This window comes from Micromonospora sp. L32, assembly GCF_052068055.1.
GTDB classification, from domain to species: domain Bacteria; phylum Actinomycetota; class Actinomycetes; order Mycobacteriales; family Micromonosporaceae; genus Micromonospora; species Micromonospora purpureochromogenes.
Map to the genome: position 1 here is coordinate 342,544 of NZ_JBQHDD010000006.1, position 55,991 is coordinate 398,534.

Below are 55,991 nucleotides of genomic sequence, written 5' to 3' on the forward strand. Positions count from 1 at the left end.
GGACTTCGCGCTGTTCCGCACCTCGCTGCGGATCGGGCTGGTCACCGCCGCGGTCGCGGTGACCCTGGTGCAGGGCTTCGGCTTCGCCCAGTTCGGCCCGGTCGCGCAGGTGCAGCCCACCAAGTTCGGTGGCGGACCGGAGGCCGACGCCCTGGTCGCCGAGTGGACCGCCCGGTTCGGCCCCGGCGACTACAGCCCGCCGGTGCTCTCCAACGTGGGGCTCGGCTTCATGATCCTGATCGGCTTCACGATCGGCTGCGTCTGGTTGCTGCTGCCGCTGCTCTGGCGGGACTGGGTCATCCGGCTGCGCTTCCCGCTCTGGCTGATCCTGTTCGCCCTGCCGCTGCCCTTCGTCGCGGTGATCCTGGGCTGGATCGCCCGCGAGGTCGGCCGCCAGCCCTGGGTGGCGTACGGGCTGCTCCCCACCGGGCAGGCCGTCTCCGGGGTGGACGCCGGGATGATGCTCGCCTCCCTGGTCGGCTTCAGCCTGTTGCTCGGCGCCCTCGCCGTCACCAACTGGACGCTGCTCGCCCGGCACGCCGCCCGGGGCGCCGCCGACCCCGCGCTCGGCCGCCCGCCCGGCGGCCGGGACGACGACGCCCGCCCCGAACCCGCCTTCGCTTGAGGAGACGACCGTGGAACTCGCCTGGTACGCCCTGCTCGGGCTCTTCTTCGCCACGTACCTGGTCCTCGGCGGCTACGACTACGGCGTCGGGCTGCTGCTGGCCCGGGGCACCGACCCGGCCCGCCGGCGCGCGGCACTCACCGCGCTCGGCCCGTTCTTCCTCGGCAACGAGGTGTGGCTGGTCGCCGCCGTCGGCATCCTCTTCGGCGCCTTCCCCACGCTGGAGGGCGAGCTGCTCTCCGGCTTCTACCCGGCCGTGGTCGGGGCGCTGGTCGGGGTGATCCTGGTGACCGCAGGGGTGCAGCTGCGCAGCCGACCCACGGCCGAGGCGACCCGCGCCCGCTGGGACCGGGTGGTGGTCGCCGGGAGCGCGCTCGCCGCGCTGGGCTGGGGCGCGCTGCTCGGCGGCCTGCTCCAGGGCGTACCCCGGCACGCCGACGGTCACGTCGCCGGGGTGACCCACCTGGCCACCCCGTTCGCCGCCGCTGCCGCGCTCGCGATGCTCGCCCTGGTCGCCGTGCACGGTGCGAGCTTCCTCACCCTCCGGCTGCCGGCCGCCGACGCCGCGGCGGTCGGCCGGCTGGCCCGCCGGCTGATCCCGGTGGCGCTCGCCGCGGTCGCCACGGCCACCGTCCTGGGCCTGCTCTCCGACCGGGTACGCGCCGCCGCGGCGCGCCCGCTGTTCGCCGTACTCCTGCCGTTGTCGCTGGTCGCGGCGATGCTGGTGGCGCGGGCGGCACTGGGCCGGGGGCGGCCCGGCGTGGCCTTCGCTGCCACCGGCGTGGCGCTGGCGCTGCCGGTGGCGCTGGTCGGGGCGACCCTGTGGCCCTCGGTGCTGGTCTCCACCGTCGACCCGGCCGCCTCGCTCGGCGTCGCCGACGCGGCGGCCAGCGGCCCGACGTTGCGGCTGCTGGGCTGGCTGACGCTGCCGCTCCTGCCGGCCCTACTAGGCTTTCAGGCGATGTGCTGGTGGGTTTTCCGGGGACGGACCGACGGCAGGGCACCGGTGTACTGGTGAACCGCCGTCCCTTCGACCCGCGTCTGCTGCGTCGGGTCCCCGCGGCCCGGCGCGACCTCGCCGTGCTCGCGGTTCTCGGCGGGCTGACGGCGCTGCTGGTCGTGGCCCAGGCCACCGCGCTCGCCGCGTTGCTGGCCACCGCGATCGACGGCCGGCTCGACACGGTGGCGCTGGCCGGTTTCGTCGCCGCCGTCGGCGCACGCGCGCTGGTCGCCTGGGGGCAGGGCACCGTCGCGGCGCGGGCGGCGGCCACCGTGAAGGCGACGCTCCGCGCCGACCTGCTCGCCGCCGTCGGCCGGCACGGGCCGGGCTGGGTCGCCGGGCAGCGCGCCGGTCAGCTCGCCACTCTCACCGGCCGGGGCCTGGACGCGCTGGACGCCTACTTCACCGGCTACCTTCCGCAGCTCGTGCTCAGCGTGACCGTGCCGCTGGCCGTGCTGGCCCGGCTGGTCTTCGCCGACTGGGGGTCGGCGCTGATCATCGCGCTGACCATCCCGCTGATCCCGGTCTTCGGCGCGCTGCTCGGCTGGCAGGCGCAGGCCGCCACCGAACGCCAGTGGCGACGGCTGTCGCTGCTCGGCGGGCACTTCCTCGACATGGTCGCCGGGCTCCCCACGCTGCGCGCCTTCGGCCGGGCCCGGGCCCAGACCGACGTGGTGCGCCGGATGGCCGACGGGCATCGGGTCGCCACCATGAAGACCCTGCGAATCGCCTTCCTCTCCGCGCTGGTGCTGGAGCTGGTCGCCACCCTGTCGGTGGCGCTGGTCGCGGTGCCGGTCGGTATCCGGCTGCTCAGCGGCGGGATCACCCTCTCCACCGCGCTGCTGGTGCTGCTGCTCACCCCGGAGGCGTACCTGCCGCTGCGGGCCGCCGGCAGCAAGTTCCACGCCAGCATGGAGGGGCTCACCGCGCTGGACGAGGCGCTGACCGTCTCCGCCGCCCCGGCCGCCGCCGCACCGGCCGGCGAGCCGGCCCCGGCGCCGGACGGCCACGGCGAGATCCGCTTCACCGACGTGACCGTGGCGTACGAGCGGACCACCGCGCTGCGCGAGGTCAACCTGACCATCCGGCCCGGCGAGCGGATCGCGGTCATCGGGCCGAGCGGCGCCGGCAAGAGCACCCTGCTCGGCCTGCTGCTCGGCTTCGTCACCCCCACCTCCGGCCGGGTCACCGTCGACGGCGTCGACCTGGCCGAGGTGGACCGGGACGCCTGGCGCCGGCAGGTCGCCTGGGTGCCGCAGCGGGCGCACCTCTTCGCCGCCTCGCTCGCCGACAACATCCGCCTCGGGGCCCCCGACACCCCGGACGCGGCGCTCGCCACGGCGGTCGCCGACGCCGCGCTCCAGGACGTGGTCGCGGACCTGCCCGACGGGCTCTCCACCACGCTGGGCGAGCGCGGGCACGGCCTGTCCAGCGGGCAACGGCAGCGCGTCGCGCTGGCCCGGGCCTTCCTCCGGGACGCCCCGCTGGTGCTCCTCGACGAGCCGACCGCCCGGCTCGACAGCGCCAGCGAGGCGGTGGTGCTGGCCGCCACCCGGCGACTCGTCGCGGGGCGTACCGCGCTGTTGGTCGCGCACCGGCCCGCGCTGCTGGCGGACGCCGACCGGATCCTCCGGATCGAGGACGGCCGGGTCACCGAGCTGACCCCGATCCCCGCCGGGGAGGCGACCCGATGAGCACCGGAGGAGTCCACCCGGAGGGCCGCGACACCGGCGGCCCGACCCCGGCGGAGGTGCCGCCACCACCGGCCGGCGCCGGCACCGTCCGTACCGGCGCGGAGCGGACCGTGCTGCGGCTGGCCCGGCCGTACCTCGGCCGGCTGGTCGGCGCGGGGCTGCTCGCCGCGGCGACGGAGTTCGCCGGACTGGCGCTGATGGCCACCGCCACCTGGCTGCTGATGAGCGCCGCCGGCCGACCGCCGCTGGACCGGCTCACCGTCGCCATCGTCGCCGTCCGGGCGCTCGCCATCGGCCGGGGCGTGTTCCGCTACACCGAACGACTCGCCGGCCACGACGCCGTGCTGCGCATGATCACCGACGTGCGGGCCCGGGTCTTCGCCACCCTCGCTGCCCGTCGGGGGCCCGCCGAACAACGGTCCGGGGACGCGCTGAGCCGGCTCGTCTCCGACGTCGAGGCCGTCCAGGACCTGCTGCTGCGGGTGCTCGTCCCCGGGGCCGCCGCCGCGCTGGTGAGCCTGCTGGCCGTCGGCGGGGCCGCGCTGGTCTCGCCACCCTCGGCCGGGGTGCTCGCGGTGGGCCTGCTGGTCGCCGGGGTCGCGCTGCCCGTACTGGCCACCGCGCTGACCCGGCGGGCCGCCGACGAGGTCGCGCCGCTGCGCGGGGCGCTCGCCACCGACGCCGTCGACCTCACCCACGGCGCAGCCGACCTGGCCGCCTTCGGCGCCACCGGGTACGCGCTGCGGGCCGCAACCGACCGCGCCGACCGGCTGGCCCGGCTGGAACGCCGGCTCGCCCGGACCGGGTTCGCCGTCGACGCGGCCGGGGTGCTGGTCGCCGGGCTGACCGCCGCCGGCGTGGTGCTCACCGCGCTGCGCGCCGGAGTCGACGGGGTGCTGGTCGGCGTGCTGGCCGTCGGCACCCTGGCCGCGGTGGAGATCGCGCTGGCCCTGGTCGGCGCGGCCCGGCAGCGCACCCAGCTGCGCGCCGGCCTCGACCGGGTCGCCACGCTGCTCGACACCGCGCCGGCCCCGACCGCTCCCGACGGCGGGGCGACGGTGGCCTCCCGGGCCGGGCACGACGTGCGGTTCGACGGGGTGACCGTGCGGTACCGGGAGGGTGCCGCCCCGGCCCTGGACGGCGTCGATCTGGATCTTCCGGCCGGCCGCCGGGTCGCCGTGGTCGGGCCGAGCGGCGCCGGCAAGAGCACCCTGGCCGCCGTGCTCACCGGCGCGGTGCACCCCGACGCCGGCCGGGTCACCCTGGACGGGGTGGACCTGTCGGCGTACCCGGCCGAGGAACTGCCCCGCGCCATCGGCGGGCTGCTCGCCGAGGCGTACGTGTTCCACGCCTCCGTCCGGGACAACCTGCTGCTCGGCCGGCCCGCCGCCGACGAGGAGGAACTGGCCGCCGCCACCCGGGCCGCCGGCCTGCTCGACTGGGTACGCGAGCAACCGGACGGCTGGGACACGGTGGTCGGCGAGGAGGGCGGCCAGCTCTCCGGCGGGCAGCGGCAGCGGCTCGCCCTGGCCCGGGCGCTGCTCGCCGCCCCGGGCGTGCTGGTGCTGGACGAGCCCACCGAAGGGCTCGACCCGGCCGCCGCCGACGCGGTGCTCGCCTCCGCGCTGGCCGCCACCCCGGCCGGGCACACGGTGCTGCTGATCAGCCACCGGCTCAGCGGCCTCGACGGGCTGGACGAGATCGTGGTGCTCGACGCCGGGCGGGTGGTCCAGCGCGGCCGGCACGCCGAGCTGATGGCCACCCCCGGCTGGTACCGCGACCAGTGGCTGCTCCAGGCGGCGGCCGAGCGGGGGTACCTCGCCCTGGCCCCCTGAGCCCGGTTCCGGGTATCTCCCCGACGCGGCCGCCCCGTCGACGTGACAGGGTGGCCACATGCGGGGCTGCGAAGACGTACGGGTGGCGGACCGGCTGCGCGAGCTGGACGACCGGCTGCGCGGGCCGGCCCGGCTCAAGGCGGAGCTGATGGTCGAGCTGCGGGACGCGCTGGACGACGCCGCCGAGGCGTACCGGGAGGGTGGGCTGTCGGCGGCGGAGGCGGAGCGACGGGCGGTGGCCGAGTTCGGCGCACCGGCCCAGCTGGCGCCGGCCTACCAGGCGGAACTGGCGGCGGCAGCGCTGCGGGGGCTGTCGGTACGGGCGTTCGCGGTGGCCCTGGTCCTGCTGGTCGCCGGTGACCTCACCTGGCGGGGTTCCAGCTGGAGCGGCGGCCCGCCACCGCCCGCCGGCTACCAGCTGCTCTCCGCCTCGGTGAACTGGGTGTGGCTCGGCGTGGCCGGCTTCGCCCTGGCCGCGCTGGTGCTCGGGGCGGGCGCGGCACGGCGCGGTCGGGCCGATGTGCCGGTGGCCGGCCGGCTGGTGGGGCTGGGCCTGACCGGCGCGCTGGCGCTCGGCGCGGTCGTCGGGGTCGCCCTGTTCGCCTGGTCGGTGCAGCTCTGGGACGCCGCCCTGAGCTGGCCCCCGATGATCATCGGCGCGGTGCTGGTCGGCGCCGGCTACTTCTCCCTCGCCCGGGCCGCCCGCGGCTGGCTGCGCGCCGCCCACTGACCCGCCGCCTCGACGCCCGCCCGGCCCAGCCTGGCGCGACGCTGCGGCCGCCTGGCCCGGCACGGCACCGAACCGGCACGGCGTGAGCCGGTCCATGATCGTCTGCAGTTTTCCGACGGGCCAGCCGGCGTGTCGAGCCGGAGAAGTGCAGACGATCATGACGGACGAAGGCTGCGGGAGCGGCGCCGGTGGGCGGCGGGTCGGCGAGCCGGGGCGGTGCGGTCAGGCGGGGGCGGTGGGGGGCGTGTCGGGGCCGAGGAAGCGGCCGACCGTCGCGCTGAACTCGCGCCAGCCGGCCCGCTCGCCGGCCAGCGCCCGGCGGCCGGAGTCGGTCAGCTCGTACGTGCGCCGCTCCCGGCCGCTGACGGTGCTCCACGAGCTGGCCACGTGCCCGGCCCGCTCCAGCCGGCGCAGGGCCGGGTAGATGGTGCCGGTGGGCAGATCGAGGTTGCCGTCGCTGCGGGCCCGCAGCGCCTCGATGATGGCGTAGCCGTGCAGTGCGCCCTGCTCCAGCACCGCGAGCAGCAGCGCGTCGAGGTGTCCGTGCAGCGCCTGAGCCCTCATACGTAGTAACGCTACTTGTCCGCCGTGCGGATCGCCAGCGGGGTGCGGGGTCCGGTCCCGCCGGGCTGACCACTAGGGTATGTGCCCAGAGTCACTAGCCGACCGGAAGTGTCGGCGAGTGGGCAACCCGACGCACCCGGAGGTCAGTGTGGCCCGCCAGTCGCCCCAACGGCCCGACGCCGACGAGCCCGAGCTCGACGCCACCGACGGGCCGGTCGAGCCCGAGGTGGAGCGCGGCTCGGCCGACCGTTCCCTCTGGGACGAGCTGCGGATCGACCCGGTGGAGATCGCTCTCCCCGCCGGCACCGGTTTCACGCTGCGCGCGTACCGGCCGGCCCGGGAGCTGACCCCGACCGACGTCGCCGAGCGCGACGAGGACGACCCGTTCCTCGCCCGCCGCCAGGTCGTGGAGGCCGAGGACGCCGAGGACGAGGAGGTGGTGATCCTCGACGAGGAGTTCGCCGCGCTCTCCGCCGAGGAGGACGAGGAGGCCGGCCGGCCCGCGGGTCGCAAGCGCAAGGCCGACGCCGAGGACGAGGAGTCCGAGGCGGAGGAGGAGGAGGAGCAGGACGCGGCGGCCGACGAGGAGGTGCCGGTCTTCCTCACCCACAAGGGGCGGCTGCTGCTCTTCAAGACCCCCGAGGCGCTGGTCAGTTTCATCCGTTCCGGCGCGCCCAACGACATGTCCCAACTGGACAGCTGGAATGAACTGTCCGAACGGGTGGAACCGGCCGACATCGCGCCGCTCGACGAGGACATGTACGAGCTGGACCTGGTAGTGGAGAACCTGCGCGGCGGGCACGACACGTGGGACCCGACGCTGCTGATCGAGGCCGGTGAGGTGGCCCGTGACCTGTCGTACGCGCTGCGGCTACCCGCAGTGCTCGACATGCTCTCCGCCGGCTCCAGCCTGGACGACCTGGACGAGGCGCTGAGGGCATCTGTCAACGGCGGAATCGGTGGTTTCCTCGGCCGGCGGCGGCTCAAGAAAATCGGGGCACAAACCGCAAGCTTGGGTTGGCGCACCATTGTCGGCAAGATCTCTGCTGTCGTGGACTGGCGCGACTGACCCCGAGCGGGGAGCATCAGTCTCTGGCAGAGAAAAGACCTGTGTCCCGGGAGGAGGACGACGCCGTGGCGCTCGTGCGCGTGTACTGCGGTCTGGCCTCGGCGGATCCGGCCGACCGACCGGCATCGGCCGGATCGTCGCTGACGTCCGCTGTGGTCGACGACGCAGGCCGGCTGCTGCATGTCTGCGAGATCGGTGACGACCCGACGGGCTACGCCCAGCTGGTCGCGCTGCTCGTGGAGCGGTCGGGCGGACCGAGTGGCGCGGCGATCGCGGCCGACAGCGACGACCACACCGTCACCTCGCTGCTGAGCGCCGCCGGGCGTCCACTCGCGATCGCCGACGACGACTCGGTCGACGACTTCGCCGAGCGCTTCGCCGACGACGACTCGCTGGAGGAGATGCAGTCGCCGCCGGCCGAGCGGCGGGCGGTGGGCCTGGCCCGCGCCCTGCAGGCCGGGGCGCTCTCCGCGGTCACCCTGCCGGCACCCCGGGACCTGGCCGGCTTCAAGCAGGTCCTGGCGGCGCACGCCGCCCTGTCCACCGGTCGCCACTCGGCCGCCGTGGCGCTGCGCGAGGTGCTGCGCGAGCTCTACCCGGCCGCCCTCCGGGCGTACCCGGACCCGGCCGAGCCGGTGTCGCTCGCGGTGCTCGACGCCCTCCCCGAGCCCGGCATGCTCGGCGGCACGACCGCCCAGGGGCGCGACATCTCGGTCGCCGCCGAGGCGGTGGCCGCGCACCTGGCCGCCGACGGCGTGGCCGATCCCGACGAGATCGATGCCGCCGTCACCGCCCTGCGGGTGGCCATCTCCGAGACCCCCCGCCGGGCCACCGTCAACCGGGCGCTCACCTCCGCCGTCGCGGAGACCGTCCGTCAGGCGGTCGCCGCGGTACGGGCCTGCGACGCCGGTTGCGAGGCCCTGGTGGGCGCGCTCAGCGCCCGGGTCACCACGCCTGTTCCGGCACCCGGCCGGCGGGCCGCCGCCCGACGCGGCGAGCCGGTCGGCGAGCTGTCCGCCCTCGGTGGCGGCACGACGGGGCTGCGTACCGTCCGGCCGGCCGAGCCCGAACGCCCCACCCCCACCGGCCGGCGCAGCCGGCCCGAGCCGGTCTCCGGCGGGTCACTGCCGTCCATCCCCCGGCCGCTCGGTCCGCCGCCGGTCGCACCGGCCCCGGTCGCGCCGCCACCGGTCGCGCCCGCGCCGGTCACTCCCGCCGCCGCGGCCAGCCCGACCTCGGCGCCGCCGTCGCGTACCGACCCGGGCATGCCCGCCGTGCGCCGCGGCACCGACCCGGGCATGCCGCTGGTCCGCCGGGGCACCGACCCGGCCATGCCCGCCGCGCGCCGCGGCACCGACCCGGGCATGCCGCTGGTCCGCCGGGGCACCGACCCGGCCATGCCCGCCGTGCGCCGGGGCACCGATCCCGCCATGCCGGTGGTGCGCCGGGACCCCCCGACCAACCGTCCGGTCTCCGCACCGCCCCCGCCGCCGCCCGGCATCACGCCGATCGCCCCGGCGCAGCGCGGCAACGTGCCCCCCGCCGAGGCGGGCGAGCCGTTCCGGCCGACCCTGACCACGGCGGCGATCAACAGCGCCCGCGCCGAGCGGCAGCGCACGGTCATCCCGCCCCGCCCGAAGACCAACGGCGCGTTGTCGGCGCCCACCGGCGGCTTCAGCGCCACCGACCTGAGCATCCCGGTGCCGACCCCGCGCCCCGAGGCGGAGTCCGCTCCGCCCGGTTCCCGGGCGAACTGGCCGCTGGTCAACAACCCGGAGGACCCGGCCGACAGCTCCGCCAACAACCCGGTCGTGCCGTCGTACGGCGAGCGCGCGGGCCGGCAGGTGGACGCGCCGACCGACCCCGGCTCGAAGCGTCGGGTCACCCCACCGTGGCTCGCCGACGACCTGCCGCCGGAGCCGCCGATGCTGCGGCTGGTCGAGCCCCCGCCGCTGGCGGACCGGGCCCTGCGCGACGGTCCGGCCCCGGGCGGCGACCCGCGCCTGGAGACGCCCCCGCTGCGGCTGGTCGACCGCGAGGAGGCGAGCCGTTCCGGGCGTGCCTCCCGGGCGGACCGCCCGGCCCCGGAGCGCCGGCCCGAGCCGGCGGAGCGCCGCCCCGCGCCGATGGAGCACCGGCCCCCGCCGATCTCCGACGAGGGCGACGGCGACCTGCTGATCTTCGCGCAGGCCAGGTCCGCCTGGTTCGTCGGCCACAGCGAGGAGGAGTCCGAGCTGGACTGGTCGACCACCGCCGACACCGGTTGGCAGGCCGCCGAGCAGGCGGCTCGCCCGGCGGTCGGCGCGGAGACCTCCGCCGGCCTGCCCAAGCGGGTCCCGCAGGCCAACCTGGTGCCCGGTTCGCCGCTGCGCGAGGAGCGTCCGCTGCGGATCGTCCGCGACGCGGCGAGCCTCGCCGAGAACACCACCGGCTACTTCCGCGGCTGGCGTCGCGGCCAGGAGATCGGCGGGTTCGCGGTCGGCGGGCGACCGGGTCGCGAGTCAGCCGGCGGCTGGGACTTCAGCCGCGACCCGGCCGAGCGCGACGACGACCGCGAGTACGAGTTCCGGTCGGCCGGCTACCGTTCCTGAACCCGGGTAAAGCGCCTTCCACCTGCTGGCCGGGTGGTACGCCTTCGCGCCGATCCGCACGGCGGGATGGAGCGCGACTCGCTGGCGTCTACCAGCTCACCCAGGGCAGCTGGGCCCGGGTCTCCTGACCCTCGGCCAAGCCCTCTCCCGACCCTCTTCCCACCCGCAGCCCCGGGCACCGGCACCACCGGCGCGCGGGGCTGCGGCGCGCGCGGGGCTACGGCGCTCGGGGCTGTCGGTGCGTCCACTCGGGACCGGGTCAGCAGGCAGCGGAGCGCCGCCACATCGAGTTCCGGCCGGCCCGGGACGCGCAGACGCGCCCGGCGTCGGCCGAAGCCGCCACCGGGCGCGTCGAGGCCGGTCAGGCCGGGGCGACCGCGCGCGAGCGGCGCATGGTCAGCACGTACTCGACCAGCGAGATCAGCACGTGCTTGGTCGACTCCCGGTTCCGGGCGTCGCAGGCCACCACCGGCACGTCCGTCGAGATCGCCAGCGCGTCCCGGACATCCTGCGGGTCGTGGTACTGCATCCCGTCGAAGCAGTTGATGGCCACCAGGTACGGCAGCCGCCGGTGCTCGAAGAAGTCGATCGCCGCGAAGCAGTCGGCCAGCCGGCGGGTGTCGACCAGGACGACGGCGCCGATCGCGCCGCGTACCAGCTCGTCCCACATGAACCAGAACCGCGTCTGGCCCGGCGTACCGAACAGGTACAGGATCAGGTCCCGGTCGATCGAGATCCGGCCGAAGTCCATCGCCACCGTGGTCGTCGTCTTGCCCGGCACCTGCCGGGTGTCGTCGACGCCCACGCCCGCGCTGGTCATGATGGCCTCGGTGGTCAGCGGCGTGATCTCCGAGACCGAGCCGACCAAGGTCGTCTTGCCGACGCCGAATCCACCGGCGATAACGATCTTCGCCGACGTCACGCGCCCGCTCGGGGCCGGCGGCCGGTGCGACATGTCAGAGCCTGCGAAGTCCACTCAGCACCCTCTCCAGCAGTTCAGTGCCCACCGCGTCGTCGGAGTCGTCCAGGATGGTCGGCTCGTGGACCGCGACCAGGCCATCCGTCGCCATGTCGGCGATGAGCACCCGGGCCACACCCAACGGAAGCTGCATTCGCGCCGCGATCTCGGCCAACGACTGCACGCGTCCGTCACACAGCGCGGCGATGTACTGGTGTTCGCGGCCCTGACCGCCGTTGCCACTGGCAGCGGCGCGACCGCGCACCGTCGTCTCGACGAGCGCCTCCATGGCGATGTCGAGCCGGGGACGGGTACGACCACGGGTCACGGCGTATGGACGGACCAACGCTCCGGTTGGCTCGTCACGATCGGCCATGTCGCCGCTCACCTCCTTCGTACCCGGCACCGGCTCTCGCCCGGTGGAACTCGTCGTTGTTGTCGTGTCGTTGCTGCCGTGCCGACCCGGTGGTCAGCTCGGTCAGCCCATCATCCCGACGGCCGTGCGGGGCTGCGGGGTCAGCGCGTCGCCCACCCGGTCGACCAACAGGGCCATCTCGTAGCCGACCTGGCCCACGTCAGAGCTGCGGGCGGCCAGCACCGCGAAGGAGGAACCGTCGGAGATGGACATCAGGAACAGGAAACCGTTGTCCATCTCGACGACGGTCTGCAACACCGCGCCACCCTCGAAGCAGCGGGCCGCGCCCTGGGTGAGGCTGACCAGACCGGAGGCGATGGCGGCCAACTGGTCGGCCCGGTCGCGCGGCAGGTCCCGTGACGACGCGAGGAGCAGGCCGTCCGCGGAGACGGCGACCGCGTGCGCGACACCGGGCACCCGGTCGGCGAAGTTGGCGAGGAGCCAACCGAGATCCTGCGTAGTTGTCATCCTTCTTGCTCCTTCTGCCCGCTACCGGCCGCCGGGCCGGAGCCAGACTGCGAGGATTGCTGCCCTCCCGGAGTCGCCTCCGAGCTGGTGGGGTTGCTGTCCGAGGGGTTGCTGCGCCCGCGCTGCACGCCGCGGTGGTAGGCCGACAGCAGACCACGCACCGCCTCGGGCGTACGCCGCTGCGCCGAGATGGTCGGCTTCTCCACCGCGCCCGGGACGAGCTGGGCCATCGGCGTCCGCTTCGGCAGACCGGTCTCGGTCGTGGCCGCCACCGGCACCTCGGAGGCCGCCACGGCGGCACGCCAGCCGTCGTCGGCCGCGGTCTGCCAGCCGGCCGACTGCGGGGCGGTGGGCCGGCGGGTGGGCAGACCCTCGGCCTGACCGGGGCGGCCGCCGCCGTTGGTCGCCGAGCCGTTGTCGCGCGGCGTCCCTCCGGCCATCGGAGTGTTTGCCATCGGTGCGTTACCTGTCGTCCGTGGTGCGGTGTTCGGGACGGAGCGACCGGGGGCGTCGACGGCGGGCATCTGCTGGGTCGCGGTGCCATTGGCCGCCGGCTTGGCGGCCGCGGCGGCAGCGGCCGCCTCCTCCGGACCCGGCTTGCGGGAGGTACGGAACCAGGCCGACTCGAGCTCCCGGAAGATCGGCAGCTCCATCGTCTCGTCCGCGTACCGCTGCCGGTTCGCCGTCTCCTGCGGAGTCGGCGGCCGGTTCACCGGGGCCGGCTGCGCCGCGCGGACCTGCGGCGCGGCGGGCTGCCGCACGGCCGGCGGGGTGGCCGGCGCGGACGGCTGCGCGGTCTGCTGGGTCGGCTCGGGGCGTGCGACCCGGGGCAGCTCCGTGGTCATGTCCAGCGCGGCGGCGAGCCGCTCGGGCACCGGCGGGGCGGCCTGCTCCTGGTTCGGCACCGGCGGCCAGGCCGGCGGGGCGGCCGGGCTCGGCGGGCTCTGCCGGGGCGGCGCGGACGCCGGCTGGGCGGAGACCGGGGCGGCCGACACGGGCTGACCCGAGTACGGCTGGGCGGAGACCGGGTGCCCCGAGTACGGCGAGGCCGGCGGTGCGGAGTACGGCGAGGCCGGCGGCGCCGAGTACGGCGAGGCCGACACCGGCGGGCCCGAGTACGGCGAGGCCGAGACCGGGTAACCCGAGACCGGGGCGCCGGAGACCGGCGGGAGCGGCGGCGCGGACACCGGCGGGACCGGCGGCGCGCTGTAGGGGCGGGCCTCCGGGCTGCTCGGCAGCTGCCGCGGGATCACCGGCTGCTGGCCGGTGACCGGGTCGGTGTCGCCGGACCGCCGCTGCGGCAGCGGGTCGATCTGCTGCCCGTTGGTGGAGCGGGGCGTGAAGCCGTCGTTACCGTTGAGCGCGCTGGCACCGGTCAGGTCCGACCAGGCCGGCATGGAGCGCCCCCCGCCGGCGTTGGCCGGCGAGCCGTGCGGGGCCGGGTCGAACGCCCGCCCGCCGAGGGTGACCTGGTTGCCGGACTCGCCGGTACGCGGGGTCGGCGTCGGGCCGTTGCCCAGCGCGGGCAGCGCGCCGAAGGCCGGGGCCGCGCCGAAGGTCGGGGCCGCACCGAACTGCTGCGGGCTGGGCGTGGCCGCGGGCAGCGCCGGGGCGGGCTGGCCGCGACCGGTGAGCGCCCGGGGGACCAGCACGGAGGTGGGCATGGTGACCTCGGCCACCGTGCCCCGGTCGGAGCCGGGACGCAGCTCGACCTTGACGCCGTGCCGCGAGGCCAGCCGGGCGACCACGACCAGGCCCATCATCCGGGAGACGGCGACGTCGACCTGGGGCGGCGTGGCGAGCCGCTCGTTGAGGTCGCCCAGCTGCTCCTGGCTGATGCCGATGCCGTGGTCCTCGACGTAGAGGGTGGCCCGGTCGCCAATGCGGCGCGCCTCGACCATGACCTGCGAGTCCGGCGGCGAGAACGCGGTCGCGTTGTCGAACAGCTCGGCGACGAGGTGCACCATGTCGTTGACCGCGTGGGCGGCGACCTCGATGTCCCGGTCGATGATCCCGAACTCGATCCGGGTGTAGTGCTCGACCTCGGACTGCGCGGCGCGCAGCACGTCGATCAGGGCGGCCGGCTCGCGCTGCACCCGGGTGGAGTCGGCACCGGCGAGGACCAGCAGGTTCTCGTCGTTGCGGCGCATCCGGGTGGCCAGGTGGTCGAGCTGGAACAGCTCGGCCAGGCGGTCCGGGTCCTCCTCGCCGCGCTCCAGCCGGTCGAGGTGACCGATCAGCCGGTCGACCAGGATCTGCGAACGGCGGGCGAGGTTGACGAACATCGTCGCGACGGAGGAGCGCAGCGCGGCCTGCTCGGCGGCGGTGCGGACCGCCTCCAGGTGGACCGCGTTGAACGCCTCGGTCACCTGGCCGAACTCGTCCTTGCTGCGCACCGGCAGCGGCTCGGCGATCTGGTTGGCCAGTTGCGCCGGGGAGAGCTGGCCGCTGACCTGCGGGTCGCGCAGCCGGGCCACCGCCTGCGGCAGGCCGTACTGGGCGATGGACAGGGCGCCCTGGCGCAGGTCGCGCAGCGAGCGGGCCATCGACCGGGCGACCAGGTACGCGAAGAGGATCGCCAGCAGCAGCATGCTCAGCAGCAGGCCGGTCTCCAGGAAGACCTGGCGCTGCACGTCGGAGCGGAGTTCGTCGGCCTGCCGGACCACGTTGCCGTCGAGCTTGACCTCGACGGCACGGATCAGCGCGGCGTTGGAAACCATGGCCGCGTCCCACTGGTCCGTGCCGAACTCGACCCCAGCGATGCTCTCGGTGTCACGGGACTTGATGAAGCCGCTGTAGGCCTGCGCCTGACGCAGGTCGGAGCCGGCGACGGTCTGCCGGTACAGCTCGCGCTCGGACTGGTTGGCGACCGACTGGAAGGTCTGTGTCGCCAGTTCCCCGCCCTGCTGGCTGCGAATGAAGTCGTCGCGCAGCGGAGCGATGTACGCCTTCTGCAGGAGCACCCGGTGCACCGCCACCCGGCGCAGCGACAGGAACTCCTTTTCCCGCGCGACGGCCGCGGCGGCCCGCATCCGGTCGCTCAGGTCGTTGTCGCCGGCGAGCTGGGTGGTCGAGTCGCGGACGCTCATCAGCTGGTCGATCAGGCCCTGGTACGACCCGATCGCGTTGCTGAGGCTGAGCTTGCCGTTGTAGACCTGGCTCCGGGTGCCGGGCAGGTCGCTCAGATTCTGGTCGATCCGGTCCAGCAGCGTCTCGAGGCTGGCCGGGAGATCATCGATCTCCAGCCGTTGCTGCGAGTACGGCGCCTTGGCCCGGTCGACCCGCTGGTTGACCCGGTTGTACGCCTCCTGGTACTGGTCCCGGGGCTGGCCCTTGGGCGCGCCCAGCAGCAGGACGGCGGCGGTGCGCTCGTCCTGGAGGCTGTTGACCAGGTCACCCGAGTACCCGACCAGGTTGGCCAGTTCGCCCGCCCGGTTGGCATTGTTGAGCGTCTGCAGGTGGTCCACCAGACCGCTGGTGCCCACGACGACCGTGGCGATGGTCGGCACGATCATGATGAGACCGAGCTTGGACCAGATCGGCATGTCGCGGAGCCGGCCAGCCGGCCGGCGTAGCCGCGACAGGAAGGAGCCCGCCGTCTTCGGCCGTTTGCTCACGTCACCGCCCTCGCGATTGCAGCGTCCCCGCGTTGCCCCGGGCAACGCCCAGCGACCGACCCGGCGGGTCGGACCTCCGAGATTCCATCACGCCGCCCCGGAAAGAGAAAGCCCAGGTTGGCGGTCGCCGAAGGTGTGATGAGATGTTGATGCAATTTGATAGCAATCCGTCTGGCCGGAGTTACCGAACGTAATGGAATATCGTCACCGCGTTGTCCTGCTCGCTGGCCCCTCCGGCTCTGGAAAGTCGTATATAGCCCATCGAACCGGACTTCCGGTGCTCTGCCTGGACGACTTTTACAAGGACGGCGATGACCCTACGTTGCCGCGCCAGAACGGACAGGTGGACTGGGACTCGCCCGACTCGTGGGATGCCGGGACGGCCGTGGACACAATTGCCCGACTGGCCCAGGAGGGCAAGGCCGAAGTGCCGGTTTATGCGATCGGTGCCGACCGACGGGTGGCCACCCGGCCATTCGAGGTGGCCGGATCGCCACTTTTCGTCGCCGAAGGGATCTTCGCCGCCGAGATCGTCGAGGAGTGCCGCCGCCGGGGGCTGCTGGCCGGGGCGTACGCGCTGCGGCGCCCGCGCGGCACGACCTTCGTCCGCCGGCTGACCCGCGACCTCGCCGAGCAGCGCAAGGCGCCGAAGGTCCTGCTGCGGCGCGGGGTGGCGCTGCTGCGCGCCGAGCCGGCGGTGCTGCGCCGGCAGACCGGGCTGGGCGCCGAGGCCGCCCGCGCGCGCGACGTGCTGCGGCGGGTGGCCGGCCTGGTCGCCAGCCACCCGCACCACTGATCAGGCCAGCAGCTTCGCGTACGCCGGCTTGATCACCTCGTCGATGATCCGCAGCCGCTCGTCGAACGGGATGAAGGCGCTCTTCATGGCGTTGATGGTGAACCACTGGAGCTCCTTCCAGCCGTAGCCGAAGGCGTCCACCAGCAGCGCCATCTCCCGGGACATCGAGGTGCCGCTCATCAGCCGGTTGTCGGTGTTGACCGTGACCCGGAACCGCAGGTCGCGCAGCAGCCCGATCGGGTGGTCGGCGATCGAGGCGGCGGCACCGGTCTGCACGTTCGACGACGGGCACAGCTCCAGCGGGATGCGCTTGTCCCGCACGTACGCGGCCAGCCGGCCGAGCACCGGCGGCGGCCCGGAGGTGATGTCGTCGACGATCCGTACCCCGTGCCCGAGCCGGTCCGCGCCGCACCACTGGATGGCCTGCCAGATCGAGGGCAGCCCGAACGCCTCGCCGGCGTGGATGGTGAAGTGGAAGTTCTCCCGCTGCAGGTACTCGAAGGCGTCCAGGTGACGGGTGGGCGGGAAGCCCGCCTCGGCGCCGGCGATGTCGAAGCCGACCACCCCGGTGTCCCGGTGCCGCACCGCCAGCTCGGCGATCTCCTGCGAGCGCGCGGCGTGCCGCATCGCGGTCAGCAGGGTGCCGATCCGGACGGGCGTGCCGGCCGCGGCGGCCTGCTCGCTGCCCTCGACGAAGCCGGCCACCACCGCCTCGACCACCTCGTCCAGGGTGAGGTGCTGCTCCAGGTGCTGCTCCGGGGCGAACCGCACCTCGGCGTAGACCACCCCGTCGGCGGCCAGGTCGAGCGCGCACTCCCGGGCCACCCGGCGCAGCGCCGGCGCGGTCTGCATGACGGCGACGGTGTGCGCGAAGGTCTCCAGGTAGCGCTCCAGCGAACCCGAGTTCGCCGCCTCCACGAACCAGCGGCCGAGCGCCTCCGGGTCGGTGGTGGGCAGCTCGTGACCGACCTCGGCGGCGAGTTCGACGACCGTCGCCGGCCGCAGGCCGCCGTCGAGATGATCGTGCAGCAGCGCCTTGGGGACCTTGACGATGTCCTCGTATCGGATTGCGACCATGCTCAGACCCTAGTCAGCCCCCGACCGACCCAGGGACGGGACCGCCGGGCCGGCGAGTCGCCGTGAACCGCACCACCCCGTACGGACATGACAGGGGCAGGGAGGGCGCGACATGACTGACGACCGAGAGCTCTGGGCCCGGAGCCTCGACGGTGACACCACGGCCTTCGGCACGCTCTTCGAGCGGCACGCGGACGCGGTGTTCGGCTACTGCCTGCGGCGTACGGGGGCGTGGTCGGCCGCGGAGGACCTGGTCTCGGTGGTGTTCCTGGAGGCCTGGCGGCGAAGACGGGCGATGGTGCCGTACGGCGCGAGCGTCCTGCCCTGGCTCTACGGCATCGCGCTGGGCGTCAGCCGCAACCACCACCGGTCGCTGCGGCGGCACCGGGCCGCGCTGGACCGGGTGCCGCCGCCCGAGCCCGCCGCCGACCACGCCGACGCGGTGGTCGAGCGGGTGGACGCCGAGCGACGGGTGGCCGCCGTGCACCGCCACCTCGCCGGGCTCGCCCGCCGGGACCGGGAGGTGGTGGAGGCCTGCGTCTGGCTCGGACAGACCCAGGCCGAGGCCGCCGTCACGCTCGGCATCCCGCTGGGCACCGTCAAGTCCCGCCTGGCCCGGGCGCACCGTCAGCTGCGCACCGGCGTGCTCGCCGACCTCGCGATGGAGGACCGACCCGATGGACCACAGTCCGCTCCGCCCGGACCTGCCGCACCTGCCCGCCGAACGGGTCCGCGTACGCCGTGACGCGCTGCTCCGGGAGATCGCCCCGGCGCGCCGCCGACCGGTGACCGCCGCGCGACGGCGACTCGCCGTTGTCGCCGTCGGGCTCGCGACGCTGGCCGCGGCCGGCACGGCGGCGGTGGTCGCCGGCCGCCCGCACGCACCCGCGGGGACGGCGACGACGCCGTCGGCGAGCGCGTCGGCCTCCGACGGCACGGTCACGGTGACCGTGGCCGACACCGCCGACCCGACCCGGGTCAACGACGAGCTGCGCCGGATCGGCGCCCGGGCGACGCTGGTCAAGACCCGACCGGAGGCCGCCTGCCCGCCCGGGGACCGGGGCACCGAGGTACGACCGGACCTCGCCGTCGGGCTCGGGCCGAACGCCGCCGTGACCTTCGCCGAGCCCGGGGCCGGGCTGCTGGTGATCCATCCGGACCGGATCCCGGCGGGGCTGATGCTCGCGGTGCATCTGCGCCAGCAGGAGGCGAACGGCAGCTATCTCTCGGGCTGGGCGTTCTATCGGCTGCCCGGGCCCGGCTGCGTGGTCGCCGGAGCGCACCGGTCGTTCGACGAGCCGGCCCCGAGCGGGAGCGGCCCCCGCTGACCGGGCCGGTCGACCGGGTTCAGGGACGCGACGGTGAGCCGGCTCAGGGTCGCCAGCCGTAGACCCGCTCGACGGCGAGCCGGATCACCAGCCGCCCGTCGGCGACCATCGCCGCCCGGTACTCCGCCCAGTCGGGGTGCTCGCCCCGGATCCGGCGGTAGACCTCGACCAGCTCCTCGACGGTGGCGTCGTCCTCGGTCGCGGCGGGCGGGGTGAGGGTGACGATCCCCTCGGCGACGGCGTACGCGCCGCCGTCGGGGGTGGTGACGTGGAAGCTGGCCCGGGGGTCGCGGCGCAGGTTGCGCGCCTTGGCCCGGTCGCCGACGGTCGAGCAGCGGATCAGGCCCGGCTCGGCGAGGTAGTCGAGGTTGGACAGCTGGGGCCGGCCGTCGCGGCGCAGCGTCACCAGGACGCCGCGACCCCGCTCACCGAAAAGCTCCCACAATCTGGTTGACATGTCACCAACCTAGGAGCGATGTAGATGACGTGTCAACCATCCGGCTAGGCTGACCGCCATGGACGCACCCCGCTGGCTGGACGACCGCGAGGACCGCGCCTGGCGCGGCTACCGCCGGATGCGCCGGCTGCTCGACCTCGAGCTGGCCCGCGACCTGATGCGCGACGCCGGGCTCTCCGAGCCCGACTACGACGTGCTCTCCGACCTCTCCGAGGCACCGGACGGGCGGCTGCGGCTGGGCGAGCTGGCCGACCGGATGCTCTGGTCACGCAGCCGCCTCTCCCACCACCTGAGCCGGATGCAGCAGCGCGGGCTGGTCGTTCGCGAGGAGTGCGCCACCGACGGCCGCGGCTCGGTGGTGGTGCTCACCGCCGAGGGCCGACGGGCGATCGAGGCCGCCGCCCCCGGCCACGTCGCCGCCGTCCGCCGGCACCTGATCGACCTGCTGGAGCCGGACGAACTGGCCGCGCTCGACCGGCTCACCCACCGGGTCGTCGACCGGCTGGCCGGGAGCGGCGACGCCGGGCGCGCGTCCGGCCGGGGCCCCGAGCCGCTCCCGTAGGCTCACCGGGTGACCGCGCCGCACCCGCCCGAGGCCGGGATGCCCCCGGCCGTGCTGGCCCGGCTGCGCTGCCCGGTCTGCGCCGAACCACTGGCCACGGCCCCCGACACCCGCGCGCTGCGCTGCCCGCGCCGGCACAGCTTCGACGTCGCCCGGCAGGGGTACGTCAACCTGCTCACCGGCCGCGCCCCGCACGTCGGCGACACCGCCGACATGGTCGCCGCCCGGGCGGACTTCCTGGCCGCCGGGCACTACGACGTCATCTCCGCCGCGCTGGCCGAGGCGGCCACCCGGGTCGTCGGCCCGACGAGCGCCGGCCGGCGGGCGGACGGCGAGCCGGACGTCGGGGCGTACCCGCTGGTGGTGGACGCCGGGGCGGGGACCGGCCGGCACCTCGCCGCGGTGCTGGCGGCGCTGCCCGACGCGGTGGGTCTGGCCCTGGACGTTTCCAAGCCGGCGCTGCGCCGCGCGGCCCGGGCCCACCCGAGGGCTGCGGCGGCGCTGGCCGACACCTGGCAGCGGCTGCCGCTCGCCGACACCTCGACCGCCGTGCTGCTGAACGTCTTCGCCCCGCGCAACGGCGCGGAGTTCCACCGGGTCCTCGACCCGGCCGGGGCGCTGCTGGTGGTCACCCCGACCGACGCGCACCTCGCCGAGCTGGTCGACGCGCTCGACCTGCTGCGGGTGGACCCGGCCAAGGCGGACCGGGTCGCCGACAGCCTGGCCGGTCACTTCACCGAGGAGCGCGGCGCCGCGCACACCGCCCGGCTGCGGCTGAGCCGGGCCGAGGTGGCGACCCTGGTCGGGATGGGCCCCAGCGCCTGGCACACCGACCCGGAACGGCTGGCCGCCCGGATCGCCGCGCTGCCGGAGCCGGTGGCGGTCACCGCCGCCGTCCGGCTCACCGTCTGGCGCCCGCGCTGACCCGGGCTCAGGTGGAGAGGTCGACCTCTTCCCAGCCCGGCGGCTCGTCGTGGTACGGCCCGCGCAGCATCACCGCCCACTCCAGCGCCCAGCGCCGCTGGCCGATCGCGTTGGCGTCGACCAGCCCCGGCAGCGGCTGACCGCGCTTCTCCGCCTCCAGGTACGCCCAGTCCAGGCAGTAGTGCAGATCGAGCAGGGCGGCGGCGTCGGCCGGGTGCTGCGGCGCGGCCAGGATCCGGGCCCGCCACTGGCCGAACGTCTCCCCGCCGGCGAGGTGCGGCATCCGCTCCACCAACCGCTCGTCGACCGGGATGGTCGGGTCGAGCTGCTTGCTCAGGCCGAGCACCCAGGCCAGCGAGAAGAGCGCGTCGTGGTGCAGCACGAACGAGCGGTGGTCGCCCTTGCCGCCCATCACGAACTGCCACTCGGGCGGCGTGACCATCTCGACCAGGTGCGAGTCGAGCAGCCAGCTCATCGCCGCCTGCGGCGGCATCCCGAAGCAGCGGGCCAGGATCAGGTGCAGGACCGCGATCCGCGCCTCGATCTCCCCGGTGGGACGCAACTCGATCTCGTCGCCCGGCTCCCACACCAACGGAAACTGGGGAGGCGGCAACGGCAGGCGCAACCGGGACAGCTCGTCCAGGCTCGCCTCACGGACTTCCCGGGGATCGGGGGCGGGTACCAACACGGTCGAAGTCCCTGTCTGCTCGCGCCGGCGTCACCGCCGGCCTCTCCCCCTGGGCTGGGAGAATAGCGCCCGTGGCGGGTCGGCACCATGCCGAGGTTCCCCCACCGGCCGACCGGTCTCGGGCGGTCGGCCGTTCAGCCGATCCGCTCGATGACCAGCGACGACGGGGTCGGCGCGGTGGGCGCCAGGTGGACCGCCAGCTCGACCTCGGCCCGCGCCGCCGGGATCCGGGTGGCCTGGTCGGCGCGGAGCTCGTAGAGCGGGTCGCCGGCCCGGACCCGGTCGCCGGGCTGCTTGTGCAGCACCACGCCGGCGGCGGCGCTGACCGGGTCCTCCTTGCGGGCCCGCCCGGCGCCGAGCCGCCACGCGGCCACCCCGATCGCGTACGCGTCGACGGACTCGACGAAGCCGTCGGCCTGGGCGCGGACCACCTCGACCTCGTTGGCGGTCGGCATCGGCGCGTCCGGGTCGCCGCCCTGGGCGCGGATCATCCTGCGCCAGGCGTCCATCGCCCGTCCGTCGCGCAGCGCGGCGGCCGGGTCGGCGTCCGGCAGGCCGGCCGCGTCCAGCATCTCCCGGGCCAGTGCCAGGGTCAGCTCCACCACGTCGGCCGGGCCGCCCCCGGCCAGCACCTCCACCGACTCGGTCACCTCGACCGCGTTGCCGACGGTCAGGCCGAGCGGGGTGGACATGTCGGTGAGCAGGGCGACGGTCCGCACGCCGTGCGCGCCGCCCAGCTCGACCATCGTCCGGGCCAGTTCCCGCGCGTCGTCGACGGACTTCATGAACGCGCCGGAACCGACCTTGACGTCGAGCACCAGCGCACCGGTTCCCTCGGCGATCTTCTTGCTCATGATCGAGCTGGCGATCAGCGGGATCGCCTCGACGGTGCCGGTGACATCGCGCAGCGCGTACAGCTTGCGGTCGGCCGGGGCCAGCCCCTCGCCGGCCGCGCAGATCACCGCGCCGACCTCGCGCAGCTGGGAGATGAACTCGTCGTTGCTCAGCGCCGCCCGCCAGCCGGGGATCGACTCCAGCTTGTCCAGCGTGCCGCCGGTGTGCCCCAGGCCGCGCCCGGACAGCTGCGGCACCGCGCCGCCGCAGGCCGCGACCAGCGGGGTGAGCGGCAGGGTGATCTTGTCACCGACCCCGCCGGTGGAGTGCTTGTCCACGGTCGGCCGGGAGACCGGCGAGAGGTCCAGCCGCTCGCCGCTGGCGATCATCGCGGCGGTCCACCGGGCGATCTCCGGCGGGGTCATCCCGCGCAGCAGGATCGCCATGGCCAGCGCCGACATCTGCTCGTCCGCGACCAGCCCCCGGGTGTACGCGTCGACCACCCAGTCGATCTGGGCGTCGCTCAGCACTCCCCCGTCCCGCTTGGTACGGATGACGTCGACCGCCGTGAACGCACTCATCGTCGAGTTCCTCTGCTTGTTGGTTCTGCTGATCGGCGGTACGCCGCGCAGGGGTTCAGCCCGCGGGCCAGCGGGTGGGGATCTCCATCGGCGGTTCGCCCTCGCCGGCCCAGAAGATGGTGCCGCTCGCGTCGACCACCACCACCCGGGGCGTCCGGGCGTGCCCCCAGGTGATCGCCTCGGCGGGCTCGTCCCAGCTCGGGCCCTCCTCCAGCACCCCGGTCTCGGCGCCCTCGGCGTCCCCCGCCGACCGCTCCCAGTACGCCGTCCAGACCTGCTGCCCGGCGGACATGTCGGGGTGCACGAAGACGGTGCCCCGCCCCCGCCAGGCGGCCAGCCGCTCCGGCACCACCGGAACCGGCTGCTCCCCGGTCACCGCCTCGATGTCGGCCACGTCGAAGGCGTGCGGCAGCAGCTCCGCCATGCGCAGCGGCCGGCCCTTGGACTCGACCAGGCACTCCGGCCCGCCGTTCTCCCAGAGCAGCTGCCGGCAGCGCCCGCACGGCATCAGCGGCTCGCCGGTGGCGTCGACGCAGGACATCGCGACGAGCCGGCCACCGCCGCTGGCGTGCAGGGCGGAGACCACCCCGCACTCGGCGCAGAGCGTGACGCCGTACGCGGCGTTCTCCACGTTGCAGCCGGTCACCACCCGGCCGTCGTCGACCAGGGCGGCCGCCCCGACCGGGAACTTCGAGTACGGCACGTACGCGTGCCGCATCACCTCGGTGGCGGCGGCCCGCAGTCGCTCCCAGTCGATCTCGGTCATCCCACCATTCTGCCCAAGTCACCCTGGTCGGGCGCGGGAAGGGGTATCCCTGGTGTCCGCCGACACCAGCCCGCACCCGCCCGGCCCGGAAACGACCGTGCCCGGCGGGGTATCCCCCACCGGGCACGGATCTGGCCTCTGCCGGAGGCTCAGCCCTTGATGTACGGCTTGCCGTCGGCTGCGGGAGCGCGCACCCGGCCGACCAGGCCGGCCACCGCCAGGATCGTCGCCAGGTACGGCAGCATCGCCAGGAACTGGCTCGGGATGCTGCTGCCGATCGCGCCCAGGTAGGTGGCGAGCTGGTCGGCGAAGCCGAAGAACAGGGCCGCGAGCAGCGCCCCGGTCGGGCTCCACCGGCCGAAGATCAGCGCGGCCAGGGCGATGAAGCCCTTACCGCCGATCATGTTCTTGGTGAAGCTGTAGAGCGCCAGCGTGTAGGAGGCACCGCCGATGCCGGCGACCACGCCCGCCAGCAGCACGTTGCGGTAGCGCAGCCCCAGCACCTTGACGCCGAGGGTGTCCGCCGCGGTCGGGTGCTCGCCCACCGAGCGGGTCCGCAGGCCCCACCGGGTGCGGAACAGCGCGATGTGGATGACCAGCACCAGCAGCAGGCCCAGGTAGAGGAAGATGTTGCCGCGGAACAGCGCCGGCCCGATCAGCGGGATGTCCTTGAGCAGCGGGATCTCCCAGTTGGTGAAGCGGGGAGCGCTGTTGTACTTCTGCGCGTTGGTCTGCATCAGCCGCTCGTAGAGGAAGCCGGTGATGCCGACCGCCAGCAGGTTCAGCACGACACCCATGACCACCTGGTCGACCAGGTAGCGGATCGCGAAGACGGCCAGCAGCAGCGAGATGAACGCCCCGCCGATCGCCGCCGCGACCAGGCCGACCCACACGCTGTTGAACATGCTGCCGAAGAGCGCGCCGCTGAAGGCGCCCATGAGCAGCTGTCCCTCGATCGCCACGTTGACCACGCCGGAGCGCTCGCAGAGCACGCCGGCCAGCGCGCCGAAGATCAGCGGCAGGGCCAGGATGAAGGTGCCCCGGACGATGTTGACCAGCGGCATGAAGTTGCGGCCCTCGGGGGCGGCCGACACCTGCCAGCAGAGGAAGCTCAGCACGAAGGCGACCAGCCCGACGCCGAGCGCCAGGGTGAACCAACGCTTCGGGATCCCGGCCAGCAGGGCGGCGCCGGCCGCGGCGGCGATGATCCCGAAGAGGATCGCGCCGATCGTGCCGTTGATCTCCAGTGCCGCGCCGCCCTCGGTCTCGCTGAGGGTGAAGCGCGCCTGCCGGTCGGTGGCGAGCGCCCCGAAGAGCGCGGCGGCGAGCACGCCCAGCGCCAGCAGGACCGCGCCGATCTTGCGGTTGCGGGTCCAGAACCCCTCGTCGACCGTGGCGACGGCGACGTCGGGGACAGCCATGGTGGACATGCCTTACCAGCCCTTCGCCAGGCTCGTCTGCAACCGGGCGGCGCGGGCGGCCCGGAGCTGGAAGATCGCCTTCACCAGGGCCGGTGCGGCGATGAAGATGACGATCAGCGCCTGGAGCACGGTGACCAGCTCCAGCGAGATCCCCGAGTACGACTGCATCCGGTTGCCGCCGGCCTGGAGCGCGCCGAAGAGCAGCGCCGCCAGCAGCACGCCCCACGGCTTCACCCGGCCGAGCAGGGCCACCAGGATGCCGTCAAAGCCGATCTGCGCGACCACCAGCGGGGTCAGCGCGTTCGCCGTCGAGCCGAGCACCATCTGGCTGCCGCCGAGGCCGGCGAGCAGGCCGGAGATCACCATGATCAGGACGTACGTCCGGGTGACGCTGATGCCGGCGGTGCGGGCGGCGTCCGGGTTGGCGCCGACGGCGCGCAGCTCGAAGCCGAGCGTGGAGCGGTTGAGCAGCCAGGCGACGAACCAGGTGACCAGCACCGCGAGCAGGATGCCGGTGTGCACCCGCAGGTCGTCGCCGAGCAGTCGGGGCAGCTGGGCCGAGGAGTCGACCGGCTTGCTGATCGCGTCGGAGCGGTCCGGGTTCTGCACCCCGTTCTGGATGATGACCCAGGAGAGGAAGTAGACCGCGACGTAGTTGAGCATGATCGTGTTGATCACCTCGTGCGCGCCGGTCCGGGCCTTGAGGATGCCGGGGATGAAGCCCCAGACCGCACCGCCCACGGCGCCGGCGATCAACGCGACGAGCAGGTGCACCACCGGCGGCAGCGGCAGGGCGAACCCGGCCACCGCGGCGAGGATGACACCCATGGTCGCCTGGCCCTGGGCGCCGATGTTGAACAGGCCGCCCCGGAAGGCGAGCGCGACCGACAGACCGGTGAAGACCAGCGGCGCGGTGTAGGTGAGCGTCTCGGAGATCGGGCTCAGCACCGCCTGGAAGCCGGACGCCTCGGGGTCGAAGACGGCACCCTTGAACAGGTTCGCGTACGCCTCGCTGACGACCGTCCAGCTGGAGTTGATCGCGTCGCCGGGCCGGGCCGTGATGTAGCTGTAGGTGGCCAGCACCTCCGGGTCGGACACGATGATCAGGACCGCCCCGAACAGCATCGCCAGCACCAGGGCGAGCACCGTCACGGTGACCGTGTTGGCGGCCCAGAGGTTGTCCAGGAAGAGCCGGCCCAGGGTGGGGCGGGGCTGCTCCGTGGGCTGCTTCGGGGCGGTCATGGTCGCGCCGCGGTCGGTGTTGCCGGCCTCGTCCTGCGCCGCCTGCGCCTCGGTCGCCGGCTCCTTGTCCGGGGAGCCCGACACCGGGTTTGGGTCAGTCATGCCTCGTCCTCGTTACCAGGGCCTTCGGGGGCGGGGGCCACGGCACCGCCGGGCTCGCCGGCGGCGTCCGGGGTGATGCCGGCCATCAGCAGGCCGATCTCCTCGCGCGGGGTGTCCGGGCTGACGACGCCGATGATCCGGCCGCGGTACATCACCGCGATCCGGTCGGCCAGGCCGATCACCTCGTCCAGCTCGCTGGAGACCACCATGACGGCGGTGCCCACGTCCCGCTCGCGGATCACCTGGCTGTGGATGAACTCGATCGAGCCGACGTCCACGCCCCGGGTCGGCTGGGCGGCGATGAAGAGCTTCAGCGGCCGGGACAGCTCCCGGGCCACGATCACCTTCTGCTGGTTGCCGCCGGAGAGGGTGCCCACCGAGGCGTCGGCGGAGGAGGTACGGACGTCGAACTGCGCGATCCGCTCCTTGGCCGACTTCGCGATGGCGTCCGGCTTGAGGGCCAGGCCCTTGCCGAAGGGCGGCCGGTCGTAGATGTCCAGGACCAGGTTCTCCGCGACGGAGAACTCCTTGACCAGGCCGTCGACGCTGCGGTCCTCGGGGACGTAGCCGACGCCGGCGCGCAGCACCTTCTTGGTGGACCAGCCGTGCATCGGCTCGCCGTCGAGGGTGACCGTGCCGGCGAGCGCCGGGCGCAGGCCCATGATCGCCTCGATCAGCTCGGTCTGGCCGTTGCCCTGCACGCCCGCGACGCCGAGCACCTCGCCGGCGTGCACGGTCAGGTCGACGCCGTCGACCGCGCGGATCCGCCGGTCGTCGTCGACCACCAGGCCGGAGACCTGGAGCATCGGCTTGCCGGGGGTGGCCGGCTGCTTGTCCACGGTGAGCCGGACGCTGCGCCCCACCATCAGCGCGGCCAGCTCGTCCCGGCTCGCCTCCGGGGAGGCCGTGCCGACGGTCTTCCCGCGCCGGATCACGGTGATCCGGTCGGCGATGGCCTTGACCTCGCCGAGCTTGTGGGTGATGAAGACGATCGACTTGCCGGCGGCCTTCAGCGACCGCATCACCGTGAGCAGTTCCTCGGTCTCCTGCGGGGTGAGCACCGCGGTCGGCTCGTCCAGGATGAGCAGGTCGACGTCGCGGGTGAGCGCCTTGACGATCTCGACCCGCTGCTGGATGCCGACCGGCAGGTCCTCGATCACCGCGTCCGGGTCGACCCGGAGGTTGTACCGCTCGGAGACCTCGGCCACCTCGCGGCGGGCCCGCCGGCGGTCCAGGAAGCCGGCGATGCCGCCCCTGACCTGCTCGGCGCCGAGCATGATGTTCTCGGCGACCGTGAAGACCGGCACCAGCATGAAGTGCTGGTGCACCATGCCGATCCCGGCCGCGATCGCGTCGGAGGGGCCCTTCAGCTTCAGTGGCTGGCCGTCGACCAGGATCTCGCCCTCGTCGGGCTGGTAGAGCCCGTAGAGCACGTTCATCAGGGTCGACTTGCCGGCGCCGTTCTCGCCGAGCAGGGCGTGGATCTCTCCAGGCTCCACCGTCAGGTCGATGTGATCGTTGGCGACCAGATCACCGAACCGCTTGGTGATGCCGCGCAGTTCGAGTCTCAGCGCAACCTCCTGGAGTGCGAGCGATGGTGCAGCCTAGCTGCCGGTCGGCCGGCTGACGGGGCCGGCCGCGGGTGGAGCGGATCGGCCGCCCCGGCGCACGGGGGTGTCCCACGTACGCCGAGGCGGCCGATCGTCATGCCTGGTGCCCGCCGGCCTCCGCTGCCGATGATCCCATCGCGGCGGCCGGGGAGGCGGTCACTTGGTCGGCTGGGCCTTCGAGGTGACCGTGATGGTGCCGGCGGCGATGTCCGCCTTGATCTTGTCGACCTCGGCCTTGAGCTCGGCCGGGACCTTGCTCTCGAAGTCGTGGTACGGGGCGATCGAGACGCCGTTGTTGGCCAGGTTGCCGACGAAGCCCGGCTTGGACTGGAGCTTCTCGCCACCGGCGGCCTTGAGCACGGCCTCCTTGACGGCGTCCGGGATGTTCTTGACGACGGTGGTCACCAGCGCCGCGCAGTTCGGGGTGCTCTCGCAGCCGTCGACGTCCACCCAGATGACCGAGTACTTGCCGCCCGAGGCCTGGGCCGCGGCGGTGGTGCCGAGACCGGCGCCGCCGGCGACCGGCATGATGATGTCCGCGCCCTGGGCGACCAGCGCGTCGGAGACCTTCTTGCCCTCGTCCTGCTTGACGAAGTCGTTGGTGAAGAGACCCTTCTGGGTCGCCTTGTCCCAACCCAGCACCTGGACGTTCTTGCCCTTGGCCTTGTTGTAGTGCGCCACGCCGTCGGCGAAGCCGTCCATGAAGATGGTCACCGGCGGGATCGGCAGACCACCGTAGGTGCCGACCTTGCCGGCCTTGCTCATCCCGGCGGCCAGGTAGCCGGCCTGGAAGGCGGCCTGGGCGGTGTCGAACTGCATCGGGTAGATGTTGTCCACGCCCGGGTTCGCGTCCACGATGCCGAACTGCTGGTTCGGGTTCGAGGTGGCGGCCTTCTTGGTGGCGTCCGACATCAGGCCACCGACGGCCAGGATGAAGTCGCACTTCTGGTTGACGTACCCGGTCAGGTTGACCTCGTAGTCCGCCTCGGCCTTCGACGCGACGTACTTGATGTCGATGTTGTCGTTCGCCTTCTTGGCCTCCTGGAGACCCTTCCAGGCGGAGGTGTTGAACGACTTGTCGTCGATGCCGCCGACGTCGGTCACCATGCAGGCGCTGTACTTCTTGGCGCCGTTGCCGGCGTTGTTGTCGTCCTCGGGGGCCTCACCACACGCGGCGGCGGCCAGCACGAGCCCACCCGCCACGATCGCGGAGGCGATCCGCATCCCACGCACAGAGCGCAAGACGTCTCCTTCCCATTGCACACCGCGCCTCGTGCGGTGGCAGCCCTTGAACCGACCAGCGCTGCGCTGCCGGCATCCCACGTTACGGACGGGAGCGTACGCCCGCGCCCACCCACCGGCCGCCAATCGTGCACGACTGTTGAACGCCTGTTATCCCGGCGTAACCCTGGCGTGGGGCAGATCACTCACAGTGCTGGTACGTGACCGGCCCGCTGTCCCGAAAGTCCCTTTCCCCGGGCCCGCGAGCGGGTCCGGCCGGCTACCTCCAGAACACCGCGACAGCGGCGTTGAGCAGCGTCAACCCGACGATAGCGAGGAAGTGCCCGCGGTTGACCTGATCCCGCTTCCGGGAGAAGAAGACCATGACGAAGATCAGCAGAGCCAGCACCAACTTGGTAACAAGCTTCGCGGGTGCCGGCTCGTCGCCGTCGCGCAGCGGTGCGGAGAGGCCGATGCCGGTGAGCAGACCGATCACCGAGCCCCAGAGCATGGCCGCGTTGATCCGCAGCCGGCCGCTGACGTACTGGGCGATCGCGCCGCCGAGCAGCAGCGCGAACCCGATCAGATGGACGTAGAGAAGTACCAGCCGAAGAGCTTCCACGCCGGCCATCCTCCCCCATCAACGACAGTTTGTAGTAGCCGCCCCGCCGGGCTGATCTCATACCGTGATCTCGGCGGCCGGCCGGGGCGAGCCGCGCCGGCCGAGCAGCACCAGGCCGATCCCGAGCACCGCGTAGCCGGCCAGCACGGCGACGGAGCGACCCGCGCCCGCGCCGTCGAAGAAGGCGGCCGAGCGCAGCAGCGTTCCGCCGGCCCCGACCGGCAGGAACTGCCCGACGGTGCCCCACGGCTGCGGCAGCAGCTCCGGCGCCGCGCTGACCGCGGAGAGCGGGTTGCCGACCAGGAAGACCAGCAGCGCGCCGAGGCCGAGCCCGGGGCCGCCGAGCAGCGCGCCCAGCCCGGCGACGGCACCGGCGGCGGCGAGCGCGAAGAGGCCGATCGCCGCGGCCTCGGCCGCCGGGTCGCCCCCGATCACCCCGAGCCAGCCGTGCAGCACGGCGGTGCCGACCAGCGCGGCGAGCAGGGCGTAGCCGACCAGCCCGACCAGCCGGGCGCGCCGGCCGGTGACCAGGACGGTGAGCAGGACGCCGACGAGCATGCTGGTCAGCGCCAGCGGCAGGAAACCGGCGGCGAAGCCGGCCCCGCGCGGGTCGTCCGGGTCGGCCGGCACCACCGCCGTGACCGGCACCGGCCGTCCGCCGGAGAGCCCGGCCGCGGCCTCGGTGAGCAGGGCCGCGACGGTGGGGCTCGCACCCGGGGCGGTGTGCAGCCCGACGCCGTCGGGGCCGACGACGAACGCGGCGTACACCTCGCGGTCGCGTAGCGCCCGGTCGGCCGCGGCGGCGTCCGGCAGTTCGGTGACGGTGAAGGCACCCGGACGGGCCGCCGCCAGCCGGCCGGCCAGTTCCGCGGTGGCCGGCGCCGGCCCGGCTACGGCGACCGGCAGGTCACGCGGTGCCAGGTTCGCGGCGGGCCCCGCGAACAAGGGTACGAGCAGCGCCTGCGCCGCCACCGCGAGGACGGCGGCCAGCACGGCGAGCAGCAACGGGGACCGGGGTGACGGGGACATGCCCACTCCTTAAAACGAACGCTCGTTCTCTTTGAAGCCAGGGTGCGCTCCGGAGGTGTCAGGAGTCAAGAACGAGCGTTCGTTTTACACTGTGGGTCATGCCACGCGTATCCGACGCCCACCTCGCGGCCCGCCGCCAGCAGATCCTCGACGCGGCCCGGCGCTGCTTCCTGCGCGACGGCTTCCACAACACCTCGATGCAGGACGTGATCGCCGAGGCGGGGCTGTCGGTCGGCGCGGTCTACCGCTACTTCCCGAGCAAGAACGACCTGATCACCTCGATCGCCCAGTCGGTGATCGGCGGGGCGGACGCGGTCTTCGCCGAGCTGGCCGCCGCCGAGCCGCCGCTGCCCCTGGTCGAGGCGCTGGACCGGGCCCTGACCTACGTCGACGCGCAGGCCGGCAAGGACGGCATCCTGCCGCTGGCGATCCAGGTGTGGAGCGAGTCGCTGCGCGACCCGGCGCTGGCGACCTTCGTCAACGCGACGTACAGCGGCTTCCGCGACCGCTTCACGCTGCTGGCCCGGCGGGCCCGGGAGGCGGGTGAACTGCCCCCCGACGCCGACCCCGAGGCCGTCGGCACCGCGCTGTTCGGCCTGGTCCCGGGCTACCTGATGCAGAAGGTGCTCACCGGCCGGCCGGACCGCCGCAGCTACCTCGCCGGCGTGCGCACCCTGCTCGGCCAGCCGGCCGCCTGACCCCGCGCCGGCTGGGCACGGGTCAGGACAGCCGCCAGACCTGGAACGTGGGGCCGTCGGCGGGGAGGGTGACCACGCCGTCGGCGTCCGGGCGCAGCGCCGGGGCGCCGCCGTACGCGTTCTCCCCCGCCCCGAGGCCGGTCAGCCGGACCGGCCGGCCCGCGGCCCGGCGGGCGAGCACCAGCACCGCCCCGGTCGGGGCCTCGCGCAGGAAGACCAGCGTGTCGGCGTCGGCGTGCACCCGACGCAGGCCGCCGTGGCGCAGCGCGGGCTCATCGCGGCGCAGCGCCAACAGCCCGCGGTACGCGGCGAAGGTGGCCCGGTCCCAGCTCTCCGGCCGGTGCCACGGCATCGGGGTCCGCGAACCCTCGCCGTTGGTGCCGGTCAGCCCCAGCTCGTCCCCGGCGAAGACCACCGGGGTGCCCGGCATGGTGGCGAGCAGGCCGGCGGCCACCTCCTGCCGGGCGGCGTCGCCGACCACGGTGCGGATCCGGGCCGAGTCGTGCGAGCCGAGCAGCTGCCACGAGTGGGTGTACGAGCGCCAGGAGATCAGCGACCGGTAGGTGTCCATCGTCGCCAGCACGGCCTCGGCGTCCCGCCGCCGCACCCCGCCCGGGGTGCCGAGGAAGTTCGGCACCGGCTCGTCGCCGTGCCGCAGCCAGGACCAGACCGGGTCGGTGAAGCCGACGTAGTTCATCGTCCCGTGCCAGCCGTCCCGGTCCAGGTCGCCGGTGTGGTCGTGGCCGTGCTCGGCGAGCAGCAGGCCGTCGGGGCGGGTGTCGGCGACCACCTCGCGCAGCAGCCGCGCCACCTCGTGGGTGTACGCGTCCGCGCCGCGCCGGCCGGTCATGTTGGCCACGTCGACCCGCCAGCCGTCCAGCCCGTACGGCGGGCGCAGCCAGCGCCGCACCAGCGAGTCGTCGGCGGTGGCGAAGCGCCGGCGCAGCTCGGCGCTGCCCCAGTTCAGCTTCGGCAGCGACTTGACCCCGTTCCAGGACTCGTAGTCCCCGGTGGCCTCGTCGATGTAGTACAACTCCCGCTCGGTGGCCCGCACGTCCGAGGCGGCGGTGGTGAACCACTCGTGCGCGTCGCCGGTGTGGTTGCTGGTGATGTCGCCGATCAGCCGCCAGCCCCGGGCCCGGACGGCATCGGCGAGCCGGGCCAGCGCGGCGTCCCCGCCGAGCAGCGGGTCGACGGTGTCGAAGCTGGCCGCGTCGTACCGGTGGTTGGAGCGGGCCGGGAAGATCGGGGTGAGGTAGAGGGTGTTCACGCCGAGCCGGGCCAGGTGGTCCAGGCGCTCGGTGACACCGTCCAGGTCGCCACCGTAGAACTGGTACGGCGTCTCCGAGCCGCGTCCGATCACCGGGGTGTCCCAGTCGCACGGGATCGCCCAGTCCGGCGGCGTACGGCCGGCGGCGGCCGCGGAGCGGGCGAACCGGTCCGGGAAGATCTGGTAGATCACCGCGTCCCGCGCCCAGGCCGGCGGCGGGGCGTAGCTGACCAGCTTGAAGTCGCCGTTGTCCGGCACGTCGTGAGAGATCACGCCGGCGGCGTTGAGCCAGCGGTAGCCGGTGGTCTGAGAGAGCATGAAGCGGTAGTTGCTGACCGGGTTGCGGACCTCGACGTCGGCTCGCCACCAGACCTCGCCGCCCTCGGTGCGGTCGACGACCGCCTCGGCGAACCGGGGCTCGCCGTCACCGGTGGTCCGCACGTGCACGGTGCGCACGTCGGCGCCCGCCGGGACCCGGACGAAGACCGGCACGGTCTGGCCGAGCGCCGGCTCCTGCTCGGGTACGTACAGGGCGGATCCGTCGTGGTGCGGCTGCGGGGACACGGAGAGACCTTTCGCGTGGGTCGGACGGGGCGAGAGGGGCAACCCGCCGCGGCCGGTCTCCCGACCGCGGCGGTCAACCCGTGACTGCTCCGGTGCACGTCGTCCCGACGCCCTTGCCGCAGCGTGCTAACTACCGTCGATTTATCCCTTGACGGCTCCGGCGGTCAGGCCGGAGACGATGTAGCGCTGAAGGAACTGGAACACCAGCACCGTCGGGACGGCGGTGAGCAGGGTGCCCGCCGCGAAGATCCCGAAGTTGTTGTTGCGCTCGCCCGCCACCAGACCGAACATGCCGACCGCGAGGGTCTTGGACTCGGGGTTGGTGAGGAACACGTTGGCGATCAGGAACTCGTTGATCGTGCCGATGAAGGCGAGCAGCCCGGTCACCGCCAGGATCGGCGCCACCAGCGGCAGCATGATCCGGAAGAAGACCTGGGCGTGCGACGCGCCGTCCATGGTCGCCGACTCGTCCAACTCCCGCGGCAGCGTGTCGAAGAAGCCCTTCATCAGCCAGGTGTTCACGCCCAGCGCCCCACCCAGGTAGAGCAGCAGCAGGCCCCACGGCGTGTTGAAGCCGATCGCCGGCCACAGGTCGGTAACCGTGGTGAAGATCAGGAAGATCGCCACGATGGCCAGGAACTGCGGGAACATCTGGATCAGCAGCAGCGAGAGCAGCCCGACCCGACGGCCGGCGAAGCGCATCCGGGAGAAGGAGTACGCCGCCAGCGACGAGAGGAAGATCGAGGCGAAGCTCGCCACCCCGGCGACGACCAGCGAGTTGAGGAACCACCACCCAAACGAGGTGCGGTCGAAGAGGTTGGTGAAGTTCTCGAACGACACGCCGCTGGTCGGCACCAGGTCCGTGGAGGAGAGGGTGCCGAGCGGGTTGAGCGCCGCGGAGAGCACGAACAGGATCGGGAAGAGGCTGAACGCCACCGCCACCACCCCGACCACGTGCCGCCAGCCGACCTGGGCGAGCCAGCGGTTCTTCCGCCTGCCGGCCGCGCCGGTCCGGGCGACCGGGGCGTTCGCGTGGGTGCTCACGAGTACACCTCCTCCTGCTTGCGGGTCCGCGAGAAGCTGACCGCGGAGACCACCGCGACGATCGTGAAGATGAAGATCGAGACCGCCGCCGCCAGGCCGAACTGGGCCCCCTGGGCACCGAAGGCCAGCCGGTAGGTGTACGTGATCAGCAGGTCCGTCGCGCCGGAGGTCGGGTTGTCCGCCGGGAACGGTCCACCCTCGGTGGTCAGGTAGATCGCGTTGAAGTTGTTGAAGTTGTACGCGAACGACGAGATCAGCAGCGGAGAGAGTGCCACCAGCAGCAGCGGCAGGGTGACCGCGCGGAACGACTGCCAGGGCGACGCGCCGTCGACCGAGGTGGCCTCGGTGAGTTCGCGCGGGATCGCCTGGAGTGCACCGGTGGCGACCAGGAACATGTACGGGTAGCCCAGCCAGAGCTGCACCAGGATCACCGCGATTCGGGCGGACCACTCCTGCCCGAACCAGTCGACGCCGAGCCCGAACAGGTTGTTGATCAGACCGAAGTCGGTGTTGAACATGTCCCGCCAGACCAGCAGCATCGCGAACGACGGCATGGCGTACGGCAGGATCAGCAGGATCCGGTAGAGGTTGGTGCCGCGCATCCGCGGCGAGTGCAGCGCCAACGCGATGGCCAGGCCGAGCAGGAAGGTGAAGCCGGTCGAGCCGAGCGCGAAGGCGAAGTTCCAGACCAGGGTGCCGAAGAACGGACCGGAGATGGCCGGGTCGGTGAGCACCCGATCGAAGTTCTTCAGCCCGACGTTGACCTTCCAGCCCTGGGCCAACTGCTCGCCGTCGGCGGCGACGAACGCGCCGATCTCCTCGTCCGCCGTCCAGGTCTTGCCGGTCTCGCTGTCCTTGACGCAGTCGCAACCGGTGTCGTAGGCCCGGATCGCCCTGCCCTCGTACGCGCGGGAGAGACCGGAGGAGCGCAGCGCGCCGCCGGAGGTCGGGACCACCAGGTCGGTGATCTCCTTGCTGCGGGCGCTGGCCTGACCGAAGTTGAGCACCTGGTAGCCCTCGGCGGCGGTTACCTTGCCGCCCGGCGCCACGGTGACCTCGGCGGCGTCGAGCGGGGTCAGGCCGCCGGCGTCGCCGGCGGAGACGGTGCCGCTCTTCGGGTCGGTCACCAGGAAGACCAGCGGCCCGGTGGCCGGGTCGCCCTTGGTGGCGACGGAGAGGAGGTACTGGGTGGAGCCGGGGACCTGCTTCACCGACGAGCTCTGGATGGCGACGATCGCGTCGGACTTCTCGCCGCGGTGACCGTCGCCGAAGTTCGTGAAGGCGGTGCTGGCGGTGTAGAGCACCGGGAAGATCTGGAAGGCGATCAGGAAGATCGTGCCGGGAACCAGGTACTTCGCCGGGATGTGTCGGCGGGTGAGGTACAGGTAGAACAGGCCGGCGGTGGTGGCCGACAGGATGGCCAGCCCGACCCACTTCTCGGCCTCGATGAGCGGGAAGGCCGCCCAGATCGCGATCCCGGCCACCAGGCCGAGCAGGACCACCTTGACGGCGAGGCCGGTCAGGGTGATCGGCGCGTGGTGTCGCGCGTCACGGGACTTGCGCGGGAGCCCGGAGCGGACGGGCCCCCGGCCCGGGGTCTGCGTGGCAGACCCCGGGCCGGACAGCGACGCGCTCATTACTTGATCTGACCGGAGATCGTCTTGCCGGCGGCGGTGACGGTCTTGGTCGGGTCGGCGCCACCGATGACGGCGGCCTCGGCCTTGCCGAACGGGTCCCAGATCGCGGCCATGGCCGGGATCGCCGGGAGCACCTGGCCGTTCTTGCCGGCCTCGGAGAACTTGGCCAGGTCCGGGTCGGTGCCCTTGACCTGGTCGAAGGCGGCGGTCAGCGCCGGCGGACGCGGCTCGGCGTTGTACAGCGCCACGGCCAGCTCGGGCTTGGTCACGTAGTTGGTGACGAACTCCTGGGCCAGGGCCTTGTTCTTGCCCTTGGCGGCGACGTAGAACGACTGGACGCCCACGAACGGCTGGGCCTCCTTGCCACCGGCGAAGCCGGGGACCGGGGAGATGTCGTACTTGATGCCGGCCTTCTTGGCGTCGGCGATCGCCCACGGGCCGGAGACCAGGTAGGCGCACTTCTTGCCGGTGAAGGTGGCGATCGAGTTCTCGCCGGTGATGGAGCGCTTCAACGCACCGTCACCCTTCTCACCCAGCTTGGCGATCTTCTGGAACGCCGCGATCGACTCCGGCTTGCCCACGCCCAGGTCCTTCGGGTCGTAGTCGCCGTTGGCGGCGGTGCCGAAGAGGTAGCCGCCGGCCGAGGTGTACAGCGGGTAGATGTGGTACGCGTCGCCGTTCTGTCCGGACTGGAGGCAGAGGATCTCGCTGGCCTTCTTCTCGGCCTTGAGCTTCTTGCCGGAGGCGACCAGGTCCTCGATCGTCTTCGGCGCCTCGGGGGCCAGCTCGGTGTTGCGGATCAGCGCGATGTTCTCGGTCGCGTACGGCACGCCGTAGACCTGACCGTTGAAGGTCACGGCCTTGACGGCGGTCTCGTTGAAGGCGCTCTTCTGCTCGGCGGCGAGCTGCACCGGGTCGATGGCGCCGTTCTGCACCAGGTTGCCGATCCAGTCGTGCGCGCCGACCACGACGTCCGGGCCGCTGCCCTGCTGGGAGGCGGTGACGAAGTTGGTCTGCAGGTCCTTGGAGACGGCCTGCACCTCGACGGTGACGCCGTTCTCCTGGCCGAACTTCTCACCGAACGGCTTGAGGGCAGCCGCGCGCTTGTCGTCGGCCCAGATGACGAGCTTGCCGCTCGCGGCCTTGGGGGAATCCTTGGCGGCCGGCTCGTCCTTGCTGTTGTCGCCGCAGCCGGACGCCGCGAGCGCCAGACCGAGAACGGCGACCACACCCGCGGTACGGATGCGCATCGGTACTCCTGTCGTTGTGGCGAGCGCCGGGGGAAGGGCGGCCCGCCAGTGGGAACCTCTGTAAGTTCTTGCCAACCGGCGCTGCGGTGCTGCGCCGCTGCTCTCGCATGTTGCGGGGACGTTAGCAAGAGGTTGCAGGGAATGGAAGGGCTTGCAGGAGCGTACGCAAGAACTTGCCCGTGAGCTAAAGTTCCGCCATGCGCGCTCGACTGTCCGACATCGCCCAGCAGGCCGAAGTCAGCGAGGCCACGGTGTCGCGGGTGCTCAACGACCGCCCCGGCGTGGCCCCCGAGACCCGGCAGGCCGTCCTGACCGCCCTCGACGTGCTCGGTTACGAGCGCCCCGCCCGGCTGCGCAAGCGCAGCGCCGGGCTCGTCGGGCTGGTCGTCCCGGAGCTGGACAACCCCATCTTCCCGATGTTCGCCCAGGTCATCGAGTCGACCCTGGCCCAGAGCGGGTTCACCCCGGTGCTGTGCACCCAGACCCCCGGCGGGGTCACCGAGGACGAGTACGTCGAGATGCTGCTGGACCGGCAGGTCTCCGGGATCGTCTTCGTCTCCGGCCTGCACGCCGACACCGCCGCCAACCACGACCGGTACCGCGCGCTGATCGCCCGCCCGCTGCCCGTCGTGATGATCAACGGGTACGTCCCGAACGTCGCCGCCCCCTTCGTCTCCTGCGACGACGGTGAGGCCGCCGAGCTGGCCGTCGCACACCTGGTCGCGCTCGGCCACCGCCGGATCGGCCTGATCACCGGCCCGGACCGGTTCGTGCCGGTGCAGCGCAAGGTGGCCGGCTGGCGTACCGCGATGACCCGGCTCGCCGGCGCCGGCGAGCCGGACCTGGCCGAGCTGGCCGAGCTCTCGCTCTTCGGCGTGGAGGGCGGCGAGGCGGCCGCCGGCCGGCTCATCGAACGCGGGGTCACCGGCGTCGTCTGCGGCTCCGACCTGATGGCGCTCGGCGCGATCCGGGCGGCGCGGCAGCGCGGCATGTCGGTCCCGCAGGACCTCTCGGTGGTCGGCTACGACGACTCCCCGCTGATGGCCTTCACCGATCCGCCGCTGACCACCATGCGCCAGCCGGTCGCCGCGATGGCGGTCGCCGCGGTGCGGGCCCTGGTCGACGAGATCAACGGCCACGCCGCGCCGCACTCGGAGTACCAGTTCCGCCCGGAGCTGGTGGTGCGCGGCTCCACCGCTGTCGTCCGGCCGGCCGGCGCCAACCCGGTCCAGGGCGGCACCCGGCACCGGCCGGCGCCGCCCGCCCTCGCCGTCCCGGCCTGACCCGACCCGAGCGCCCCGGACGGCCGCCACGACGGCGGCCGTCCCCGGTGCCGTCCCGCTTGCTAGGACGGCCGCACCGGGCTGCCAGGCCCAGCGGAGGGGGCGGGCCATCATTTCTTGCGCAAGGAATGCTTGACTCTTGCAGCAATCGGGCGGCATTCTGCACTGACATCCGCCTCCGGGCCCACTCCGGGTGCTCCACAGAACGGGGATCGTCACCGATGACCGACGCCACCAACCCGGCACCGCCGGCCGCCGACGCCGACTGGTGGCGGTCCGCGGTCGTCTACCAGGTCTACGTCCGCAGCTTCGCCGACGCCGACGGCGACGGCGTCGGTGACCTCCGGGGCATCCGGGAGCGGCTGCCGTACCTGCGCGACCTCGGGGTCGACGCGCTCTGGCTGACCCCCTTCTACACCTCGCCGCAGGTCGACGCCGGCTACGACGTCGCCGACTACCGCGACGTCGACCCGCTGTTCGGCACGCTCACCGACTTCGACGCGATGATCACCGACGCGCACGCCCTCGGGCTGCGGATCATCATCGACCTGGTGCCCAACCACACCTCCAGCGCGCACCCCTGGTTCCAGGCCGCGCTGGCCGCCGCCCCGGGCTCGCCGGAGCGGGAGCTCTACCTCTTCGCCGACGGCAGGGGCGAACACGGCGAGCTGCCCCCGAACGACTGGGAGAGCATCTTCGGCGGCCCGGCCTGGACCCGGGTGCCGGACGGCCAGTGGTACCTGCACCTGTTCGACCCGGCCCAGCCCGACCTGAACTGGCGGCACCCGCGGGTGCGCGCCGAGTTCGAGGACGTCCTCCGCTTCTGGCTGGACCGCGGCGTCGACGGGTTCCGGATCGACGTGGCGCACGGAATGATCAAGGCCGAGGGGCTGCCCGACGTCGGCTTCAGCTCGATGACCACCGGCCAGCGCCAGTCCGAACTGCTCGGCAAGGGCCGCCTGCCCTACTTCGACCAGGACGAGGTGCACGAGATCTACCGCGCCTGGCGGCCGATCCTGGACAGCTACCCGGGCGGCCGGATGGCGGTGGCCGAGGCGTGGGCGGAGACCCCGCAGCGGCTGGCCCGCTACATCGGCCCGGACGAGCTGCACCAGGCGTTCAGCTTCGACTTCCTCGACGCCACCTGGTCGGCCGACTCGTTCCGCAAGGTCATCGACACCGCGCTCGCCGAGTCCACCATCGTCGGCGCCCCGACCACCTGGGTGCTGTCCAACCACGACCGGCAGCGGCACGTCACCCGGTACGGCGACGGCGAGGTCGGCCTGCGCCGGGCCCGGGCCGCCGCCCTGCTGATGCTGGCCCTGCCCGGCTGCGCCTACGTCTACCAGGGCGAGGAGCTGGGCCTGCCGGAGGTGCTGGACCTCCCCGACGAGCTGCGCCAGGATCCGGCGTTCCTGCGTACCGGGGAGAGCCGCGACGGTTGCCGGGTGCCCATCCCGTGGAGCGGCGAGCTGGCCCCGTACGGCTTCGGCCCGGACGGCAGCGAGCTGAGCTGGCTGCCGGCCCCGGCGACCTGGCGTGCCCTCTCGGTGGCCGCCCAGACCGGCGTCGCCGGCTCCACCCTGGAGCTGTACCGCGCCGCGCTGCGGATCCGGCACGAGCACCCGGCGCTGGCCGGCACGACCGGCGGGGTGACCTGGCTGGAGGGCGGGCCCGGCATGCTCGCCTTCAGCCGCACCGGCGGCGGGACCACGCTGACCTGCGTGGTCAACATCAGCGGCGCGCCGGCCCCCGTCGAGGGGTACGGCCGACCGCTCGTCGCCAGCGAGAACCTCACCGAGCAGGGATCGGGGCATCTCCTGCCGGTGGACGCAGCTGCGTGGTTCGAACGGCGCTGAGCCGGGTAACCCGCCATTGACCTGGTCGTCCGTTGTGCCCCGCGCCGACGGGCGACTGGGCCTGCCGACCCCTTGTGGTGGGGGGTGAGGTGGCACCGGCGCCTCGGGGAGTTCCCCGGGGCGCCGGCGCCCTCCTCGGCCCGGCCCCGCGCCGGGAATCCCGGCCCGGCTGACGGATCAGCGGCCCTTGCGCCGCAGCAGCTCCGAGATCCGCTCGAAGCCGGCCCGCAGCTCGTCCTCGCTGGGTGCCGGCTGCGGCGCGACCGGGTGCTCGGCCCGCGCGGCCGCCTGCTCCAGCTCCTCGTCGATCACGTCCTCGAAGTCCCCGTAGAGGTCGGACTCGTCGATCCGGGCCGCCTCGTCCTCGGCGGCGATCTGCGCGGCGGCGATCTCGCCGCGCACCTCCTCGGCCGACAACGCCGGCACCAGCGGCTCGACCACCGCCATCAGCTGCTCCTCGGCCACCACCGCCTCGGCCAGGGCCAGGGCATGCGGGCGCTCGTACGGGCCGCAGACCACCGGCTCCCACTCCGCGGGGTCGCCGAGCGGGCCGAACGTGATGATCCACGGCAGGCCGAGCATCGGCGAGTCGTCCGGCAGGTCCAACGTCACGAGTGCGCCCACGCGCTCATCATGGCCGGTCACGGCCGAAAGATGAGGGGCATTTGCGGCAACTGCCGGTTCGCGCATCGGTCCGTTTCCTGACCTGTTCGTCCGTCGACTCAGCCCGGGCGGGCGGCGTCGAGAGCGGCGCGGACCAGGGCGAGTGCCCGATCCGGCGGCACGCCCAGCCGCACCGCCTCGTCGGCGTACCGGGCCGCCGCCCGCTGCAACCGGTCGGTCGCGTCGTCGCGGCCCGGCGCGACGTACGTCCCGTGCCGCCCCCGGGTCTCCAGCAGCCCGGCCGCCTCCAGCTCCCGGTACGCCCGCGCCACGGTGTTCGCCGCCAGCCCCAGCTCGGCGGCGAACTGGCGCACCGGCGGCAGCCGGGTGCCCACCGGCAGCCGCCCGTCGCCGACCATCGCGGCCAACTGCCCGCGCACCTGCTCGTACGGGGGTACCGCCGAGCCCGGGTCGATCTCGATCAGCACGTCAGCCCGCCCCTCCCGGCGTCCCCGGATCGGTGTCCGGGTCCGTTTCGACGTCGAGGTCCGCCGGGACGGGCCCGTCGGAGAGGTCGACCACCCGCCCGTGCCGGCTGGTCGCGGCGAGCGCCGCGCCGAAGAGCACCAACTGGTTGAGCAGGTACAGGTAGAGCAGCAACCCGACCGCGCCGGCCACCACCGTGTACGCCGGGTTCCGCTCGGTGCGCACCACGTAGTAGCGCCCGACGGTGTTGAGCAGCGTGATGCCCACCGCGACGATCAGCACCACCGGCCGCAGCCGCCGGCGACTCATCCGCAGCCGGGGCACCGCCACCAGCAGCGCCGTCGCCAGCACCGCGTTGACCACCACGCTGAGCGCCGCGCTGACCGTGGTCAGCCCGACCGAGCCGGTGGCCCGCAGCAGGAAGCGCAGCAGCGACTCCAGGGCGTCGACGGCCGCCACCGAGACGCCGAGCATCACGAAGACCAGCACCAGGACGCCCAGGTCGACCAGGCGGCGCACCACCAGGTTGCCGGGCTGCTGGTTGAAGCCGTACATCAGCCGCTGCGAGGAGCGGATCGCCTCCACCCAGCCGATCCCGGTGAAGACCAGGATGACCAGGCCGATCACCCCGACGGTGTTGCTGCTCTCGGCGATCTGCTCGGGGTCGAGGAACGGCAGGTTCTCCCGCAGGAAGTCGGCCGCGGCGTCGCTGACCTCGTCGTTGTCCTCCAGGATCGCCCCGAAGATCGAGTACGCCACCAGGGCGAGCGCGAAGACGGCGAAGAACCCGTAGTAGGCGATCGCCGCGGCCAGCCGCCCGCCCAGCACGTTGGTGTAGAGGTCGATGGCCCGCCAGAGGTGGTCGAAGCGGGGCCACCGGTGCCGGGCCGTGGTGAACCGGCGGTCGATCCCGCCCGTCAGCCGGCCCCACGCGTCCACCACGTCATCCTCACCGATCTCCCGCCGCGGGGCGGGCCTGTGGCCACCGGCCCGGTCAGCCGCCGAGCCGGAAGTCCCGGCGGGGTTGCCACCGGGTCGCACCGCTGTGCGAGAAGAGCGTGAACGAGTCCACCTCGAACATGGCCGAGAAGTCGGCCAGGTCCTCGTACGCCCGGTCCAGCGCCTCGGGGGCGACGTCCTGCGCGACCGTGACGTGCGGGTGGTACGGGAAGCGGGCCTCCCGGTGCAGCTCGGGTGCGGCGTTGATGGCGGCGGCGAGCAGCTCGCACTCGCTGATCCCGGCGGCCACCGTCACGAACACCACCTGGGTCACCGGCCGGAACGTGCCCGTGCCCCGCAGGTGCAGGGTGAACGGCAGGTGCCGGGCGGCCACCCGGCTCAGGTGCTCCTCGACCGCCGGCAGCGCCGCCACCGGGATCTCGGTGGGCCCGAGCAGCGTCACGTGCGCCGGGACCACCTGCGGGTCGCCGGACTCGGCCCGGCGCCGGGTGAGCATGCCGCCCCACGGCTCCGGGACGTCCACCGCGATCCCGATCTGGATGGTGCCGCCGTCCACCGGCGCCCCGTCCCTGCGATCCACGCTCCGCGCCACCCCTCCACCCGTACCCGTCGGCCCGGAGCCGCTACTCGAACCGGACCGGGGGGAAGAACCCGATCCGGTCGTACGCGGCGCGCAGGGTCGGCGCGGCGACCGCGCGGGCCTTCTCGGCGCCGGCGGCGAGCAGCTTGTCCAGCTGCGCCGGGTCGTCGAGGTGGGCGCGGGTGCGCTCCTGGATCGGGCCGACGAACTCCCGGACCACCTCGCCGAGGTCCTTCTTGAGGTCGCCGTAGCCCTTGCCGGCGTACGCGGCGACCAGGTCGTCGATGCTCCGGCCGGACAGCGCCGAGTAGATGGTCAGCAGGTTGGAGATGCCCGGCTTGGTCTCGGTGTCGAAGACGATCTCGCGGCCGGTGTCGGTGACCGCGGAGCGGATCTTCTTGGCCGAGCGGGCCGGCTCCTCCAGCAGGTCGATGATGCCGGCCGGCGAGGACGACGACTTGGACATCTTCGCCGTCGGGTCCTGCAGGTCGGTGATCTTCGCGGTGTCCTTGACGATGTGCGGGGCGGGCACCGTGAAGGTCGGGCCGAACAGCGAGTTGAACCGCTGCGCCAGGTCGCGGGAGAGCTCCAGGTGCTGGCGTTGGTCCTCGCCGACGGGCACCGCGTTGGCCTGGTAGAGCAGGATGTCGGCGGCCTGCAGGATCGGGTACGTGAAGAGGCCGACGCTGGCCCGCTCGCTGCCCTGCTTCTGCGACTTGTCCTTGAACTGCGTCATCCGGCTGGCCTCGCCGAAACCGGTGATGCAGCCGAGCACCCAGGCCAGCTGCGAGTGCTCGGGCACCTGCGACTGGACGAACAGGGTGCTGCGCTCCGGGTCGATCCCCACCGCGAAGAGCTGCGCGGCGGCCACCCGGGAGCGCTGCTTCAGCACGGCCGGGTCGTGCCCCGCGGTGATCGCGTGCAGGTCGACCACGCAGTAGAACGCGTCGTGGGTCTCCTGCAGCGCCACCCAGTGCCGCACCGCGCCGAGATAGTTGCCGAGGTGGAACGAGTCGGCCGTCGGCTGGATGCCGGAGAAGACGCGCGGGCGGGCGGGAACGTCGGACATGGCGGCAATTCTGTCAGCAACGCCCGGCGTACGTCATGACGGGCCGGCGGGTCGGCTCGCCGCCGGCCCGGCGGGGGTGGTGACCTCGCGCCGCTGCTCGGGCAGGCGCGCCGCGGAGACCGCGACCCGGGACACCCGGCGCCCCTCCAGGGCCAGCACCCGCAGCAGCCAGCCGTCGACCGGCTCGTCCGGCGCCTCGGCGTCGACCGGGGACACCGGCACCTCGTCGCCGGCCACCGGCAGCCGGCCGAGCGCCGCCATCAGGTAGCCGCCGACCGTCTCGTACGGCCCGACGGGCAGCGGCACCCCGGTGCGCTCGGCGAAGTCGGCGAGGTTGAGCCGGCCGTCCACCACGGCGGGCAGTCCCGCGTGCGCGGGCTCGGGGTCGCCGTCGTACTCGTCGTGGATCTCCCCGACCAGCTCCTCGATCAGGTCCTCACACGTGACGATGCCGGCGGTGCCGCCGTACTCGTCGACCACCACCGCCAGGTGGTGTCCCTCCTTGCGCATCTCGGTCAGCGCGGCGAGCACCCGCTTGCTGCCGGGCAGCTGTTTGACCTCGCGGGTCAGCTCGCCGACGGTGGTGCACGGGTCGAGGTCGGGGCGGAGCAGCACGTCCCGCAGGTGCACGAAGCCGACCACGTCGTCCTGGGTGCCGTCGACCACCGGGTAGCGGGTGTGCGTCTCGGCCCGGACCACCCGCTCGGCCTCGGCGATGGTCAGCCCGGCGGAGAGGAAGACGACCTCGGTGCGGGGCATCATCACCTCGCGGACCAGGCTCGCGCCGGCCACCAGCACCTCGTCGATGATCCGCCGCTCGTCCGGGTGGAGCCGGGTGTTGGCCGCGACGAGGTCGCGCAGCTCGTCCTCGCTGATCCGCTCCCGACCGGCCGCCGGGCTGGCACCGAGCAGGTCGGTGACGAGGCGGGTGGCGCCGTCGGCGGCCCGGACGACGAGCCGGGCCACCGTCCGGGCGATCGGCCCGGGCCGGCGTCGGGGCCGCCCCGACGCGCGTCGACGCAGCCCGGGACCGCCCGCTTCCCGCATGGAAAAGATGGTAAGGCTGCGCGTCACCGCCGACCGGCGATGTTCGGATCTGTTCAGTCGTGAAGGTTTGTGATGGAATGAGGCGGGGCCGCGACGCTGAGCGCGTGCACAGCGTGCGGCCGTAGGGTGATCACGAACGGCCGCGACGGGACGCGGCCAGGCAGGAGGACCCGACGTGAAACTGCTCGTCACCGGCGGCGCCGGCTTCATCGGCAGCGTGGTGACCCGGATGCTGCTCGACAACGGCCACGACGTGACGGTCCTCGACGACCTGCGCACCGGCCACCGGGCCGCGCTCGCGCCGGACGCCACCCACGTCGAACTGCCCGTCCACGAGGCCGCCCGGGTGCTCACCCCGGAGGCCGGCTTCGACGGGGTGCTGCACTTCGCCGCGCTGATCGCCGCCGGCGAGTCGATGGTCCGCCCGGAGCTGTACTGGCACGCCAACACGGTCAGCTCGATCGCCCTGATCGACGCGGTCCGCGCCGCCCGGGTGCCCCGGCTGGTCTTCTCCTCCACCGCCGCCGTCTACGGCAACCCGACCGAGCTGCCCATCCCGGAGACCGCGGTCAAGGCCCCCACCAACACGTACGGGGCCACCAAGCTCGCCGTCGACATGGCGCTCACCTCCGAGGCGATCGCCCACGACCTGGCCGCCGTCTCGCTGCGCTACTTCAACGTGGCCGGGGCGTACCTCCGCGACGACCTGGCGATCGGCGAACGGCACGACCCGGAGACCCACCTGATCCCGATCGCGCTGGACGTCGCCGCCGGCCGGCGGGAGAAGCTCCAACTCTTCGGCGACGACTACCCCACCGTCGACGGCACCTGCGTGCGCGACTACATCCACGTGGCGGACCTGGCCCGGGCCCACCTGCTGGCGCTCAGCGCCGCCGTGCCCGGCCGGCACCGGATCTACAACCTGGGCAACGGCAACGGCTTCACCAACCGCCAGGTGGTCGACGTGGTCCGCGAGGTCACCGGCCACCCGCTGCCGGTGGAGATCGCGCCGCGCCGCGAGGGCGACCCGGCCGAGCTGGTCGCCTCCTCCGCGCTGGCCCGCGAGGAGCTGGGCTGGACGCCGGAGAAGCCGACCCTGCACGACATGGTCGGCGACGCCTGGGCCTTCTACCGCGCGCACGTGCTGGGGCAGCGATGAGCGGGCCGGCCGCGCAGACCGCGCCACCCGGTGCCGCGGCGGGCGACGTCGCGGCCCGCGCCGCCGCCGGCTTCCACGCCGCGTACGGCGAGCCGCCCGCCGGCCGCTGGGCGGCTCCCGGCCGGGCCAACCCTGACCCTGCGGACCGTGGTCGCCGCCGCCCCGCAGCCCGGTGAGCGGTGGACGGTCCGGTCGGAGCTCTCCGCCGAGGCGGTGGAGTTCGGCGCCGCCGAGGTCGACGAGCCGGGCCGGGTCACCGGCTGGGCGGCGTACGTGGCCGGGGTCATCTGGGCGCTGCGCGAGGCCGGGTACGACGTGCCCGGCGCCCGGCTGGCGATCGCCTCCGACGTACCGGTGGGCTCCGGCCTCTCCTCCTCGGCGGCCATCGAGGCGGCGGTGCTCGCCGCCCTGGTCGACCTGGGCGGGCTGGACCTGCCCGCCGAGAAGCAGCCGCGGCTGGCCCAGCGGGCCGAGAACGCCTACGTCGGCGCACCGACCGGCATCATGGACCAGTCCGCGGTGATCCGCTGCCGCGAGGGGCACGCCCTCTTCCTGGACTGCCGCACCGAGGCCGTCGAACACATCCCGTTCGACCTCGACGCCGCCGGGCTGGCCATGCTCGTCATCGACAGCCGCGCGCCGCACCGGCACGCCGACGGCGAGTACGCCTCCCGCCGCGCCGCCTGCGAACGAGCCGCCTCGCTGCTCGGGGTGCCGGCGCTGCGGGACGTGCCGGTCGCCGACCTCGACGCCGCGCTGGCCCGGCTCGACGACGACGAGATCCGCCGCCGGGTCCGGCACGTGGTGACCGAGGACCAGCGGGTGCTGGACACCGTCGACCTGCTCCGCGCCGGCCGGGTACGCGAGATCGGTCCGCTGCTCACCGCCTCGCACGCCTCCATGCGGGACGACTTCGAGATCACCGTCCCGGAGATCGACACCGCGGTCGAGGCGGCCCTGACGGCCGGCGCGCTCGGCGCCCGGATGACCGGCGGCGGCTTCGGCGGCTGCGTCCTCGCCCTGGTCGACGCCGACCAGGCCGACCCCGTGGCCCGAGCCGTGACGAACGCCTACGCCCACCGCGGCTTCCCCGCCCCCGCCCACGTCACGGTCCTCCCCGCCCCCGGCACCACCCGCCTCGACTAACCCCCCACGCCCGCCGACGTCGGGGGCCTCTTACAGAGAAAGAGTGGCTATCCACGTCGGAATAGCCACTCTTTCTCTGTAAGTGCGTCCGCAAACCCCGAGGGTGGGTCAGGCGGTGTCGACGATCATGCCGGCGGCGACGGTGCGGTTGGTGGTCTCGTCGATGATGACGAAGCCGCCGGTGGTGCGGTTGCGGCGGTACTCGTCGGCGAGCAGCGGCACGGTGGTGCGCAGCCGCACCCGGCCGATCTCGTTGAGCTTCAGCTCGCCGGCCGCCTCGTCCCGGTGCAGGGTGTTGATGTCCAGCCGGTAGTGCAGCCCGCGCACGATGGCCCGGGCCGACCGGGTGGTGTGCTTGATCGCGTACTTGCCGCCGACCTGGAGCGGGCGGGTCTCGTCCATCCAGCAGACCATCGCCTCGATGTCCTGCGACACCGCCGGCGAGTTGTTCGGCCGGCAGATCATGTCGCCCCGCGAGATGTCGATCTCGTCTTCCAGGCGGACGGTCACCGACATCGGCGGGAACGCCTCGGCCACCGGGCCGTCCGCCGTCTCCACCGAGGAGATCCGGCTGGTGAAGCCGGAGGGCAGCACCATCACCTCGTCCCCCGGCTTGAGCACGCCCGAGGCCACCTGCCCGGCGTAGCCGCGGTAGTCGGTGACGGTGGTGGACTGCGGACGGATCACGTACTGCACCGGGAACCGCACGTCGACCAGGTTGCGGTCGGAGGCGATGTGCACCCGCTCCAGGTGGTGCAGCAGCGACGGGCCCTCGTACCAGGGCATGTTCTCCGAGCGGGTGACGATGTTGTCGCCCCTGAGCGCGGAGATCGGCACCACGGTCAGGTCCGGCACGTCGAGCTTCGCGGCGAACGCGGTGAACTCGTCGGCGATCCGCTCGAAGACCTCCTGCGAATAGTCGACCAGGTCCATCTTGTTCACGCAGAGGACCAGGTGCGGCACCCGCAGCAGCGAGCAGAGGAACGCGTGCCGGCGGGACTGCTCGACCAGGCCCTTGCGGGCGTCCACCAGGATCAGCGCCAGGTCGGCGGTGGAGGCGCCGGTGACCATGTTCCGGGTGTACTGGATATGCCCCGGGGTGTCGGCGATGATGAACTTCCGCCGGGGGGTGGCGAAGTAGCGGTACGCCACGTCGATGGTGATGCCCTGCTCCCGCTCGGCGCGCAGGCCGTCGGTGAGCAGCGCCAGGTTGGTGTACTCGTCACCCCGGGCCGCGCTGACCGCCTCGACGGCGGCGAGCTGGTCGGTGAAGAGCGACTTGGTGTCGTACAGCAGGCGGCCGATCAGGGTCGACTTGCCGTCGTCCACGCTGCCGGCGGTGGCGAAGCGCAGCAGGTCCATCGGCCGGGCCTCCGGCCCGGCCCCGGTGGCGGCGCGGCTGTCCGCCGCGCCTGCGGCGATGGTCTCGGTGCTCATCAGAAGTAGCCCTCCCGCTTGCGGTCCTCCATGGCGGCCTCGCTGACCCGGTCGTCGCCGCGGGTCGCGCCGCGCTCGGTGATCCGGGTGGCGGCCACCTCCTCGATCACCTTCTCCACCGTGTCGGCGTCCGAGCGGACCGCCGCGGTGCAGGAGGCGTCGCCCACGGTGCGGTAGCGCACCCGGGCCTTGAACCGCTCCTCCCCCGCACGGGGGCGGAAGAACTCGTTCACCGCGTAGAGCATGCCGTCGCGCTCGACCACCTCGCGCTCGTGCGCGTAGTAGATCGAGGGCAGCGGGATGCGCTCGCGGGCGATGTAGTGCCAGACGTCCAGCTCGGTCCAGTTGGAGAGCGGGAAGACCCGGATCGACTCGCCCGGGTGGTGCCGGCCGTTGTAGAGCGACCACAGCTCGGGGCGCTGGTTCTTCGGGTCCCACTGGCCGAACTCGTCGCGGAAGCTGAACACCCGTTCCTTGGCGCGGGCCTTCTCCTCGTCCCGCCGGGCGCCGCCGAAGAGCGCGTCGAAGCGGTGCTTCTCCACCGCGTCCAGCAGCACCGGGGTCTGGATCCGGTTGCGCATGCCGTCGCCGGACTCGCGGACCATGCCGTTGGCCAGGGCCTCCGGCACGCTGGCCACGATCAGGTGCAGGCCCAGCTCGGCGACCCGCTGGTCGCGGTACTCCAGGACCTCGGGGAAGTTGTGCCCGGTGTCCACGTGCATGACCGGGAAGGGGATGTTGGCCGGGGCGAACGCCTTCTGGGCCAACCGGAGCATGACGATGGAGTCCTTGCCGCCGGAGAAGAGCAGCACCGGGCGCTCCATCTCCGCGACCACCTCACGCATCACGAAGATGCTCTCCGCCTCGAGCGCGTCGAGGTGGGAGACCTGGTAGAAGCGGGCGGGGGCGGTCATGACACGGTCTCGATCGGCGCGGATCCGCTCATGGATTCCAGACCTTTCCGGTCGGATACATCAAGAACAAGCGCTCAGGCTACCCGGAATGTCTCTGCAGCGCTGCAAGCAACCGAGTGGCGAGATCCTTGCGGCAGACCAGCAGGTCCGGCAGCCGCGGATCCGCCTCGTTGTATTTCAGCGCAGAACCGTCGATCCGGGAAGCGTGCAGGCCGGTGGCCGTCGCCACAGCGACCGGGGCGGCCGAGTCCCACTCGTACTGGCCGCCCGCGTGGATGTAGGCGTCCACCTCACCGGTCACCACCGCGGCGATCTTCGCACCGGCCGAACCCATCGGCACCAGGTGCGCGCCCACGTCCTCCGCCAGGTCGGTCAGGAAGACCGGCGGCCGGCTCCGGCTCGCCGCCAGGCGCAGCGTCCGTCCACCACCCGCGGTCGCCGCCTCCAACGTCAGCGGCGGGTACGCCGGCGGGTAGTCCGTGCCGAGCACCCGGTGCTGCGCCGGCAGCCCCACCGCCCCGGCCACCAGCCCGTGCGGCGTCGGCGCGTTGCGCGCCCAGAGCGCCACGTGCACCGCCCAGTCCGAGCGCCCCTCCTCGGAGAACTCCCGGGTGCCGTCCAGCGGGTCGACGATCCACACCCGGTCGGCGGTCAGCCGGGACACCGCCGCGGGGTTCACCTCCGCCGCCCAGGCCAGCCGCGAGCCCTCGTCCTCCTCCGACAGGACCGCGTCACCGGGTCGCCACCGGGCCAGCTCGGTACGGATCAGGTCGTGCGAGACCTTGTCCCCGGCCGACTTCAGGGCGCCCGCGTCGGCGAACCCCATCTCGGCCCGCAAGCCCAGCAACGCCTGCCCGGCCCGCGCCGCCAGCCACCGGGCGAACGCGCCGTCGATCATCGGAGGACTGCCCACGTACCACTCCCGTCGCCTCGCCGCGATCCGGGTCGCGGGTCGCGGCACGCCAGAAGGCGCAGACTACCGGCCGGGGCGGCCCGTTCCCGGTACGCCCCGCCCTCAGGCCCCGTGGTACGCGTTCTGCGTCGGCTCCACGCCCTTGGTGACCACCGACTCCACCACGTCCGCCGCCCGGTCCACCAGGAACTCCAGCTCCTTGCGCTCCGCAGCGCCGAAATCCGACAGTACGTAGTCAGCCGGGTCCTGCCGCCCCGGCGGCCGGCCGATGCCGAACCGCACCCGGACGTACTCCTTCGTCCCCAGCGACTTCGACATCGAGCGCAGGCCGTTGTGCCCGCCCTCGCCGCCGCCGATCTTGATGCGCAGCTGGCCGTACGGGATGTCCAGCTCGTCGTGCACCGCGATCACCCGCTCGGCGGGGATCTTGTGGAACTGGGCCAGCGCCGCCACCGGACCGCCCGAGAGGTTCATGTACGTCAGCGGCTTGACCAGCACCAGCTTCGGCCCGCCGAACCCCAGCCGCCCCTCGGCGACCTCCGCCACCGCCCGCTTGTGCCGGCCGAACTTCGCGCCCACCCGGCCCGCCAGCAGGTCGGCGACCAGGAAACCGACGTTGTGCCGGTTACCGGCGTACTCCCGACCGGGGTTGCCCAGGCCGACCACCAGCCACGGCCCCGCCTCGTCCGTCACGTCCCGTCCCTCCCGCCCGGCACCACACCGCACCTGTCCCGATACGCCGACAGGCGCCCCCGCTGTCCGCTGGGAGCGCCTGCCGTAAACGATGCGAACCGATCAGGCCTGGGTCTTGGCCTCGGCGCTCTCCTCGCCACCGGCGGCGGCCGGCTCGCCGGCCTCGGCGCCCTCGGACGACTCGGCGGTCTCCTCGCCGACCCCGGCCTCGATCTCCTCGTCGGCCACCTCGACCTCGGGCAGGGTCGCCTCGAGCTGCTCGGCGGTCGGGGCGGCGGTCACCGAGGCGACCAACAGCTCCGCGTCGGCAGCCAGCTCGACGCCGGCCGGCAGCTGCACGTCGGCGGCGGTCACCTGGGTGCCGGCCTCCAGGCCCTCGATCGAGGCCTCCAGGTGGTCCGGCACCTTGGTGGCGTCGGCGGTCACCGAGAGGGTGTCGTGGTCGTGCACGATCAGGGTGTCCCTGGCGGCCTCGCCGGTCAGCTGGACCGCGACCTCGACGGTGACCTTCTCGCCCCGGCGGACCAGCAGCAGGTCGACGTGCTCGAAGGTGTCCTTGATCGGGTCACGCTGGATCGCCTTCGGCAGCGCCAGCACCTGGGTGCCGTCGCTGACCTCGATCGCGAAGAGCTGGTTCGCGCCGCCCTTGCGGATCGCGGCCGCGAACTCGCGGGCCGGGAGCGCGATGTGCTTGGGCTTCTCGCCGTGGCCGTACAGCACGGCGGGCACCTTGCCGGCCCGGCGGGTACGACGGGCACCACCCTTGCCGAACTCGGTACGGGGCTCGGCGCTGATCTTTACCTCGGACACGGGGAAACTCCTGATGCTTTCGCTACGGCGGCTTGTCGTCTTGCGGTGCTGGGGCGAGGGGCTCGCTGGGGCTCATGCGTCATGAACGACTGCCCGGAGCACCGCGTCGATGACGGTGCCTCCGTGCGGTGCTTTTCAGCGACCCGCCGGGCACCCTCGCCGTGGCAACCGCACCAGTCTACCCGAGCTGATTCCGAGGTTTCCGGCAGTCCCCTCATCACCGTCCCCGCCGGCGCGTCGGCCGGCGGGAACGGTGCCGCGCCGCGGTCACCGCCGCGGCGCCGCGCTCAGCTCAGGCCGCCGAAGAGGGTGGTCACCGAGCCGTCGTCGAAGACCTCGCGGATCGCCCGGGCCAGCAGCGGCGCGATCGACAGCACGGTGAGCTTGTCGAGCTGCTTCTCCGGCGGGAGCGGCAGCGTGTTGGTCACCACGATCTCGCTGATCGGGCTGTTCTTCAGCCGCTCGGTCGCCGGGTCCGACAGCAGAGCGTGGGTGGAGGCGACGACGATCTCCGCCGCGCCGGACTCCTTGAGGATGTCGGCGGCCTTGCTGATCGTGCCACCCGTGTCGATCATGTCGTCGACGATCAGGCAGACCCGACCCTCGACCTCACCGACCACCCGGTTCGCCACCACCTGGTTCGGCTTCAGCGGGTCCCGCGTCTTGTGGATGAACGCCAGCGGGCAGCCGCCCAGCCGGTCGGTCCACCGCTCGGCCACCCGCACCCGGCCGGAGTCCGGCGCGACCACGGTCATCGGCCGGCCGGCGTACTTGTGCTCCACGTACTCGGCCAGCACGTCCATCGCGAAGAGGTGGTCCACCGGGCCGTCGAAGAAGCCCTGGATCTGCGCGGTGTGCAGGTCGACCGTGAGGATCCGGTTCGCGCCGGCGGTCTTCAGCAGGTCGGCCACCAGCCGGGCCGAGATCGGCTCCCGACCCCGGTGCTTCTTGTCCTGCCGGGCGTACGGGTAGAACGGCAGCACCACGGTGATCCGCTTGGCCGAACCGCGCTTCAGTGCGTCGATCATGATCAGGGTCTCCATGACCCAGGTGTTCACCCCGTGCGTGACGGACTGCACCACGAAGGCGTCCGAACCGCGCACCGAGTCCTTGAAGCGTACGAAGATCTCGCCGTTGGCGAACTCGTACGCGTCGGAAGGCGTCGGCGCGACGCCGAGCACCTCACCGATCTCCTTGGCCAGCTCCGGAAAGCCACGTCCGGAGAAGAGCATCAGGCTCTTGCGGTTTTCGGCGACGATGCTGCCCATGGGCCCGTCTGCTCCCGTTGGTCGGTGGTTCCCGGCGGCGGAAGCCGGGGACTATTCGGTTGCAGTATCCCCCGCAGCCGACGGCCGTCCCACGGTCTCGGCGTCCCCGTGGATTGCCTCACCTTCCCTTGCGACCGGGCCACCGGCCGACGCACCCTCCGCCAGCGCCCGCTCCGCCGCTGCGGCCGACACCGTGCCGGCCCGCTTGCGGGCCACCCAGCCCTCGATGCTGCGCTGCGGGGCCCGGGTCACCCCGAGCGCGCCCGGCGGCACGTCCTGCGAGATCGCGCTGCCCGCCGCCACGTACGCCCCCGCGCCCACCTCGACCGGCGCGATCAGGCTGGTGTCGCAGCCGATGAAGGCCGCCTCGCCCACCACGGTGCGGTGCTTGTTCACCCCGTCGTAGTTCACGAAGATCGTCGCGGCGCCGATGTTGGCCTTCGCCCCGATCGTCGCGTCACCCACGTACGACAGGTGGGGCACCTTGGCGCCCGGGCCGACCTCGGAGTTCTTCACCTCGACGAACGTGCCGACCTTCGACTTCTCGGCCAGCCGGGCGGCCGGGCGCAGGTACGCGTACGGCCCCACGCTGGCCCCCGGACCCACCTCGGCGCCCACCGCGTGGCTGCGCAGCACGGTCGCCGCCGCCCCCACCACGGTGTCGATCAGCGTCACGTCCGGCCCGACGACCGCCTGCGCGCCGACCACCGTCGTGCCCCGCAGCTGGGTGTTCTGGTCGATCACCGCGTCCCGCTCCACGGTGGCGGTGACGTCGATCCAGGTGGTCTCCGGGTCGAGGATGCTCACCCCGGTCCGCATCCACGCCTCGTTGACCCGGTCGCGCAGCAGCCGGCGCAGCCCCGCCAGCTCCACCCGGTCGTTGCAGCCCAGCGTCTCGACGTGGTCCGCGGCGACGTGCACACCCACCGGCTCCCCGGCCGAGACGAGCAGGCCGAAGACGTCGGTGAGGTACTCCTCGCCCTGGTCGTTGTCGGTGGAGAGCTTGCCCAGCGCGTCCCGCAGCCGCACCGCGTCGAACGCGTAGATGCCGGCGTTGATCTCCCGCAGCGCGCGTTGCGCCGGGGTCGCGTCCCGCTCCTCGACGATCTGCTCCAGCCGCCCCGCGGCGTCGCGCACGATCCGGCCCAGGCCGGTCGGGTCGGGCACCTCCGCGGCGAGCACGGTCGCCGCCGCGCCCTCGCCCTCGTGCGCCGCCACCAGCGCGGCCACCGTCTCGGCGCGCAGCAGTGGGACGTCCCCGTTGATCACGACCACCGTGCCGGAGGCCTCCGGCACCGCCTCCAGCGCGATGCGCACGGCGTGCCCGGTGCCGAGCTGCTGCGCCTGGAGGACCGGGGTGGCGTCCGGGGCGATCTCGGTCAGGTGCGCCCGGACCTGCTCGGCCCCGTGACCGACCACCACCACGGTGCGGTCGGCGGCCAGCGGCGCGGCCGCGGTCAGCACGTGACCGAGCAGCGTACGACCGAGCAGCGGGTGCAGCACCTTGGGCAGCGCCGACTTCATCCGCTTGCCCTCACCGGCGGCGAGCACGACGACGGTACGGAGGTGGGGCTGGGGCACGACGTGGCTCCCGTCGGGAAGGCGACACTCTCGCGGGCCATGCTAACCAGACTGCGGGGCGCTTAGTCCCATACCCCACGTGCGGCGCGATATCGGAGAAGGCTCGGCCGCCAGGGTTCGAACCTGAAACACGGGTACCAAAGACCCGGGTGTTGCCAATTACACCACGGCCGACTGTGACGCAAGACAGCTTAGCGCCTCCCTCTCAGCGGCCCCACCCCAACGTGATCGCTGCACCGAGCCCTGCGACGAGACCCTCGATCCTCCAGTACAGCTCTCGACTCCGCGACAGGCCCTTCATTTATGTCCGCAACTGTTCACTCCATCGGGGCGGAGCCCTAAGTTACGGTGACGTAGGCGTATCTCTGCGCTGGGAGGTGCCATGTCGACCGTGACGGACGAGAGTGCCACCGGGCCGAAGCCACTCACCCAGGGCCCACAGTCCACGGGCATCCTGATCGCGCTGTGGGCCTTCGTGGTCGCACCCTTCCTGGCCCTGCTCGCCGCCGTCCCGGTCGCCTGGGGCGGCTGGCTGGGCGGCCCGGACCTGGCCATCGCGGCCTTCTGGTACCTGCTCTCCGGGCTGGGCATCACCATCGGCTACCACCGGTACTTCACCCACGGCTCGTTCAAGGCCCCGCGCCCGGTGCGGGTGGCGTTGGCGGTGGCGGGCTCGTTCGCCGTGCAGGGCGAGATCATCCAGTGGGTCGCCGACCACCGCCGGCACCACGCGTTCTCCGACGCCGAGGGCGACCCGCACTCGCCGTGGCGCTACGGCGAGAGCGTCCGCGGGCTGGCCCGGGGCCTGTTCCACGCCCACGTGGGCTGGCTGTTCGGTCGGGAGCTGTCCAACCGGGCCCGCTTCGCCCCGGACCTGCTGGCCGACCGGGACAC

Annotated in this window: 50 protein-coding genes, 1 tRNA gene and 1 pseudogene (2 of these 52 only partly in view); 18 read left to right on the forward strand and 34 right to left on the reverse strand. The window is 73.3% G+C overall.

Features of this window, described 5'->3' with window-relative positions:
- The 5 genes in view from ACTMTB_RS18930 to ACTMTB_RS18950 are tightly spaced (at most 58 nt apart) and all read left to right on the forward strand, a layout consistent with a single transcriptional unit that may run on beyond the window.
- Positions 1-625 carry the 3' end of a cytochrome ubiquinol oxidase subunit I gene (locus tag ACTMTB_RS18930; RefSeq protein WP_441147332.1) on the forward strand. 626 nt of this gene lie to the left of the window's left edge, so 625 of the gene's 1,251 nt are visible here — the last part of the coding sequence; its start codon lies beyond the left edge, outside the window; it ends in the stop codon at positions 623-625.
- Positions 626-635: 10 nt separating this feature from the next.
- A complete protein-coding gene (locus ACTMTB_RS18935; RefSeq protein ID WP_441147334.1) occupies positions 636-1,643 on the forward strand; it encodes a cytochrome d ubiquinol oxidase subunit II in 1,008 nt (335 codons plus the stop codon).
- Positions 1,640-3,319 carry a thiol reductant ABC exporter subunit CydD gene (gene cydD / locus ACTMTB_RS18940; protein ID WP_441147336.1) on the forward strand — a complete coding sequence of 560 codons (1,680 nt, stop codon included), beginning with the start codon at positions 1,640-1,642 and terminating at the stop codon, positions 3,317-3,319. The genes ACTMTB_RS18935 and cydD overlap by 4 nt, the downstream gene beginning before the upstream one ends.
- Positions 3,316-5,154, forward strand: coding sequence for a thiol reductant ABC exporter subunit CydC (gene cydC, locus ACTMTB_RS18945; protein WP_441147338.1), 1,839 nt, complete (start codon positions 3,316-3,318; stop codon positions 5,152-5,154). Before cydD ends, cydC begins: the two co-directional genes overlap by 4 nt.
- A 58-nt stretch (positions 5,155-5,212) precedes the next feature.
- Complete coding sequence (locus tag ACTMTB_RS18950; protein ID WP_441147340.1) at positions 5,213-5,884, forward strand: permease prefix domain 1-containing protein; 672 nt, start codon at positions 5,213-5,215, stop codon at positions 5,882-5,884.
- 222 nt (positions 5,885-6,106) lie between these two features.
- Here the strand turns inward: ACTMTB_RS18950 and ACTMTB_RS18955 are convergent, their stop codons facing one another.
- A complete protein-coding gene (locus ACTMTB_RS18955; protein ID WP_154939662.1) occupies positions 6,107-6,448 on the reverse strand; it encodes a PadR family transcriptional regulator in 342 nt (113 codons plus the stop codon).
- A gap of 118 nt (positions 6,449-6,566) precedes the next feature.
- Between ACTMTB_RS18955 and ACTMTB_RS18960 the strand changes: the two genes are divergently transcribed.
- Both ACTMTB_RS18960 and ACTMTB_RS18965 read left to right on the forward strand, forming a co-directional pair.
- Positions 6,567-7,517, forward strand: coding sequence for a DNA primase (locus tag ACTMTB_RS18960; RefSeq protein WP_441147343.1), 951 nt, complete (start codon positions 6,567-6,569; stop codon positions 7,515-7,517).
- A 41-nt stretch (positions 7,518-7,558) separates the two neighbouring features.
- Complete coding sequence (locus tag ACTMTB_RS18965) at positions 7,559-10,108, forward strand: transposase (protein ID WP_441147345.1); 2,550 nt, start codon at positions 7,559-7,561, stop codon at positions 10,106-10,108.
- Between the two features lie 361 nt (positions 10,109-10,469).
- Here the strand turns inward: ACTMTB_RS18965 and ACTMTB_RS18970 are convergent, their stop codons facing one another.
- The 4 genes from ACTMTB_RS18970 to ACTMTB_RS18985 all read right to left on the reverse strand — a co-directional run bounded on the left by ACTMTB_RS18970 (position 10,470) and on the right by ACTMTB_RS18985 (position 15,566).
- Positions 10,470-11,063 (reverse strand): GTP-binding protein, encoded by a 594-nt coding sequence (locus tag ACTMTB_RS18970; RefSeq protein WP_088964027.1) that lies wholly within the window; start codon positions 11,061-11,063, stop codon positions 10,470-10,472.
- A 1-nt stretch (position 11,064) separates the two neighbouring features.
- Positions 11,065-11,442, reverse strand: coding sequence for a DUF742 domain-containing protein (locus ACTMTB_RS18975; RefSeq protein WP_088964879.1), 378 nt, complete (start codon positions 11,440-11,442; stop codon positions 11,065-11,067).
- A 102-nt stretch (positions 11,443-11,544) separates the two neighbouring features.
- The gene (locus tag ACTMTB_RS18980) at positions 11,545-11,949 is read right to left on the reverse strand and encodes a roadblock/LC7 domain-containing protein (protein WP_132186590.1); all 405 of its coding nucleotides are present in this window, start codon (positions 11,947-11,949) and stop codon (positions 11,545-11,547) included.
- The gene (locus ACTMTB_RS18985; protein WP_441147348.1) at positions 11,946-15,566 is read right to left on the reverse strand and encodes a nitrate- and nitrite sensing domain-containing protein; all 3,621 of its coding nucleotides are present in this window, start codon (positions 15,564-15,566) and stop codon (positions 11,946-11,948) included. The genes ACTMTB_RS18980 and ACTMTB_RS18985 overlap by 4 nt, the downstream gene beginning before the upstream one ends.
- 343 nt (positions 15,567-15,909) lie before the next feature.
- On the opposite strand from ACTMTB_RS18985, the gene ACTMTB_RS18990 reads away from it, so the two are divergent.
- Entirely contained in the window at positions 15,910-16,362 is a 453-nt protein-coding gene (locus tag ACTMTB_RS18990; protein ID WP_441147350.1) for an ATP-binding protein, read from the forward strand.
- Here ACTMTB_RS18990 and ACTMTB_RS18995 read toward each other — a convergent pair whose 3' ends face one another.
- Entirely contained in the window at positions 16,363-17,439 is a 1,077-nt protein-coding gene (locus ACTMTB_RS18995) for an adenosine deaminase (RefSeq protein WP_441147352.1), read from the reverse strand.
- Between the two features lie 112 nt (positions 17,440-17,551).
- Between ACTMTB_RS18995 and ACTMTB_RS19000 the strand changes: the two genes are divergently transcribed.
- Both ACTMTB_RS19000 and ACTMTB_RS19005 read left to right on the forward strand, forming a co-directional pair.
- A complete protein-coding gene (locus tag ACTMTB_RS19000) occupies positions 17,552-18,184 on the forward strand; it encodes an RNA polymerase sigma factor (RefSeq protein WP_334451462.1) in 633 nt (210 codons plus the stop codon).
- Complete coding sequence (locus tag ACTMTB_RS19005) at positions 18,117-18,767, forward strand: hypothetical protein (protein ID WP_441147354.1); 651 nt, start codon at positions 18,117-18,119, stop codon at positions 18,765-18,767. Before ACTMTB_RS19000 ends, ACTMTB_RS19005 begins: the two co-directional genes overlap by 68 nt.
- Before the next feature lie 43 nt (positions 18,768-18,810).
- On the opposite strand, the gene ACTMTB_RS19010 is transcribed toward ACTMTB_RS19005, so the two are convergent.
- Positions 18,811-19,224: a PPOX class F420-dependent oxidoreductase gene (locus ACTMTB_RS19010; RefSeq protein WP_441147356.1), complete on the reverse strand. Its 414-nt coding sequence runs from the start codon at positions 19,222-19,224 to the stop codon at positions 18,811-18,813.
- Positions 19,225-19,282: 58 nt separating this feature from the next.
- Here ACTMTB_RS19010 and ACTMTB_RS19015 point away from each other — a divergent pair, with 58 nt between their 5' ends.
- A complete protein-coding gene (locus ACTMTB_RS19015; RefSeq protein WP_441147358.1) occupies positions 19,283-19,786 on the forward strand; it encodes a MarR family winged helix-turn-helix transcriptional regulator in 504 nt (167 codons plus the stop codon).
- A gap of 39 nt (positions 19,787-19,825) precedes the next feature.
- On the forward strand, positions 19,826-20,710 hold the full coding sequence (locus ACTMTB_RS19020; RefSeq protein WP_441147636.1) for a putative RNA methyltransferase: 885 nt from the start codon (positions 19,826-19,828) through the stop codon (positions 20,708-20,710).
- A 7-nt stretch (positions 20,711-20,717) separates the two neighbouring features.
- Here ACTMTB_RS19020 and ACTMTB_RS19025 read toward each other — a convergent pair whose 3' ends face one another.
- The 9 genes from ACTMTB_RS19025 to ACTMTB_RS19065 all read right to left on the reverse strand — a co-directional run bounded on the left by ACTMTB_RS19025 (position 20,718) and on the right by ACTMTB_RS19065 (position 30,826).
- Complete coding sequence (locus ACTMTB_RS19025; protein WP_154939685.1) at positions 20,718-21,398, reverse strand: DUF4272 domain-containing protein; 681 nt, start codon at positions 21,396-21,398, stop codon at positions 20,718-20,720.
- A 134-nt stretch (positions 21,399-21,532) separates the two neighbouring features.
- Positions 21,533-22,813 carry a thymidine phosphorylase gene (locus ACTMTB_RS19030; protein ID WP_441147360.1) on the reverse strand — a complete coding sequence of 427 codons (1,281 nt, stop codon included), beginning with the start codon at positions 22,811-22,813 and terminating at the stop codon, positions 21,533-21,535.
- Between the two features lie 55 nt (positions 22,814-22,868).
- On the reverse strand, positions 22,869-23,579 hold the full coding sequence (locus ACTMTB_RS19035; RefSeq protein ID WP_088964039.1) for a cytidine deaminase: 711 nt from the start codon (positions 23,577-23,579) through the stop codon (positions 22,869-22,871).
- A gap of 149 nt (positions 23,580-23,728) precedes the next feature.
- Entirely contained in the window at positions 23,729-25,009 is a 1,281-nt protein-coding gene (locus ACTMTB_RS19040) for an ABC transporter permease (RefSeq protein WP_441147362.1), read from the reverse strand.
- Between the two features lie 3 nt (positions 25,010-25,012).
- Positions 25,013-26,242: an ABC transporter permease gene (locus ACTMTB_RS19045; protein ID WP_441147638.1), complete on the reverse strand. Its 1,230-nt coding sequence runs from the start codon at positions 26,240-26,242 to the stop codon at positions 25,013-25,015.
- 98 nt (positions 26,243-26,340) lie between these two features.
- A complete protein-coding gene (locus ACTMTB_RS19050) occupies positions 26,341-27,915 on the reverse strand; it encodes an ABC transporter ATP-binding protein (RefSeq protein WP_441147640.1) in 1,575 nt (524 codons plus the stop codon).
- A gap of 195 nt (positions 27,916-28,110) precedes the next feature.
- On the reverse strand, positions 28,111-29,178 hold the full coding sequence (locus ACTMTB_RS19055) for a BMP family lipoprotein (protein WP_441147642.1): 1,068 nt from the start codon (positions 29,176-29,178) through the stop codon (positions 28,111-28,113).
- 277 nt (positions 29,179-29,455) lie between these two features.
- A complete protein-coding gene (locus ACTMTB_RS19060) occupies positions 29,456-29,797 on the reverse strand; it encodes a hypothetical protein (protein WP_154939695.1) in 342 nt (113 codons plus the stop codon).
- Between the two features lie 57 nt (positions 29,798-29,854).
- Positions 29,855-30,826 carry a hypothetical protein gene (locus ACTMTB_RS19065; RefSeq protein WP_441147364.1) on the reverse strand — a complete coding sequence of 324 codons (972 nt, stop codon included), beginning with the start codon at positions 30,824-30,826 and terminating at the stop codon, positions 29,855-29,857.
- Positions 30,827-30,924: 98 nt separating this feature from the next.
- On the opposite strand from ACTMTB_RS19065, the gene ACTMTB_RS19070 reads away from it, so the two are divergent.
- Complete coding sequence (locus ACTMTB_RS19070; protein WP_441147366.1) at positions 30,925-31,524, forward strand: TetR/AcrR family transcriptional regulator; 600 nt, start codon at positions 30,925-30,927, stop codon at positions 31,522-31,524.
- 22 nt (positions 31,525-31,546) lie between these two features.
- Here the strand turns inward: ACTMTB_RS19070 and ACTMTB_RS19075 are convergent, their stop codons facing one another.
- The 4 genes from ACTMTB_RS19075 to ACTMTB_RS19090 all read right to left on the reverse strand — a co-directional run bounded on the left by ACTMTB_RS19075 (position 31,547) and on the right by ACTMTB_RS19090 (position 37,289).
- Positions 31,547-33,358 carry a glycoside hydrolase family 13 protein gene (locus ACTMTB_RS19075; RefSeq protein WP_441147368.1) on the reverse strand — a complete coding sequence of 604 codons (1,812 nt, stop codon included), beginning with the start codon at positions 33,356-33,358 and terminating at the stop codon, positions 31,547-31,549.
- Positions 33,359-33,499: 141 nt separating this feature from the next.
- Complete coding sequence (locus ACTMTB_RS19080) at positions 33,500-34,402, reverse strand: sugar ABC transporter permease (RefSeq protein WP_441147370.1); 903 nt, start codon at positions 34,400-34,402, stop codon at positions 33,500-33,502.
- Positions 34,399-36,039, reverse strand: coding sequence for an ABC transporter permease subunit (locus ACTMTB_RS19085; protein ID WP_441147372.1), 1,641 nt, complete (start codon positions 36,037-36,039; stop codon positions 34,399-34,401). Before ACTMTB_RS19085 ends, ACTMTB_RS19080 begins: the two co-directional genes overlap by 4 nt.
- Positions 36,039-37,289 (reverse strand): sugar ABC transporter substrate-binding protein, encoded by a 1,251-nt coding sequence (locus ACTMTB_RS19090; RefSeq protein ID WP_088964049.1) that lies wholly within the window; start codon positions 37,287-37,289, stop codon positions 36,039-36,041. The genes ACTMTB_RS19085 and ACTMTB_RS19090 overlap by 1 nt, the downstream gene beginning before the upstream one ends.
- A 197-nt stretch (positions 37,290-37,486) precedes the next feature.
- Here ACTMTB_RS19090 and ACTMTB_RS19095 point away from each other — a divergent pair, with 197 nt between their 5' ends.
- Both ACTMTB_RS19095 and ACTMTB_RS19100 read left to right on the forward strand, forming a co-directional pair.
- Positions 37,487-38,572, forward strand: coding sequence for a LacI family DNA-binding transcriptional regulator (locus ACTMTB_RS19095; RefSeq protein WP_441147375.1), 1,086 nt, complete (start codon positions 37,487-37,489; stop codon positions 38,570-38,572).
- A 221-nt stretch (positions 38,573-38,793) separates the two neighbouring features.
- Positions 38,794-40,431 carry a glycoside hydrolase family 13 protein gene (locus ACTMTB_RS19100; protein WP_441147377.1) on the forward strand — a complete coding sequence of 546 codons (1,638 nt, stop codon included), beginning with the start codon at positions 38,794-38,796 and terminating at the stop codon, positions 40,429-40,431.
- Between the two features lie 177 nt (positions 40,432-40,608).
- Here the strand turns inward: ACTMTB_RS19100 and ACTMTB_RS19105 are convergent, their stop codons facing one another.
- From ACTMTB_RS19105 to ACTMTB_RS19130, 6 genes are all read right to left on the reverse strand, one after another.
- Positions 40,609-41,055, reverse strand: a complete 447-nt coding sequence (locus ACTMTB_RS19105; RefSeq protein ID WP_210775092.1) for a hypothetical protein — start codon at positions 41,053-41,055, stop codon at positions 40,609-40,611.
- A gap of 98 nt (positions 41,056-41,153) precedes the next feature.
- Positions 41,154-41,522 (reverse strand): GntR family transcriptional regulator, encoded by a 369-nt coding sequence (locus tag ACTMTB_RS19110; RefSeq protein ID WP_154939716.1) that lies wholly within the window; start codon positions 41,520-41,522, stop codon positions 41,154-41,156.
- Position 41,523: 1 nt separating this feature from the next.
- Entirely contained in the window at positions 41,524-42,459 is a 936-nt protein-coding gene (locus ACTMTB_RS19115) for a YihY/virulence factor BrkB family protein (RefSeq protein WP_441147379.1), read from the reverse strand.
- Between the two features lie 55 nt (positions 42,460-42,514).
- A complete protein-coding gene (locus ACTMTB_RS19120) occupies positions 42,515-43,060 on the reverse strand; it encodes a 2'-5' RNA ligase family protein (RefSeq protein ID WP_246157988.1) in 546 nt (181 codons plus the stop codon).
- Positions 43,061-43,103: 43 nt separating this feature from the next.
- Positions 43,104-44,129: a tryptophan--tRNA ligase gene (trpS, locus tag ACTMTB_RS19125; protein WP_441147382.1), complete on the reverse strand. Its 1,026-nt coding sequence runs from the start codon at positions 44,127-44,129 to the stop codon at positions 43,104-43,106.
- A 33-nt stretch (positions 44,130-44,162) separates the two neighbouring features.
- Entirely contained in the window at positions 44,163-45,176 is a 1,014-nt protein-coding gene (locus tag ACTMTB_RS19130; RefSeq protein WP_154939724.1) for a hemolysin family protein, read from the reverse strand.
- A 229-nt stretch (positions 45,177-45,405) separates the two neighbouring features.
- Between ACTMTB_RS19130 and galE the strand changes: the two genes are divergently transcribed.
- Together galE and galK are read left to right on the forward strand one after the other, a co-directional pair.
- On the forward strand, positions 45,406-46,335 hold the full coding sequence (gene galE / locus ACTMTB_RS19135) for a UDP-glucose 4-epimerase GalE (protein ID WP_246158277.1): 930 nt from the start codon (positions 45,406-45,408) through the stop codon (positions 46,333-46,335).
- A pseudogene (galK, locus tag ACTMTB_RS19140) lies at positions 46,332-47,481 on the forward strand (galactokinase). The gene galE and the pseudogene galK overlap by 4 nt, the downstream one beginning before the upstream one ends.
- Before the next feature lie 108 nt (positions 47,482-47,589).
- On the opposite strand, the gene cysN reads toward galK, so the two are convergent.
- From cysN to ACTMTB_RS19180, 8 genes are all read right to left on the reverse strand, one after another.
- Positions 47,590-48,918: a sulfate adenylyltransferase subunit CysN gene (cysN, locus tag ACTMTB_RS19145; RefSeq protein ID WP_441147384.1), complete on the reverse strand. Its 1,329-nt coding sequence runs from the start codon at positions 48,916-48,918 to the stop codon at positions 47,590-47,592.
- Positions 48,918-49,832 (reverse strand): sulfate adenylyltransferase subunit CysD, encoded by a 915-nt coding sequence (cysD, locus tag ACTMTB_RS19150; protein ID WP_334569725.1) that lies wholly within the window; start codon positions 49,830-49,832, stop codon positions 48,918-48,920. Before cysD ends, cysN begins: the two co-directional genes overlap by 1 nt.
- Before the next feature lie 79 nt (positions 49,833-49,911).
- Positions 49,912-50,730: an inositol monophosphatase family protein gene (locus ACTMTB_RS19155; protein WP_441147645.1), complete on the reverse strand. Its 819-nt coding sequence runs from the start codon at positions 50,728-50,730 to the stop codon at positions 49,912-49,914.
- A 117-nt stretch (positions 50,731-50,847) separates the two neighbouring features.
- Entirely contained in the window at positions 50,848-51,438 is a 591-nt protein-coding gene (pth, locus tag ACTMTB_RS19160; protein ID WP_280839723.1) for an aminoacyl-tRNA hydrolase, read from the reverse strand.
- Positions 51,439-51,540: 102 nt separating this feature from the next.
- Positions 51,541-52,248, reverse strand: a complete 708-nt coding sequence (locus ACTMTB_RS19165) for a 50S ribosomal protein L25/general stress protein Ctc (RefSeq protein ID WP_441147387.1) — start codon at positions 52,246-52,248, stop codon at positions 51,541-51,543.
- A gap of 287 nt (positions 52,249-52,535) precedes the next feature.
- Positions 52,536-53,516, reverse strand: coding sequence for a ribose-phosphate diphosphokinase (locus ACTMTB_RS19170; RefSeq protein ID WP_238449438.1), 981 nt, complete (start codon positions 53,514-53,516; stop codon positions 52,536-52,538).
- 51 nt (positions 53,517-53,567) lie between these two features.
- The gene (gene glmU, locus ACTMTB_RS19175) at positions 53,568-55,097 is read right to left on the reverse strand and encodes a bifunctional UDP-N-acetylglucosamine diphosphorylase/glucosamine-1-phosphate N-acetyltransferase GlmU (RefSeq protein WP_441147389.1); all 1,530 of its coding nucleotides are present in this window, start codon (positions 55,095-55,097) and stop codon (positions 53,568-53,570) included.
- Between the two features lie 102 nt (positions 55,098-55,199).
- A tRNA-Gln gene (locus ACTMTB_RS19180) sits at positions 55,200-55,271 on the reverse strand.
- A 208-nt stretch (positions 55,272-55,479) separates the two neighbouring features.
- On the opposite strand from ACTMTB_RS19180, the gene ACTMTB_RS19185 reads away from it, so the two are divergent.
- Positions 55,480-55,991 carry the 5' portion of an acyl-CoA desaturase gene (locus ACTMTB_RS19185; RefSeq protein ID WP_441147391.1) on the forward strand. It continues 445 nt past the right edge of the window, so the window shows 512 of its 957 coding nt (coding positions 1-512); its start codon is at positions 55,480-55,482; its stop codon lies beyond the right edge, outside the window.

Excerpts from the sequence above, each read along its gene's own strand:
- ACTMTB_RS19085 (WP_441147372.1), bottom strand. The coding sequence starts at position 36,039 with ATGAGCGCGTCGCTGTCCGGCCCGGGGTCTGCCACGCAGACCCCGGGC.
- ACTMTB_RS18950 (WP_441147340.1), top strand. The coding sequence starts at position 5,213 with ATGCGGGGCTGCGAAGACGTACGGGTGGCGGACCGGCTGCGCGAGCTG.
- ACTMTB_RS19095 (WP_441147375.1), top strand. The coding sequence starts at position 37,487 with ATGCGCGCTCGACTGTCCGACATCGCCCAGCAGGCCGAAGTCAGCGAG.
- ACTMTB_RS19010 (WP_441147356.1), bottom strand. The coding sequence starts at position 19,224 with ATGTCAACCAGATTGTGGGAGCTTTTCGGTGAGCGGGGTCGCGGCGTC.
- ACTMTB_RS19045 (WP_441147638.1), bottom strand. The coding sequence starts at position 26,242 with ATGACCGCCCCGAAGCAGCCCACGGAGCAGCCCCGCCCCACCCTGGGC.
- ACTMTB_RS19065 (WP_441147364.1), bottom strand. The coding sequence starts at position 30,826 with ATGTCCCCGTCACCCCGGTCCCCGTTGCTGCTCGCCGTGCTGGCCGCC.
- ACTMTB_RS19035 (WP_088964039.1), bottom strand. The coding sequence starts at position 23,579 with ATGACCGAGATCGACTGGGAGCGACTGCGGGCCGCCGCCACCGAGGTG.
- ACTMTB_RS19020 (WP_441147636.1), top strand. The coding sequence starts at position 19,826 with ATGCCCCCGGCCGTGCTGGCCCGGCTGCGCTGCCCGGTCTGCGCCGAA.
- ACTMTB_RS19005 (WP_441147354.1), top strand. The coding sequence starts at position 18,117 with ATGGACCACAGTCCGCTCCGCCCGGACCTGCCGCACCTGCCCGCCGAA.
- ACTMTB_RS19170 (WP_238449438.1), bottom strand. The coding sequence starts at position 53,516 with ATGGGCAGCATCGTCGCCGAAAACCGCAAGAGCCTGATGCTCTTCTCC.
- ACTMTB_RS19055 (WP_441147642.1), bottom strand. The coding sequence starts at position 29,178 with ATGCGGATCGCCTCCGCGATCGTGGCGGGTGGGCTCGTGCTGGCCGCC.
- trpS (WP_441147382.1), bottom strand. The coding sequence starts at position 44,129 with ATGTCCGACGTTCCCGCCCGCCCGCGCGTCTTCTCCGGCATCCAGCCG.
- ACTMTB_RS19040 (WP_441147362.1), bottom strand. The coding sequence starts at position 25,009 with ATGTCCACCATGGCTGTCCCCGACGTCGCCGTCGCCACGGTCGACGAG.
- ACTMTB_RS18955 (WP_154939662.1), bottom strand. The coding sequence starts at position 6,448 with ATGAGGGCTCAGGCGCTGCACGGACACCTCGACGCGCTGCTGCTCGCG.
- cydC (WP_441147338.1), top strand. The coding sequence starts at position 3,316 with ATGAGCACCGGAGGAGTCCACCCGGAGGGCCGCGACACCGGCGGCCCG.
- ACTMTB_RS19015 (WP_441147358.1), top strand. The coding sequence starts at position 19,283 with ATGGACGCACCCCGCTGGCTGGACGACCGCGAGGACCGCGCCTGGCGC.
- cysN (WP_441147384.1), bottom strand. The coding sequence starts at position 48,918 with ATGAGCACCGAGACCATCGCCGCAGGCGCGGCGGACAGCCGCGCCGCC.
- ACTMTB_RS19030 (WP_441147360.1), bottom strand. The coding sequence starts at position 22,813 with ATGAGTGCGTTCACGGCGGTCGACGTCATCCGTACCAAGCGGGACGGG.
- ACTMTB_RS18995 (WP_441147352.1), bottom strand. The coding sequence starts at position 17,439 with ATGGTCGCAATCCGATACGAGGACATCGTCAAGGTCCCCAAGGCGCTG.
- ACTMTB_RS18970 (WP_088964027.1), bottom strand. The coding sequence starts at position 11,063 with ATGTCGCACCGGCCGCCGGCCCCGAGCGGGCGCGTGACGTCGGCGAAG.
- ACTMTB_RS19100 (WP_441147377.1), top strand. The coding sequence starts at position 38,794 with ATGACCGACGCCACCAACCCGGCACCGCCGGCCGCCGACGCCGACTGG.
- galE (WP_246158277.1), top strand. The coding sequence starts at position 45,406 with ATGCTGCTCGACAACGGCCACGACGTGACGGTCCTCGACGACCTGCGC.
- ACTMTB_RS19070 (WP_441147366.1), top strand. The coding sequence starts at position 30,925 with ATGCCACGCGTATCCGACGCCCACCTCGCGGCCCGCCGCCAGCAGATC.
- ACTMTB_RS19090 (WP_088964049.1), bottom strand. The coding sequence starts at position 37,289 with ATGCGCATCCGTACCGCGGGTGTGGTCGCCGTTCTCGGTCTGGCGCTC.
- cysD (WP_334569725.1), bottom strand. The coding sequence starts at position 49,832 with ATGACCGCCCCCGCCCGCTTCTACCAGGTCTCCCACCTCGACGCGCTC.
- ACTMTB_RS18980 (WP_132186590.1), bottom strand. The coding sequence starts at position 11,949 with ATGACAACTACGCAGGATCTCGGTTGGCTCCTCGCCAACTTCGCCGAC.
- ACTMTB_RS19130 (WP_154939724.1), bottom strand. The coding sequence starts at position 45,176 with ATGCGGGAAGCGGGCGGTCCCGGGCTGCGTCGACGCGCGTCGGGGCGG.
- ACTMTB_RS19000 (WP_334451462.1), top strand. The coding sequence starts at position 17,552 with ATGACTGACGACCGAGAGCTCTGGGCCCGGAGCCTCGACGGTGACACC.
- ACTMTB_RS19155 (WP_441147645.1), bottom strand. The coding sequence starts at position 50,730 with ATGATCGACGGCGCGTTCGCCCGGTGGCTGGCGGCGCGGGCCGGGCAG.
- ACTMTB_RS18975 (WP_088964879.1), bottom strand. The coding sequence starts at position 11,442 with ATGGCCGATCGTGACGAGCCAACCGGAGCGTTGGTCCGTCCATACGCC.